At 70.8% G+C, this 56777-nt stretch carries 54 protein-coding genes, 1 pseudogene and 1 riboswitch (1 of these 56 only partly in view); of the genes and pseudogenes, 43 read left to right on the plus strand and 12 right to left on the minus strand.

Annotation, left to right across the window (positions count from 1 at the left end):
• The first annotated feature begins 166 nt into the window (after window positions 1-166).
• The 17 genes from JOC24_RS25075 (at window position 167) to JOC24_RS25155 (ending at window position 13019) form a co-directional block, all read left to right on the plus strand.
• Complete coding sequence (locus tag JOC24_RS25075; RefSeq protein WP_205022654.1) at window positions 167-760, plus strand: hypothetical protein; 594 nt, start codon at window positions 167-169, stop codon at window positions 758-760.
• Between the two features lie 155 nt (window positions 761-915).
• Window positions 916-1356 carry a 30S ribosomal protein S16 gene (rpsP, locus tag JOC24_RS25080; protein ID WP_205022655.1) on the plus strand — a complete coding sequence of 147 codons (441 nt, stop codon included), beginning with the start codon at window positions 916-918 and terminating at the stop codon, window positions 1354-1356.
• 2 nt (window positions 1357-1358) lie between these two features.
• Window positions 1359-1598, plus strand: a complete 240-nt coding sequence (locus JOC24_RS25085; protein ID WP_014153811.1) for an RNA-binding protein — start codon at window positions 1359-1361, stop codon at window positions 1596-1598.
• Between the two features lie 106 nt (window positions 1599-1704).
• The gene (gene rimM, locus JOC24_RS25090; RefSeq protein WP_205022656.1) at window positions 1705-2295 is read left to right on the plus strand and encodes a ribosome maturation factor RimM; all 591 of its coding nucleotides are present in this window, start codon (window positions 1705-1707) and stop codon (window positions 2293-2295) included.
• On the plus strand, window positions 2295-3116 hold the full coding sequence (gene trmD, locus JOC24_RS25095) for a tRNA (guanosine(37)-N1)-methyltransferase TrmD (protein ID WP_205022657.1): 822 nt from the start codon (window positions 2295-2297) through the stop codon (window positions 3114-3116). Before rimM ends, trmD begins: the two co-directional genes overlap by 1 nt.
• A 124-nt stretch (window positions 3117-3240) precedes the next feature.
• Entirely contained in the window at window positions 3241-3591 is a 351-nt protein-coding gene (gene rplS / locus JOC24_RS25100) for a 50S ribosomal protein L19 (protein ID WP_031100562.1), read from the plus strand.
• A 45-nt stretch (window positions 3592-3636) separates the two neighbouring features.
• A complete protein-coding gene (lepB, locus tag JOC24_RS25105) occupies window positions 3637-4410 on the plus strand; it encodes a signal peptidase I (protein WP_205022658.1) in 774 nt (257 codons plus the stop codon).
• Window positions 4403-5458 carry a signal peptidase I gene (lepB, locus tag JOC24_RS25110; RefSeq protein WP_205022659.1) on the plus strand — a complete coding sequence of 352 codons (1056 nt, stop codon included), beginning with the start codon at window positions 4403-4405 and terminating at the stop codon, window positions 5456-5458. The genes lepB (JOC24_RS25105) and lepB (JOC24_RS25110) overlap by 8 nt, the downstream gene beginning before the upstream one ends.
• The gene (gene lepB / locus JOC24_RS25115; protein ID WP_205022747.1) at window positions 5376-6257 is read left to right on the plus strand and encodes a signal peptidase I; all 882 of its coding nucleotides are present in this window, start codon (window positions 5376-5378) and stop codon (window positions 6255-6257) included. Before lepB (JOC24_RS25110) ends, lepB (JOC24_RS25115) begins: the two co-directional genes overlap by 83 nt.
• 50 nt (window positions 6258-6307) lie before the next feature.
• Window positions 6308-7081, plus strand: a complete 774-nt coding sequence (lepB, locus tag JOC24_RS25120) for a signal peptidase I (RefSeq protein WP_205022660.1) — start codon at window positions 6308-6310, stop codon at window positions 7079-7081.
• Entirely contained in the window at window positions 7071-7559 is a 489-nt protein-coding gene (locus JOC24_RS25125) for an NUDIX hydrolase (protein ID WP_205022661.1), read from the plus strand. The genes lepB (JOC24_RS25120) and JOC24_RS25125 overlap by 11 nt, the downstream gene beginning before the upstream one ends.
• 63 nt (window positions 7560-7622) lie before the next feature.
• Window positions 7623-7931, plus strand: a complete 309-nt coding sequence (locus JOC24_RS25130) for a DUF2469 domain-containing protein (protein ID WP_003965949.1) — start codon at window positions 7623-7625, stop codon at window positions 7929-7931.
• 182 nt (window positions 7932-8113) lie between these two features.
• Window positions 8114-8473, plus strand: coding sequence for a YraN family protein (locus JOC24_RS25135; RefSeq protein ID WP_205022662.1), 360 nt, complete (start codon window positions 8114-8116; stop codon window positions 8471-8473).
• On the plus strand, window positions 8473-10095 hold the full coding sequence (locus tag JOC24_RS25140; protein ID WP_205022663.1) for a YifB family Mg chelatase-like AAA ATPase: 1623 nt from the start codon (window positions 8473-8475) through the stop codon (window positions 10093-10095). The genes JOC24_RS25135 and JOC24_RS25140 overlap by 1 nt, the downstream gene beginning before the upstream one ends.
• Window positions 10092-11264 (plus strand): DNA-processing protein DprA, encoded by a 1173-nt coding sequence (dprA, locus tag JOC24_RS25145; protein WP_205022664.1) that lies wholly within the window; start codon window positions 10092-10094, stop codon window positions 11262-11264. Before JOC24_RS25140 ends, dprA begins: the two co-directional genes overlap by 4 nt.
• Before the next feature lie 263 nt (window positions 11265-11527).
• Entirely contained in the window at window positions 11528-12364 is an 837-nt protein-coding gene (gene whiG / locus JOC24_RS25150; RefSeq protein ID WP_205022665.1) for an RNA polymerase sigma factor WhiG, read from the plus strand.
• Between the two features lie 97 nt (window positions 12365-12461).
• Window positions 12462-13019 carry a TetR/AcrR family transcriptional regulator gene (locus JOC24_RS25155; RefSeq protein ID WP_205022748.1) on the plus strand — a complete coding sequence of 186 codons (558 nt, stop codon included), beginning with the start codon at window positions 12462-12464 and terminating at the stop codon, window positions 13017-13019.
• Window positions 13020-13174: 155 nt separating this feature from the next.
• Here the strand turns inward: JOC24_RS25155 and JOC24_RS25160 are convergent.
• Window positions 13175-13759 (minus strand): annotated as a pseudogene (locus JOC24_RS25160) (murein hydrolase activator EnvC); the annotation flags it as partial.
• A 200-nt stretch (window positions 13760-13959) separates the two neighbouring features.
• Here JOC24_RS25160 and rpsB point away from each other — a divergent pair.
• From rpsB to JOC24_RS25215, 11 genes are all read left to right on the plus strand, one after another.
• A complete protein-coding gene (gene rpsB / locus JOC24_RS25165; protein ID WP_205022666.1) occupies window positions 13960-14901 on the plus strand; it encodes a 30S ribosomal protein S2 in 942 nt (313 codons plus the stop codon).
• Between the two features lie 99 nt (window positions 14902-15000).
• The gene (gene tsf, locus JOC24_RS25170; RefSeq protein ID WP_205022667.1) at window positions 15001-15837 is read left to right on the plus strand and encodes a translation elongation factor Ts; all 837 of its coding nucleotides are present in this window, start codon (window positions 15001-15003) and stop codon (window positions 15835-15837) included.
• 157 nt (window positions 15838-15994) lie between these two features.
• Complete coding sequence (gene pyrH, locus JOC24_RS25175) at window positions 15995-16771, plus strand: UMP kinase (RefSeq protein WP_205022668.1); 777 nt, start codon at window positions 15995-15997, stop codon at window positions 16769-16771.
• A gap of 116 nt (window positions 16772-16887) precedes the next feature.
• Window positions 16888-17445 carry a ribosome recycling factor gene (gene frr, locus JOC24_RS25180; RefSeq protein WP_031100531.1) on the plus strand — a complete coding sequence of 186 codons (558 nt, stop codon included), beginning with the start codon at window positions 16888-16890 and terminating at the stop codon, window positions 17443-17445.
• Entirely contained in the window at window positions 17445-18530 is a 1086-nt protein-coding gene (locus tag JOC24_RS25185; protein ID WP_205022669.1) for a phosphatidate cytidylyltransferase, read from the plus strand. The genes frr and JOC24_RS25185 overlap by 1 nt, the downstream gene beginning before the upstream one ends.
• A gap of 302 nt (window positions 18531-18832) precedes the next feature.
• A complete protein-coding gene (rlmN, locus tag JOC24_RS25190; protein ID WP_205022670.1) occupies window positions 18833-19939 on the plus strand; it encodes a dual-specificity RNA methyltransferase RlmN in 1107 nt (368 codons plus the stop codon).
• 78 nt (window positions 19940-20017) lie between these two features.
• Window positions 20018-20134, plus strand: a riboswitch (TPP riboswitch).
• A 71-nt stretch (window positions 20135-20205) separates the two neighbouring features.
• Window positions 20206-21303 carry a thiamine ABC transporter substrate-binding protein gene (locus JOC24_RS25195; RefSeq protein ID WP_205022671.1) on the plus strand — a complete coding sequence of 366 codons (1098 nt, stop codon included), beginning with the start codon at window positions 20206-20208 and terminating at the stop codon, window positions 21301-21303.
• A gap of 113 nt (window positions 21304-21416) precedes the next feature.
• Window positions 21417-23030, plus strand: coding sequence for an ABC transporter permease (locus JOC24_RS25200; protein ID WP_205022749.1), 1614 nt, complete (start codon window positions 21417-21419; stop codon window positions 23028-23030).
• A gap of 2 nt (window positions 23031-23032) precedes the next feature.
• A complete protein-coding gene (locus JOC24_RS25205; RefSeq protein WP_205022672.1) occupies window positions 23033-24058 on the plus strand; it encodes an ABC transporter ATP-binding protein in 1026 nt (341 codons plus the stop codon).
• A gap of 306 nt (window positions 24059-24364) precedes the next feature.
• On the plus strand, window positions 24365-24679 hold the full coding sequence (locus tag JOC24_RS25210) for a DUF1330 domain-containing protein (RefSeq protein ID WP_205022673.1): 315 nt from the start codon (window positions 24365-24367) through the stop codon (window positions 24677-24679).
• Window positions 24680-24986: 307 nt separating this feature from the next.
• Complete coding sequence (locus JOC24_RS25215) at window positions 24987-25439, plus strand: SRPBCC family protein (RefSeq protein ID WP_205022674.1); 453 nt, start codon at window positions 24987-24989, stop codon at window positions 25437-25439.
• Window positions 25440-25464: 25 nt separating this feature from the next.
• On the opposite strand, the gene JOC24_RS25220 is transcribed toward JOC24_RS25215, so the two are convergent.
• The 5 genes from JOC24_RS25220 to JOC24_RS25240 all read right to left on the minus strand — a co-directional run bounded on the left by JOC24_RS25220 (window position 25465) and on the right by JOC24_RS25240 (window position 30569).
• Window positions 25465-26583: an LOG family protein gene (locus tag JOC24_RS25220; RefSeq protein ID WP_205022675.1), complete on the minus strand. Its 1119-nt coding sequence runs from the start codon at window positions 26581-26583 to the stop codon at window positions 25465-25467.
• A 34-nt stretch (window positions 26584-26617) separates the two neighbouring features.
• On the minus strand, window positions 26618-27781 hold the full coding sequence (locus JOC24_RS25225; protein WP_205022676.1) for a hypothetical protein: 1164 nt from the start codon (window positions 27779-27781) through the stop codon (window positions 26618-26620).
• Window positions 27763-28497 carry an ABC transporter ATP-binding protein gene (locus JOC24_RS25230; RefSeq protein ID WP_205022677.1) on the minus strand — a complete coding sequence of 245 codons (735 nt, stop codon included), beginning with the start codon at window positions 28495-28497 and terminating at the stop codon, window positions 27763-27765. The genes JOC24_RS25225 and JOC24_RS25230 overlap by 19 nt, the downstream gene beginning before the upstream one ends.
• Before the next feature lie 216 nt (window positions 28498-28713).
• A complete protein-coding gene (locus JOC24_RS25235; protein WP_205022678.1) occupies window positions 28714-30093 on the minus strand; it encodes an aspartate aminotransferase family protein in 1380 nt (459 codons plus the stop codon).
• On the minus strand, window positions 30078-30569 hold the full coding sequence (locus JOC24_RS25240; RefSeq protein WP_205022679.1) for an Lrp/AsnC family transcriptional regulator: 492 nt from the start codon (window positions 30567-30569) through the stop codon (window positions 30078-30080). Before JOC24_RS25240 ends, JOC24_RS25235 begins: the two co-directional genes overlap by 16 nt.
• Before the next feature lie 177 nt (window positions 30570-30746).
• On the opposite strand from JOC24_RS25240, the gene JOC24_RS25245 reads away from it, so the two are divergent.
• A complete protein-coding gene (locus JOC24_RS25245; RefSeq protein WP_205022680.1) occupies window positions 30747-32186 on the plus strand; it encodes a gamma-aminobutyraldehyde dehydrogenase in 1440 nt (479 codons plus the stop codon).
• A 103-nt stretch (window positions 32187-32289) separates the two neighbouring features.
• A complete protein-coding gene (locus JOC24_RS25250) occupies window positions 32290-32811 on the plus strand; it encodes a hypothetical protein (protein ID WP_205022681.1) in 522 nt (173 codons plus the stop codon).
• Window positions 32812-32825: 14 nt separating this feature from the next.
• On the opposite strand, the gene JOC24_RS25255 is transcribed toward JOC24_RS25250, so the two are convergent.
• The 3 genes from JOC24_RS25255 to JOC24_RS25265 are packed head-to-tail and all read right to left on the minus strand — an operon-like array spanning window position 32826 to window position 35446.
• Entirely contained in the window at window positions 32826-33632 is an 807-nt protein-coding gene (locus JOC24_RS25255) for an SAM-dependent methyltransferase (protein WP_205022682.1), read from the minus strand.
• Between the two features lie 51 nt (window positions 33633-33683).
• Window positions 33684-34388, minus strand: a complete 705-nt coding sequence (locus tag JOC24_RS25260; protein WP_205022683.1) for a glycerophosphodiester phosphodiesterase — start codon at window positions 34386-34388, stop codon at window positions 33684-33686.
• Window positions 34389-34411: 23 nt separating this feature from the next.
• Window positions 34412-35446, minus strand: a complete 1035-nt coding sequence (locus tag JOC24_RS25265) for an adenosine deaminase (protein ID WP_205022684.1) — start codon at window positions 35444-35446, stop codon at window positions 34412-34414.
• A 118-nt stretch (window positions 35447-35564) separates the two neighbouring features.
• Between JOC24_RS25265 and JOC24_RS25270 the strand changes: the two genes are divergently transcribed.
• On the plus strand, window positions 35565-36266 hold the full coding sequence (locus JOC24_RS25270; protein ID WP_205022685.1) for a DUF4190 domain-containing protein: 702 nt from the start codon (window positions 35565-35567) through the stop codon (window positions 36264-36266).
• 73 nt (window positions 36267-36339) lie between these two features.
• Here the strand turns inward: JOC24_RS25270 and JOC24_RS25275 are convergent, their stop codons facing one another.
• On the minus strand, window positions 36340-36879 hold the full coding sequence (locus tag JOC24_RS25275; RefSeq protein WP_374104523.1) for an NADAR family protein: 540 nt from the start codon (window positions 36877-36879) through the stop codon (window positions 36340-36342).
• A gap of 217 nt (window positions 36880-37096) precedes the next feature.
• Between JOC24_RS25275 and JOC24_RS25280 the strand changes: the two genes are divergently transcribed.
• The 8 genes from JOC24_RS25280 to JOC24_RS25315 all read left to right on the plus strand — a co-directional run bounded on the left by JOC24_RS25280 (window position 37097) and on the right by JOC24_RS25315 (window position 46809).
• Complete coding sequence (locus tag JOC24_RS25280) at window positions 37097-38611, plus strand: gamma-aminobutyraldehyde dehydrogenase (RefSeq protein ID WP_205022687.1); 1515 nt, start codon at window positions 37097-37099, stop codon at window positions 38609-38611.
• Between the two features lie 48 nt (window positions 38612-38659).
• Window positions 38660-39907: a polyamine ABC transporter substrate-binding protein gene (locus tag JOC24_RS25285; RefSeq protein WP_205022688.1), complete on the plus strand. Its 1248-nt coding sequence runs from the start codon at window positions 38660-38662 to the stop codon at window positions 39905-39907.
• A 51-nt stretch (window positions 39908-39958) separates the two neighbouring features.
• Window positions 39959-41110 carry an ABC transporter ATP-binding protein gene (locus JOC24_RS25290; protein ID WP_205022689.1) on the plus strand — a complete coding sequence of 384 codons (1152 nt, stop codon included), beginning with the start codon at window positions 39959-39961 and terminating at the stop codon, window positions 41108-41110.
• Window positions 41107-42030, plus strand: coding sequence for an ABC transporter permease (locus JOC24_RS25295; RefSeq protein ID WP_205022690.1), 924 nt, complete (start codon window positions 41107-41109; stop codon window positions 42028-42030). Before JOC24_RS25290 ends, JOC24_RS25295 begins: the two co-directional genes overlap by 4 nt.
• Window positions 42030-42833, plus strand: coding sequence for an ABC transporter permease (locus JOC24_RS25300; protein ID WP_205022691.1), 804 nt, complete (start codon window positions 42030-42032; stop codon window positions 42831-42833). Before JOC24_RS25295 ends, JOC24_RS25300 begins: the two co-directional genes overlap by 1 nt.
• A 21-nt stretch (window positions 42834-42854) precedes the next feature.
• Window positions 42855-44270 carry an NAD(P)/FAD-dependent oxidoreductase gene (locus tag JOC24_RS25305; RefSeq protein ID WP_205022692.1) on the plus strand — a complete coding sequence of 472 codons (1416 nt, stop codon included), beginning with the start codon at window positions 42855-42857 and terminating at the stop codon, window positions 44268-44270.
• 165 nt (window positions 44271-44435) lie between these two features.
• Complete coding sequence (locus tag JOC24_RS25310) at window positions 44436-44894, plus strand: hypothetical protein (protein ID WP_205022693.1); 459 nt, start codon at window positions 44436-44438, stop codon at window positions 44892-44894.
• Window positions 44895-44976: 82 nt separating this feature from the next.
• Window positions 44977-46809 (plus strand): chitinase, encoded by a 1833-nt coding sequence (locus JOC24_RS25315; protein ID WP_205022694.1) that lies wholly within the window; start codon window positions 44977-44979, stop codon window positions 46807-46809.
• On the opposite strand, the gene JOC24_RS34050 is transcribed toward JOC24_RS25315, so the two are convergent.
• Together JOC24_RS34050 and gabT are read right to left on the minus strand one after the other, a co-directional pair.
• Window positions 46794-47330, minus strand: a complete 537-nt coding sequence (locus JOC24_RS34050) for a phosphatase PAP2 family protein (RefSeq protein ID WP_307792756.1) — start codon at window positions 47328-47330, stop codon at window positions 46794-46796. The two genes, JOC24_RS25315 and JOC24_RS34050, sit on opposite strands and share 16 nt — an antisense overlap.
• A gap of 411 nt (window positions 47331-47741) precedes the next feature.
• Entirely contained in the window at window positions 47742-49082 is a 1341-nt protein-coding gene (gene gabT, locus JOC24_RS25325) for a 4-aminobutyrate--2-oxoglutarate transaminase (RefSeq protein ID WP_205022696.1), read from the minus strand.
• 246 nt (window positions 49083-49328) lie between these two features.
• On the opposite strand from gabT, the gene JOC24_RS25330 reads away from it, so the two are divergent.
• From JOC24_RS25330 to JOC24_RS25345, 4 genes are all read left to right on the plus strand, one after another.
• On the plus strand, window positions 49329-51695 hold the full coding sequence (locus JOC24_RS25330; RefSeq protein ID WP_205022697.1) for an ATP/GTP-binding protein: 2367 nt from the start codon (window positions 49329-49331) through the stop codon (window positions 51693-51695).
• A gap of 146 nt (window positions 51696-51841) precedes the next feature.
• Window positions 51842-53419, plus strand: a complete 1578-nt coding sequence (locus JOC24_RS25335) for a PucR family transcriptional regulator (RefSeq protein WP_205022698.1) — start codon at window positions 51842-51844, stop codon at window positions 53417-53419.
• Window positions 53420-53596: 177 nt separating this feature from the next.
• Entirely contained in the window at window positions 53597-55042 is a 1446-nt protein-coding gene (locus tag JOC24_RS25340; protein WP_205022699.1) for an aldehyde dehydrogenase family protein, read from the plus strand.
• Window positions 55043-55226: 184 nt separating this feature from the next.
• Window positions 55227-56777: the 5' portion of an acyl-CoA dehydrogenase family protein gene (locus JOC24_RS25345; protein ID WP_205022700.1), read on the plus strand. 396 nt of this gene lie beyond the right edge of the window; only the first 1551 of its 1947 coding nucleotides appear in the window; it begins with the start codon at window positions 55227-55229; its stop codon lies beyond the right edge, outside the window.

A 56777-nucleotide genomic window follows, 5' to 3' on the forward strand; every position in this document is an offset into this window, starting at 1 on the left:
GCGTACGCGCTGCTACGTCCCACCTTGGTGCGAGCTGTGAGACTTCTCCGCTGATCTGCGCACCCGCCCTCGTCCGGACGCATCAAGGGCAACTGACTGGTACGTGCAAATTATTTGGGATGCCCCGGAATAGGAACACCGGAGCACTCAGGCTCGTTGTCACGACGTGAGCACGACACCACCTGTACTTGCCGCAGAGCTGGCACAGGCGTGGGCCGACATTCAGCGGTACCACCCCGAGCTGCCCGATCTTGCCGCGCCAGAGTCCCTGATCGGAGAGTCCTCGTCCGCCTGTGGCGCCGAGCTCTCCTTCGAACGGCTGCTCCATGAGGCAGTCCACGGCATCGCTGCCGCGCGAGGTGTCCGTGACACCTCCCGCGCCGGCCGCTACCACAACCGACGCTTCCTCGCGATCGCCGAGGAGCTGGGCCTCGATCATGCCGAGGAGCCCCACCCCAGCAGCGGATTCTCGCTGGTGACGCTCAATCCCGAGGCCAGACGCAGGTACCGCCCCACCGCGGAGCGGTTGCAGCGTGCGCTCAAGGCGCACACCGTGGCCACCGCGGCGGACACCAAGCGCTCGTTCCGCGGTCCCGCCGCGCGCCACGGCTCGTCCGGGGGAGGGGTGCGGGTCAAGGCCGTCTGCGACTGCGGGCGCAACGTCCGGGTCGTTCCCTCGGTCCTCGCCCAGGCCCCGATCGTCTGCGGGGGCTGCGGCAAGCCCTTCCGCATCCCGGAAGCGGCGGTCGCGGTGGGGTGACCCGATGCGGTGTGGCACAATGGACAGCTGTACTCGACAGTCGCACAGGACCCCTCTCTCCTCCGGCTGACGCGTCCATCGGGCACCCGAGTACCGCAACCCCACGTGGCATCTTTTGTGCCCAACCACGTCAGAGACCAGGAGAGACCACTTCCGTGGCAGTCAAGATCAAGCTGAAGCGTCTGGGCAAGATTCGTTCGCCTCACTACCGCATCATCGTCGCCGACTCGCGCACCCGCCGTGACGGCCGGGCCATCGAGGAGATCGGTCTGTACCACCCGGTGCAGAACCCCTCCCGCATCGAGGTCAACGCGGAGCGCGCGCAGTACTGGCTGTCCGTCGGCGCCCAGCCGACCGAGCCGGTCCTCGCGATCCTGAAGCTCACCGGTGACTGGCAGGCCCACAAGGGCCTCCCGGCCCCCGCGCCGCTCCTGCAGCCTGAGCCCAAGGCTGACAAGCGCGCCCTGTTCGAGGCCCTCACCACGGACGGCGACGAGGCCAAGGGTGAGGCCATCACCCAGAAGGCCAAGAAGTCGGACAAGAAGGCGGACGAGGCGGCCGACGCTGCCGCGTCCACCGAGTCGACCGAGGCCTGAGCGTGCTCGAGGAGGCTCTTGAGCACCTCGTGAAGGGCATCGTCGACAACCCCGACGATGTGCAGGTCGCCTCGCGCGACCTGCGCCGTGGACGCGTGCTCGAGGTCCGGGTTCACCCCGACGACCTCGGCAAGGTGATCGGCCGCAACGGCCGTACCGCGCGCGCTCTGCGTACCGTCGTGGGTGCCATCGGCGGCCGTGGGATCCGTGTCGACCTCGTCGATGTGGACCAGGTTCGCTGAAAGAGTTGAACACCGGCCGGGGCCGGGGAGGGCTTTCGAGCCGTCCCCGGCCTTTGTCGTCCGTACACCACCGCCTCCTCAGTAAGAAACCACCGGGAGAAACAGCGTGCAGTTGGTAGTTGCGCGGATCGGTCGCGCCCACGGCATCAAGGGCGAGGTCACCGTCGAGGTGCGCACCGACGAGCCCGAGATCCGGCTCGGTCCGGGGGCCGTGCTGGCCACGGAGCCCGCCGCCACCGGGCCGCTCACGATCGAGACCGGCCGGGTGCACAGCGGTCGCCTGCTGCTGCGGTTCGAGGGCGTGCGCGACCGTACGGCCGCGGAGGCGCTGCGCAACACCCTGCTGATCGCCGAGGTGGATCCGGAGGAACTGCCCGAGGACCCCGAGGAGTTCTACGACCACCAGCTGATGGACCTCGACGTCGTCCTCGCCGACGGAACCGAGATCGGCCGGATCACCGAGATCACACATCTGCCGTCCCAGGACCTGTTCATCGTGGAACGGCCGGACGGCAGCGAGGTGATGATCCCGTTCGTCGAGGAGATCGTCACCGAGATCGACCTGGAGGAGCAGCGGGCCGTCATCACTCCGCCGCCGGGGCTGATCGACGAGAGCGAGGCCGTCATCGCCTCCACGCGCGACCAGGACGGTGCCGGGGCCGGCGTGGCGGGCGACGGGCAGAAGGGCGACGAGTGATGCGGCTCGACGTCGTCACGATCTTCCCCGAGTACCTGGACCCCCTGAACGTCTCGCTCGTCGGCAAGGCGCGCACCCGGGGCAGTCTCGACGTGCACGTCCACGACCTGCGGGACTGGACCTACGACCGGCACAACACGGTGGACGACACCCCGTACGGCGGCGGCCCCGGCATGGTCATGAAGACCGAGCCCTGGGGCGAGGCGCTGGACACCGCGCTGGCCGGCGGCTACGAGGCCGGGGCGCACTCCCCGGTGCTCGTGGTGCCCACGCCCAGTGGCAGGCCCTTCACCCAGGAACTGGCCGTGGAGCTCTCGGAGCGACCGTGGCTCATCTTCACCCCCGCCCGCTACGAGGGCATCGACCGCCGGGTGATGGACGAGTACGCGACCCGTATACCGGTCGTCGAGGTGTCCATCGGGGACTACGTCCTGGCGGGCGGCGAAGCAGCCGTCCTGGTGATCACCGAGGCCGTCGCCCGGCTGCTGCCCGGGGTGCTCGGCAACGCCGAGTCGCACCGCGACGACTCCTTCGCGCCCGGGGCCATGGCCGACCTGCTCGAGGGGCCCGTCTACACGAAGCCTCCGGAGTGGCGCGGGCGCGCCATTCCCGAGGTGCTGCTCAGCGGCCACCACGGCCGGATCGCACGCTGGCGACGCGACGAGGCCTTCCGCCGTACCGCTCTCAACAGGCCCGATCTGATCGAGCGTTGCGAGGCGACGGGCTTCGACAAGAAGGACCGGGAGATGCTGTCCATCCTGGGCTGGTCCCCGGGGCCCGACGGACGATTTTGGCGCAGGCCCGCGGCCGTGGAAGAATAGGCCCGCTGTACGTCCGGCGTGCGCCCCTGCCACAGGGGGAAAGACGCCCGCCCGATGTGATCAGCATCCGAACTTCACTCTCTCCCGTCGATGACCTGTGGCATCGGCGAAGAAAGCAGACAACATGACTTCCCTGCTCGATGGCGTCAACGCCGCCTCGCTCCGTACCGACCTCCCGGCGTTCCGCCCCGGTGACACCGTCAACGTCCACGTGCGCGTGATCGAGGGCAACCGCTCCCGTATCCAGCAGTTCAAGGGCGTCGTCATCCGCCGCCAGGGCTCGGGTGTCAGCGAGACCTTCACGGTCCGCAAGGTCTCCTTCAGCGTCGGCGTCGAGCGCACCTTCCCGGTGCACAGCCCGATCTTCGAGAAGATCGAGCTCGTCACCCGCGGTGACGTCCGTCGCGCCAAGCTGTACTTCCTCCGTGAGCTCCGCGGCAAGGCCGCGAAGATCAAGGAGAAGCGCGACCGCTGACTCACCTCCGGCGTCCACGGCGTGGCCCGATAGGATTCGGCCCCGATGGACACGGAAGCACAGCACATGGAGCGCGATCGCTCCTCCGACCCCTCGGACGGGACGGAGGAGGGGTCGCGCTCCACGCATGTTCCCGACCGGCCGTCCGCGGCGATGTCCTGGGGGCGGACCGTCTTCCTCGGCATGCTCTGCACGACCGCTCTGCTGCTCTTCAGCGCCTTCGTCCTGCAGCCCTTCCTGATTCCCAGTGGCTCGATGCAGCCCACGCTCCGGGTCGGGGACCGTGTACTCGTCAACAAACTGGCGTACCGTTTCGGCTCCGAGCCCCACCGCGGCGACGTGGTGGTCTTCGACGGCACCGGATCCTTCGTACCGGAGGCGGGGGCGGAGGGGAGCACCGTCGGCGCGCTGCTGCGCGGGGCGGCCGCGTCCCTGGGGCTGGCCGAACCCGCGGGGTCCGACTTCGTGAAGCGGGTGGTGGGCGTGGGGGGCGACCGTGTGGTCTGCTGCGACAGGCGGGGGAGGCTCGAGGTGAACGACGCTCCGGTGGACGAGGCGTATCTGCACCCGGGTGACCGCCCGTCCGACGTCGCCTTCGACATAGTGGTGCCGGACGACAGACTCTGGGTGATGGGCGACCACCGCAGCAACTCGCGGGACTCCCGTGATCACCTGGGGCAGCCGGGGGGTGGCATGGTGCCCGTCCAGAGAGTGATCGGACGCGTCGACTGGCTCGGCTGGCCGCTCGGCAGACTCGGCTCCCTGGAGGGCACCGACGCCTTCACCGGCATACGGCCGGCGGACGCGGACCATGGGTAACCGGGGTCGGAGGAGGGCACCCGAGTCCGTCCCCCCGCTTCCCACCGGGGCCAGGCCGACCACGGCACGTTCGCTGCCCACGCGGGCGGAGCGCCGCAAGCTGGCCCGCAAGGTGAAACGCCGCAGGCGCCGGTCGGCGATCAAGGAGATACCCCTCCTCGTCCTGGTGGCGCTGCTGATCGCGCTGGTGCTCAAGACCTTTCTCGTCCAGGCCTTCGTGATCCCCTCCGGCTCGATGGAGCAGACCATCCGGATCGGTGACCGGGTGCTGGTGGACAAGCTGACCCCCTGGTTCGGCTCCGAGCCGCAGCGCGGGGACGTCGTCGTCTTCAAGGACCCGGGCGGCTGGCTGCAGCAGGAGAGCGCCGTACCGGAGGACCCGCCCGCCGGGGTCAAACAGGTCAAGGAACTGCTCACCTTCATCGGGCTGCTGCCCTCGGCCGACGAACAGGACCTGATCAAGCGTGTGGTGGCCGTGGGGGGCGACACAGTGAAGTGCTGCGGCGCCGACGGCAGGATCACGGTCAACGGCGTGGCGCTCGACGAGCCGTATCTGAATCCCGGCGACGTCCCCTCCACTCTCAAATTCGAGGTAAAGGTTCCCCGGGGCCGCATCTTCGTGATGGGCGACCACCGGTCGAATTCCGCGGACTCACGATTCCATCTCGACAAGCCGGGAAAGGGCACGGTGTCGGAGGACGAGGTCGTGGGACGGGCCGTGGTGATCGCCTGGCCGTTCGGGCACTGGCGCAGGCTGGAGGAGCCCGGAACGTACGCCTCCGTCCCCGACGGGGGCGCCGGAGCTACGGCCGGGACGGCCCCGTCGAATAGTGTGTCCTCCCAGGATCGCAACGGAATGGTCCTGCTCCCGACCCCTGCGGAACTCCCGCTCGTTATGGGAGTGGTGGGCCTGCGCCGAATCGGGCGCGGGCGGTGGCACGGAGTGAGGAGTGGATGTGGGGGATTTGGCGGTCGGCGCACGATCCGGACACGACGAACCCGAGGACCGGTCTTCGAGCGACGGGGTCCCGGCGGAGGCGCAGAGTGACGGCGAGTCCCCGGACGGTGGCAGCACGGCGGTGAAGAAGCCCCGTTCCTTCTGGAAGGAGCTGCCGCTCCTCATCGGCGTCGCGCTCGTTCTCGCGTTGCTGATCAAGACGTTCCTGGTGCAGGCGTTCTCGATTCCCTCGGACTCGATGCAGAACACCCTGCAGCGGGGTGACCGGGTGCTGGTCGACAAGCTGACGCCGTGGTTCGGCTCGGAGCCCGAGCGTGGAGAGGTCGTGGTCTTCCACGATCCGGGCGGCTGGCTGGAGGACACGGCGACGCCCGAGCCCAACGCGGTGCAGAAGTTCCTGAGCTTCATCGGGCTGATGCCGTCCGCGGAGGAGAAGGATCTGATCAAGAGGGTCATCGCCGTCGGCGGCGACACCGTCGAGTGCAAGAAGAACGGCCCGGTGACGGTCAACGGCAAGGCGCTGGACGACAAGTCGTTCATCTTCGCCGGCAACAGCGCCTGCGACGACGAGCCGTTCGGACCGATCAACGTGCCCGAGGGCCGGATCTGGGTGATGGGCGACCACCGGCAGAACTCGCTGGACTCCCGCTACCACCAGGAGCTGCCCGGTCAGGGCACGGTGTCCACGGACGAGGTGGTCGGGCGGGCCGTTGTGGTGGCCTGGCCCGTAAACCGCTGGGCGACCCTGCCGGTGCCGAGCACGTTCGACCAGCCCGGGCTGAACGCCGCGGCCGCTGTCGCGGTACCCGGTGCACTCGGTGTAGCCGGAGCGCTGCCCCTCGTGTTCTGGCGTCGCCGTAGGCTGACCCGCGGGCATACCGCCGGGTAGGGTGCCGACTCGGATCAGCGATTGTCGATCTCCGATGGGGGAGCGCTGGGATGAGTGGATCAGGACGTCATGACGGCCGCGGCCGGCTCGGCAGCACGTTGTCGAACCTGGCCGTGGCCGTCGGCTGTGTGCTCTTCCTCGGCGGCTTCGCCTGGGGAGCCGTGGTGTACAAGCCGTACACCGTACCGACCGACTCGATGACACCGACGGTGAACGCCGGTGACCGGGTCCTCGCCGAGCGGGTGGACGGCGACGACGTGCGGCGCGGAGACGTGGTCGTCTTCACCGACACGGCATGGGGCGACATGCCCATGGTGAAACGGGTCGTCGGCGTGGGCGGTGACAAGGTCGCCTGCTGCGACAAGGGCGGCCGGCTCACGGTCGACGGCGAACCCGTCGAGGAACCGTATCTGCGGGCGGCGGGAGCCTCGTCCCTCCTCCCGGCAGAGGGTGAGGCCCCGGCCTCTCCCCAGAACTTCACGGCCGACGTGCCCGAGGGCCAGCTCTTCCTCCTCGGGGACGAACGCAGCACCTCCATGGACTCCCGCGTCCACCTGGAGGACCCGGGACAGGGTTCGGTGCCTCGCAGCGCGGTCCAGGCGCGGGTGGACGCCGTGGCCTGGCCCATGAACGGGATGATCGGCCGGCCCGCGGCGTTTGCCGCGCTGCCCGGAGGGGTGTCGTCCGAGGGCCCTCTGCCGCTGCAGGCGGGCGCCCTCGTGGTGGGCGTGGTGCTGATCCTGGGCGGCGCGGCCTACGGGCCGCTCGCGGCGCGATCCGGGCGGGGTGCCAAGCGGCCGAAGGCGTCCGCCGATGCGCACTGAGGTACGCAAGGTGGCCCGTGTCGTGCTCCTGGACCCGGACGACCGGATCCTGTTGCTGCACGGTTTCGAGCCCGACGCCCCGGCCGACCACTGGTGGTTCACCCCCGGAGGCGGCCTGGAGGGCGGGGAGACCCGCGAGGAGGCCGCCCTGCGCGAGCTCGCCGAGGAGACCGGGATCACGGATGTCTCCCTTGGCCCGCTGCTGTGGACGAGGATCTGCTCCTTCCCGTTCGACGGCCGGCGCTGGGACCAGGACGAGTGGTACTTCCTGGCCCGGACGCCGCAGACGGCCACTCACCAGAAGGGCCTCACCGAGCTGGAGCTGCGCAGTGTTGCCGGTCTGAGGTGGTGGACTTCCGCCGAACTTCTCGCCACGCGTGAGACGGTGTACCCGACCAGGCTCGCCGGGCTGCTGCGCACGCTGCTCGACGAGGGTCCCCCGAGTGTTCCGCTGGTTCTCGCCCCCGAAATCGTCTAATCGGCCAGGGGTGCGCGGGGCTGACGCACAATAGGGGGACGCACGGCTGAAGGGGAACATGCCATGAGTGCCGAGGACCTCGAGAAGTACGAGACCGAGATGGAGCTGAAGCTCTACCGGGAGTACCGCGATGTCGTCGGTCTGTTCAAATATGTGATCGAGACCGAACGGCGCTTCTACCTCACCAACGACTACGAGATGCAGGTGCACTCGGTCCAGGGCGAGGTCTTTTTCGAGGTTTCCATGGCGGACGCGTGGGTCTGGGACATGTACAGGCCCGCCCGGTTCGTCAAGCAGGTCCGGGTGTTGACGTTCAAGGACGTGAACATCGAGGAGCTCAACAAGAGTGATCTCGAACTGCCGGGCGGCTGATCCCCTGCACAGCCCCCGGCGCGACCCTCGGCATCCCGGCCGTACGACCGGAGTCGGGCCTTCTCCCGGCATCCCGGTTCACTCGTCCGGGTGGCCGGGATATTCACATCGATCTGGTTGTCCACCAAGATCCACCAGCTCGGGCGGGGCGCGTCACAGTCGGTGCCGGAGGTGGTGCCGATATGAACGCACGGGGTGCACTCGGGCGGTACGGCGAGGATCTGGCGGTACGGCTGCTGGCTGACGCCGGTATGACGGTGCTGGAGCGCAACTGGCGGTGTCGCTCGGGAGAGATCGACATCGTCGCCAGGGACGGCGACGCGGTGGTCGTCTGCGAGGTGAAGACGCGTAGGGCGGGCTCCTTCGAACATCCGATGGAGGCGGTCACACGGACCAAGGCCGACCGGCTGCGCAGGCTCGCCGAGATCTGGCTCGTCGGTCACGGCGGCCCGCCGCCGGGCGGGGTCCGGATCGATCTGGTCGGTGTGGTTCTGCCCAGCCGCGGCGCCCCGGTGACCGAGCACGTGCGGGGCGTGGCCTGATGGGGTTCGCGCGGGCCTGTTCGGTGGCGCTCGTCGGCGTCGAGGGCGTGGTGGTGGAGGTCCAGGCCGATCTGGAACCGGGCGTGGCGGCGTTCACGCTCGTCGGCCTGCCGGACAAGAGCCTGGTGGAGAGCCGGGACCGGGTCAGGGCCGCGGTCGTCAATTCCGGGGCGGATTGGCCACAGAAGAAACTCACGGTGGGCCTTTCCCCCGCGTCCGTACCCAAGGGCGGTTCGGGGTTCGACCTGGCCGTCGCGTGTGCGGTGCTCGGCGCGGCGGACCGGATCGATCCTGCAGCCATCGCCGATGTGGTGATGATCGGGGAGCTCGGCCTCGACGGCCGGGTCCGCCCCGTGCGCGGGGTGCTGCCCGCGGTGCTCGCGGCGGCGGAGGCGGGGTACCGGCACGTCGTCGTCCCGGAGCAGACCGCGGGAGAGGCCGCCCTCGTGCCGGGCGTCACCGTCCTCGGCGTGCGGAGCCTGCGCCAGGTGATCGCCGTCCTCGGCGACGAACCCGTGCCCGAGGAGCCTGCCTCCGACCGGGGCCGCCCCGACACGATGCTCGCGGGGCTGATGGTGCCCGGAGCCGGCCTCGGCACCGGGCTGGCACCGTTCTCGTCCGACGGCACGGCACACCGGCCGGACCTGGCCGATGTGGCGGGCCAGGGGCGGGCACGCAAGGCGCTGGAGGTGGCCGCCGCGGGAGGGCACCACCTGCTGCTCTCCGGGCCGCCGGGCGCGGGTAAGACCATGCTGGCCGAGCGGCTCACGGCGATCCTGCCGCCGCTGTCCCGGCAGGAGTCCCTCGAAGTGACGGCGGTGCATTCGGTCGCGGGCATCCTCCCGCCGGGTGAACCCCTGATCAGCGGAGCGCCGTACTGCGCCCCGCACCACTCGGCGACCATGCAGTCACTCGTGGGCGGGGGGAACGGTCTGCCGAGGCCGGGAGCGGTGTCCCTGGCACACCGGGGTGTCCTCTTCCTCGACGAGGCACCGGAGTTCTCCGTGAGGGCACTCGACGCGCTGCGCCAGCCCCTGGAGTCCGGGCACGTCGTGGTCGCACGCGCGGCCGGGGTCGTCCGGCTGCCCGCCCGCTTCCTGATGATCCTCGCCGCGAACCCCTGCCCGTGCGGCAGGCACACCCTGGCCGGTGCCGGCTGCGAGTGCCCGCCCTCCGCGGTCCGCCGCTATCAGGCGAGGCTGTCGGGCCCGCTGCTCGACCGCGTCGACCTGCGCGTCGAGGTCGAGCCGGTCGGAAGGGCCGACCTGATGGGGAGCGGCGGCCGAGGGGAGACCTCGGCCGAGGTGGCGGGCCGGGTGCGAGAGGCCAGGGAGCGCGCCGCGGAGCGGCTCGCCGGCACCCCCTGGACCACCAACAGCGAAGTGCCCGGGCACGAACTGCGGACCAGGCTCGTCACGGCGCCGGGCGCACTGATGGCCGCCGAGCGTGACATGGAGCGGGGCGTCCTCACGGCCCGCGGCCTCGACCGGGTCCTGCGCGTGGCGTGGACGGTCGCCGACCTGCGTGCCGCCGACCGCCCGGACGCCTCGGACATCGCGGCGGCACTGGAACTGCGTACGGGCATCCAGCGGGGGGCCGTGATGCGGGCGGGTGCCTCGTGAACGCCCCGCCGGGCCAGGGGGAGCGGGAGCGGCTGGCGCGTGCCGCCCTGACCCGCGTGTTCGAGCCGGGGGACGAGCGCGGTGGCCGCTGGATCCGCGAGGTCGGGCCCGTCGAGCTGATCCGGCGTCTCACCGGCACCGACGGATCGGCGCGAGGGCTCAAGGGGATGACGGCGACCCGGCTCGCCGGCTGTCGCCTGCGGGCGTCGAGCGCCGACCCGGGAAAGGACCTGGCGGACGTGGCCGCGATCGGCGGGCGCTTCGTCTGCCCCGGGGACCGGGAGTGGCCGAGCCAGCTCGACGACCTGGGGGACGCGCGGCCCATCGGTCTCTGGGTGAGAGGCCGGTCCGACCTGCGCCTCTGGGCGCTGCGCTCGGTCGCCGTGGTCGGAGCCCGGGCCTGCACACCGTACGGGGCGCACATGGCCGCGACGCTCGCGTCAGGGCTGGCCGAGCTGGGCTGGGTGGTGGTCTCCGGCGCCGCGTTCGGGGTGGACGGTGCAGCCCACCGCGGGGCGCTGGCCGCGGGAGGAGCGACCGTGGCGGTCCTGGCCTGCGGGGTGGACATGGCCTACCCCCGGGGCCACGCCGAGCTGATCGGGCGCATCGTCGAGCAGGGCATGGTCATGGGTGAGCTGCCGCCCTCGGACCATCCGACGCGCAGCAGGTTCATCCTGCGCAACAGGGTGATCGCGGCACTCACGCGAGGCACCGTGGTGGTGGAGGCCGAGTACCGCAGCGGCTCACTGGTCACCGCGAGGAACGCGGAACGGCTGGGCCGCTTCATCATGGGGGTGCCGGGCCCGGCCACCAGCGGCCTCTCGGCCGGCGTCCATGAACTCCTGCGCGGCGAGGGTGTGTTGGTTACCGATGCAGCAGAAATCGCCGAATTGGTGGGGGAGATGGGGGAACTGGCCCCTGTCAGACGCGGTCCCGTCCTGCCCCGGGACCTGCTCGACGCCGCCTGCGCGCGGGTGCTGGACGCACTGCCCGGCACAGGCGTGATGGACGGGCGTGACGTGGCCCGGAGCGCCGGAGCGTCAACGGACGAAGCCCTCGGGCGGCTGTACGAACTGCACTCACTGGGGTTCGTCGAACGCGAGGGCGACGGATGGCGGTTGACGCCCGGACGCACACGCGACGGGGGTGCGCGGCGAGCCGGTACTTGACCCGGAGCATTCGGGTGAAAAGGTGATGCCGACGACCTCGGCGGCACCCGGCCAGGCGTCAGGGGGGCGGTGCGCGTGGTGACGGCCCCCGCTGTTCGGCCCTGTCCGACGGCGGGAGGACGTCGAGAGATCTGGTACGTATTCGCACAGCACGGCTCCCTTGTCCTGCGCGCAAAGCAACACCCCAGTCACGCTACGCTCACGAGGAATCCGCCCCAGAGACACGTCCCAGCACTTCACAGCAGAACGGCTCAAGGCACCACATGCCCCAGCACACCTCCGGGTCTGACCGTGCGGCAGCGCCACCGGCAGCGCGTGGCACTGTGCGCCCTCCCGCCCCCTCCTCGCTCGACGAGTTGTGGCGTTCGTACAAGACCACCGGCGACGAACGGCTGCGGGAGCAGCTGATCCTGCACTACTCGCCCCTCGTGAAATACGTCGCCGGCCGGGTCAGTGTGGGGCTGCCGTCCAACGTGGAGCAGGCGGACTTCGTCTCGTCCGGCGTCTTCGGGCTGATCGACGCCATCGAGAAGTTCGACATCGAGCGGGCCATCAAGTTCGAGACCTACGCGATCACCAGGATCCGTGGCGCGATGATCGACGAACTCCGGGCACTGGACTGGATTCCCCGGTCCGTGAGACAGAAGGCGCGCAACGTCGAGCGTGCCTACGCCACGCTGGAGGCGAGGCTGCGGCGCACGCCCACGGAGCCCGAGGTGGCCGCTGAGATGGGCGTCGCACTGGAGGAACTACACGCAGTTTTCAGCCAGTTGTCGCTCGCCAACGTGGTGGCACTCGAGGAACTGCTGCATGTCGGCGGCGAGGGCGGTGACCGGCTCAGCCTGATGGACACCCTGGAGGACACCGCCGCCGACAATCCGGTCGAGGTCGCCGAGGACCGCGAGCTCAGACGGTTGCTCGCCCGCGCCATCAACACCCTCCCCGAGCGTGAGAAGACCGTGGTCACGCTCTACTACTACGAGGGCCTCACCCTCGCGGAGATCGGCAACGTCCTCGGGGTCACCGAGAGCAGGGTCAGTCAGATCCACACCAAGTCGGTGCTGCAGCTCCGGGCGAAACTCGCCGACGCCGGACGCTGAGCGGGAGCGGCTTCGGCCACCCGGCTGCGGACGCGGACCCCACCGGGCACCGGTGCCGCCGTAGAGTGGACCGGTGCCCAGGATTCGAGCGGCCTCCGTGGCCGAGCACCGGACCATGCAGCGCGGCGCCCTCCTGGACGCCGCACGCTCCCTGCTGTCCGAGGGTGGTACGGAGGCGCTGACCTTCCCCGCCCTCGCCGAGCGCACCGGCCTCGCCAGGTCGTCCGTATACGAGTACTTCCGGTCCCGCGCCGCCGTGGTCGAGGAACTCTGCGCCGTCGACTTCCCCCTCTGGGCCGCCGAGGTCGAGAGCGCCATGGAGCGAGCCGGTACACCCGAGGCGAAGATCGAGGCCTATGTGCGCCGACAGCTCGATCTCGTCGGAGACCGGCGGCATCGTGCGGTGGTGGCGATCTCGGCGAGCGAGCTCGACGCGGGCGCGCGGGAGAAGATCCGCGCCGCGCACGGCGGGCTCATCGCGATGATCGTCGAGGCGCTCGCCGACCTGGGCCACACCGAGCCGAGGCTCGCGGCCATGCTGCTGCAGGGCTCGGTGGACGCCGCGGTGCGCAGGATCGAACTGGGCGCGGCGGAGGAACCGGGCATCGTCGCGGACACGGCCGTGGCCATGGTCCTGCGCGGTGTGCGCGGCTGAGCGGTGGTCCGGGCCGCCTCCGCGAGCGGGACGCCGGACACCGGCAGCAGCCGGGACGGCCCGCGTCGCAGCAGCGACGGAGGAAGCAGCGACAGCGGGTCCAGATAATCGACGCCGCGTCGCAGGCCCCAGTGCAGGCAGCCCTGGGCGCAGTGGGACGGCTCCGGTCCGATCACCCCCACCACCTGTCCGGCGGCCACCTCCTCGCCCTCGGTGACCTGTGGCCTCACGGGCTCGTAGGTGAAGCGGAGCGGGGGCTCCCCACTCCCGGCCACGTCGACGGACAGCACCCCACGCCCCGCCACCGGTCCGGCGAAGGCGACCCGGCCCGGGGCTGCCGCCCGTACGGGAGTGCCCGGTGGGCCTGCGAGGTCGACTCCGCGGTGACCGGGCCCGTAGGGCCCGGCGGGCGGCTCCCAGCCGCGCACGACCAGGGGCCGGCCCGCCAGCGGCCAGACCCGGTCGCCGTCCGGCGCTCCCGTCGCGGCCTCGGCTGTGGCAGGCCCCAGCAGGACCGTGAGCAGTCCGACCACCAGTGCCGACACCAGTGCGGCCGGCAGGGGCGGCGTGCACGCGGAGGGCCTGGGTACGGGTGCGAGGAGCACCGCGGGAAGGGCTTCACGGAACGGGGCGTCGACCGGGTTTCCTGGTGAGCGGCACATGAGGGGAACGATCCCCCGAAGACCCCCTCGCCGGGGATCATGGTCCGCTTCTGTGGACGGCCGGGGCGTTGTGGACATCGCCGTCACCCGGCACCCGGCGGGTCCCGTACACTTCTTCTGGCGATCCGGGTCACCGGGTCGACTTCGCACGCCCCTCCACCTCCCTCTCTGCGGACGGTGGCCGCGCTTCTCGGTCCCTTGTGGCACGGCGCGTCGGGGCGTCAGGCGCGACAGCAATCCTGCGGTCGCGACAACCGAGTACCTCAAGGAGTACGGCCATGGCCGTCGTCACGATGCGGGAGCTGCTGGAAAGCGGCGTCCACTTCGGTCACCAGACCCGTCGCTGGAACCCGAAGATGAAGCGCTTCATCTTCACCGAGCGCAACGGCATCTACATCATCGACCTGCTCCAGTCGCTGTCGTACATCGACCGCGCCTACGAGTTCGTCAAGGAGACCGTCGCCCACGGCGGCTCCATCATGTTCGTGGGTACGAAGAAGCAGGCCCAGGAGGCCATCGCCGAGCAGGCGACGCGCGTCGGCATGCCGTACGTCAACCAGCGTTGGCTCGGTGGCATGCTCACCAACTTCTCCACCGTCTACAAGCGCCTTCAGCGTCTGAAGGAGCTCGAGCTCATCGACTTCGAGGACGTGGCCGCCTCCGGCCTCACCAAGAAGGAGCTCCTGGTCCTCTCCCGCGAGAAGGCCAAGCTGGAGAAGACCCTCGGTGGTATCCGCGAGATGCAGAAGGTGCCGAGCGCCGTCTGGATCGTCGACACCAAGAAGGAGCACATCGCCGTCGGTGAGGCGCGCAAGCTCCACATCCCGGTCGTCGCGATCCTCGACACCAACTGCGACCCCGACGAGGTCGACTACAAGATTCCGGGCAACGACGACGCGATCCGCTCCGTCACCCTGCTCACCCGCGTGATCGCCGATGCCGTCGCCGAGGGCCTCATCGCCCGTTCCGGTGCCGCCACCGGTGACTCGAAGCCGGGCGAGAAGGCCGCCGGCGAGCCCCTCGCCGAGTGGGAGCGTGACCTGCTCACGGGCGAGAAGAAGGACGACGCCGAGGTCCAGTCCTCCGCCGAGACCGAGAAGGCCGCCGACGCCGAGCCGGCCGCCGCCGCCGACGAGCAGGACGCCGAGAAGGCTGAGGCCCCGGCCGCCGCCGAGGCCCCCGCCGCCGAGGCTCCGGCCGCGGACGCCGAGCAGGCCTGACACCCGTCAGTCACGGCTGAATGACGGCGGGGGTCGGTGCACCGGCACCGCCCCCGCCGTTCACCCGTATCTTTCAGACTTCGAGAGAGAAACAGACTCATGGCGAACTACACCGCCGCTGACGTCAAGAAGCTCCGCGAGCTCACCGGCGCCGGCATGATGGACTGCAAGAAGGCGCTCGACGAGGCCGACGGCAACGTCGACGGCGCCGTCGAGGCGCTCCGCATCAAGGGCCAGAAGGGCGTCGCCAAGCGCGAAGGCCGTTCCGCCGAGAACGGTGCCGTCGTCTCCCTCATCTCCGAGGACAAGACGTCCGGCGTCCTGCTCGAGCTGAAGTGCGAGACGGACTTCGTCGCCAAGGGTGACAAGTTCCAGGCCGTCGCCAACGCCCTGGCCGCGCACGTCGCCGCGACCTCCCCGGCCGACACCGAGGCGCTCCTCGCCTCGGAGATCGAGCCCGGCAAGACCGTCCAGGCGTACGTGGACGAAGCCAACGCCAACCTCGGCGAGAAGATCGTCCTGGACCGCTTCGCGCAGTTCACCGGCGGTTACGTGGCTGCGTACATGCACCGCACCATGCCCGACCTCCCGCCGCAGGTCGGCGTCCTCGTCCAGCTGGACAAGGAGAACGCCGAGGTCGCCAAGGACGTCGCGCAGCACATCACCGCCTTCGCCCCGAAGTACCTCAACCGCGACGAGGTCCCGGCCGAGACGGTCGAGAACGAGCGCCGCGTCGCCGAGGCCACCTCGCGTGAGGAGGGCAAGCCCGAGGCCGCCCTCCCGAAGATCGTCGAGGGTCGCGTCAACGGCTTCTTCAAGGAGGTCGTCGTTCTCGAGCAGGCCTTCGCGAAGGACAACAAGAAGTCGGTCCAGAAGGTCCTGGACGAGGCCGGTGTCAGCCTGACGCGCTTCGCGCGCATCAAGGTCGGCATCTGAGTCCGTCCGCGAACAACGGTGGACCCGATAGGGTCTGGTGCAGTCGTCGGCCGCACTCAGCCGTACGACCGCAGATCTGACGAGGAGGCCATTGCCGCTGAGGGACAACAGACCCACCGGCAATGGCCTTCTTCGTATGTGCACGAGGAGAATCCCCATGAACAAGGGCGCGGACGCCACACAGGGTGACCACAAGCGCGACGACGGCACGATTTCCGGGCGCTTCATGCTGAAGCTCTCGGGCGAGGCCTTCGCCGGTGGCGGAGGCCTCGGCGTCGACCCCGACGTCGTGCACACCATCGCCCGCGAGATCGCCGCGGTCGTGCGCGACGGCGCGGAGATCGCGGTCGTCATCGGTGGCGGCAACTTCTTCCGCGGCGCCGAGCTCCAGCAGCGCGGCATGGACCGGGCGCGGTCCGACTACATGGGCATGCTCGGCACGGTCATGAACTGCCTGGCGCTGCAGGACTTCCTGGAGAAGGAAGGCATCGACTCACGCGTCCAGACCGCCATCACCATGGGCCAGGTCGCGGAGCCGTACATCCCGCTCCGTGCCGTACGGCACCTGGAGAAGGGCCGCGTCGTGATCTTCGGTGCGGGTATGGGCATGCCGTACTTCTCCACCGACACGACCGCTGCCCAGCGCGCCCTGGAGATCGACGCCGAGGCGCTGCTGATGGGGAAGAACGGCGTGGACGGGGTCTACGACTCCGACCCGAAGACCAACCCCGACGCGGTGAAGTTCGACGCCCTGCAGTACGGCGAGGTGATCGCCCGCGACCTCAAGGTCGCCGACGCCACCGCGATCACACTCTGCCGTGACAACCAGCTCCCCATCCTGGTCTTCGAGCTGACCGCGGAGGGCAACATCGCCCGCGCGGTCAAGGGTGAGAAGATCGGCACGCTGGTGAGCGACGAGAGCACCCGGGCCTGACGGCCCGAACCGATGGACAACGGCCTGCCGGTCGGACACCGTGCAGGTGAGGACGCGACGCAGGATCCGCAGGACCCGACGATGCCGGGTCCGCTCAAGACACGCAGGAGCACGTGGTGATCGAAGAAATCCTCCTCGAGGCCGAGGAGAAGATGGAGAAGGCCGTCGTCGTGGCGAAAGAGGACTTCGCCGCGATCCGTACCGGCCGTGCGCACCCGGCGATGTTCAACAAGATCGTCGCCGACTACTACGGCGCGCTGACCCCGATCAACCAGCTGGCCTCGTTCTCGGTTCCCGAGCCGCGGATGGCCGTGGTGACCCCGTTCGACAAGACCGCGCTGCGCAACATCGAGCAGGCGATCCGTGACTCCGACCTCGGCGTCAACCCGAGCAACGACGGCAACATCATCCGTGTGACGTTCCCCGAGCTCACGCAGGACCGCCGCAAGGAGTACATCAAGGTCGCCAAGACCAAGGCCGAGGACTCCAAGATCTCGATCCGCTCCATCCGCCGTAAGGCCAAGGAGTCGCTGGACAAGCTCGTCAAGGACAAGGAGTCCGGCGAGGACGAGGTCCGCCGCGCGGAGAAGGAGCTCGACGACACCACCGCGAAGTACGTCGCGCAGGTGGACGAGCTGCTCAAGCACAAGGAAGCCGAGCTGCTCGAAGTCTGATGAACGACTCTTCCTGGGGCGCCCCGCAGGGAGCCGGTTACCGGGGCGCGCCCGAGATGGGGGCCGCTCCGGCGGGTCCTGCATACGATGTGCACGGCGCCCAGCAGACTCGGCCCATGCCCATCGTGCCGGACGTTCCCGACGCAGGTAGAGACGCTGACGACCGCGACGACCGGAACAGGGACGCCGCGCGGGTCAGCGGCCCCCTGTTCCGTGACGAGAAGCCGCAGGAGCCCATGTCCACCCCGCTGCCGCCCCCGCCGCCCAAGAAGCGTGCGGGGCGTGATCTGCGTGCTGCCATAGGTGTCGGGGTCGCCCTCGGCGCCCTCGTCGCCGGCTCCCTCTTCGTCGTGAAGGCCGTCTTCGTCGGCGTGGTCGTGCTGGCGGTGGTGGTCGGCCTCTGGGAGCTCACCTCCCGGCTCAAGGAGCGCAAGGGCATCAACGCCCCTCTCGTGCCGCTCGCCGTCGGCGGCGCCGCGATGGTCGTCGCCGGCTACGTGAGGGAGGCGGAGGGCGCCTGGGTCGCGATGGCGCTCACCGCTCTGGCGGTGCTCGTGTGGCGGATGACGGAGCCGCCCGAGGGCTACCTCAAGGACGTCACGGCGGGGGTCTTCGCCGTGTTCTACGTGCCGTTCCTCGCCACGTTCGTCGCGATGATGCTCACCGCGGACGACGGCGCGTGGCGGGTGCTGACCTTCCTGCTGCTGACCGTGGTCAGTGACACCGGCGCGTACGCCGTCGGCTGGCGCTTCGGCACGCACAAGCTTGCTCCCCGTATCAGCCCCGGGAAGACCCGGGAAGGCCTGTTCGGCGCGGTCGGTTTCGCGATGGTCGCCGGCGCCCTGTGCATGGAGTTCCTGATCGACGGCGGGAGCTGGTGGCAGGGGCTGCTGATGGGCCTCGCCGTCGCGGCCAGCGCCACGCTCGGCGACCTGGGTGAGTCCATGATCAAGCGGGACCTCGGGATCAAGGACATGGGCACGCTGCTGCCCGGCCACGGCGGCATCATGGACCGGCTGGACTCGCTGCTGCCCAGCGCCCCGGTCGTATGGCTGCTGCTGGTGCTGTTCGTCGGATCCGGCTGAGTTCCGTGCGTCGCACTTTCGGGGGAGGGGCCGGTCGTCCAGCTGGACGACCGGCCCCTCCGCCGTATGCCGGGTCTCCGGCCCGGCGGCCGTCGCTCCCGGGCGCCCGTGGACGGGGGAGCGGTCCCCGTTCCCCCGCACACCTTGTGCGACCGGTCACCGTATCTGCCCGCGCCCGGGCCGTCCTTGGGCCGTCGCACGCCCGCTGACCTGGGGCGGAGCCGTGCCGAGGGCCGCTGGCGTCCCGCCCGGGTTGTCGGCGGACCTGAGGACCACGGCGTGTCTGCGACACTGGATGAACCATGCCTAAGCCCGGAGAACTCACTTTCGTCGCGCCCCGCGGAGCCAAGCTGCCGCCGCGGCACCTCGCCGACCTCACGCCCGACGAGCGCAAGGAAGCAGTCGCCGCGACCGGCGAGAAGCCCTTCCGTGCCAAGCAACTGTCGCAGCACTACTTCACGCGGTACGCGCACGACCCGGCGGAGTGGACCAACATCCCGGCCGCCTCGCGGGAGAAGCTCGCCGAGGCGGTGTTCCCCGACCTGATGTCGGTGATGCGCCACATCAGCTGCGACGACGACACCACCCGTAAGACGCTCTGGAAGCTGCACGACGGGACGCTCGTCGAGTCCGTCCTCATGCGCTATCCGGACCGGGTGACCATGTGCATCTCGTCCCAGGCCGGCTGCGGCATGAACTGCCCGTTCTGCGCGACCGGGCAGGCGGGACTCGATCGCAACCTGTCGACCGCGGAGATCGTGCACCAGATCGTTGACGGCATGCGCGCGCTGCGCGACGGCGAGGTCCCGGGCGGGCCGGCGCGGCTGTCCAACATCGTCTTCATGGGCATGGGCGAGCCGCTGGCCAACTACAAGCGCGTGGTCGGCGCGATCCGCAGGCTGACGGACCCGGAGCCGGACGGACTCGGCCTCTCGCAGCGCGGGATCACCGTGTCCACGGTGGGCCTGGTGCCTGCGATGCTGCGCTTCGCCGACGAGGGCTTCAAGTGCCGCCTCGCGGTCTCGCTGCACGCCCCGGACGACGAACTGCGCGACACCCTCGTGCCCGTCAACACCCGCTGGAAGGTCCGGGAGGTTCTGGACGCCGCGTGGGAGTACGCGGAGAAGTCCGGCCGCCGCATCTCCATCGAGTACGCGCTCATCCGGGACATCAACGACCAGGCATGGCGCGGTGACCGGCTGGGCCGGCTGCTCAAGGGCAAGCGGGTCCACGTCAACCTCATCCCACTGAACCCGACCCCGGGTTCGAAGTGGACCGCCTCGCGCCCCGAGGACGAGAAGGCGTTCGTCGACGCCATCGCCGCCCACGGCGTGCCGGTCACCGTCCGGGACACCCGCGGCCAGGAGATCGACGGGGCCTGCGGGCAGCTGGCGGCCTCCGAGCGCTGAGGCGGCCCGGGCGGACGGGTGCGATCCGGCCGGTCCGGCGTGTTCCGGCCGGTGTAGCCTGGCCGGGAAATCAACTTCATATTCCGACAGGGGAGCGCCACAGCGCTGAGAGTGCGGCACCGAGGACAGGTCGGCCGCAGACCCTCTGAACCTCGCCCGGGTCATTCCGGGTAGGAAGTTCGGACCTTACTCAAGCTGTTGCGCCCTGCCCGCTCGCCGAGCGGGCAGGGCCGCGTCTCTTCCTGGTCATCTCCAGGAGGAATCACATGAACAACACCACGAAGTACGCGGTGACCGCGCTCGCCGCCGCACTCGGCATATCCGCGCTCGCGGGCTGCGGCGGGGAGGACGACGAGTCCGCGGGTGGCGAGGGATCCAAGAGCTCCAAGACCGTCACCCTGGTCAGCCACGACTCCTTCAACGCCTCGGACGCCGTACTCAAGGCGTTCACGAAGGAGACCGGCTACAAGATCAAGGTGCTCAAGAGCGGCGACGCCGGAGCCGCGCTCAACCAGGAGATCCTCACCAAGGGGTCCCCGCGCGGCGACGTCTTCTTCGGAGCCGACAACACGCTGCTCTCCCGCGCCCTCGACAACGGCCTGTTCACGCCGTACGAGGCGAAGGGCCTCGACCGTGTCGCCGCCGACACCCGGCTCGACGCCGACAAGCACCGGGTCACGCCCGTCGACACCGGAGACATCTGCGTCAACTACGACAAGAAGTACTTCGCCGACAAGAAGCTCGACCCGCCGAAGACCTTCGACGACCTGCTGAAGCCCGCGTACAAGAACCTCCTCGTCACCGAGAACGCCGCGACCTCCTCGCCCGGACTCGGCTTCCTGCTCGGCACCGTCGCCACCCGCGGCGAGGACGGCTACCAGGACTACTGGAAGAAGCTGAAGGACAACGGCGTCAAGGTCGTCGACGGCTGGGAGCAGGCGTACAACGACGAGTTCTCCGGCTCCGCGGGCGGCAGGAAGGCCAAGGCCGACCGCCCGCTGGTCGTCTCCTACGCCTCCAGCCCGCCCGTCGAGGTGCTGTACGCCGATCCGCAGCCCACCGAGGCCCCGACCGGTGTCGCCACCGGCACCTGCTTCCGCCAGATCGAGTTCGCCGGTCTGCTGGACGGCGCGAAGAACGAGGCGGGCGGCAAGGCGCTGCTGGACTTCCTGATCAGCAAGCGGTTCCAGGAGGACATGCCGCTGAACATGTTCGTGAACCCGGTGGTGAAGGACGCGAAGCTGCCGGAGCTGTTCAAGAAGTTCGGTGCGACGGTCGACAAGCCGGCGACCGTCGCACCGGAGCAGATCGCCGAGAACCGTGAGCAGTGGGTCCGGTCGTGGTCCTCGCTCGTCGTGAAGTAACCGCGCGGCCCCCGGGCAAGGGCGGACGCACCGGCAAGGGCGGCGCGCCCCGGGACAAGGGGGGGCGCACCCACGGTGGCGGCGTGCGCGGGAACGCGGTGCGGCTCGGCCTGATGGCCGTGCCCGTCGCGTTCTTCGCGCTGTTCTTCGCCTATCCGGTGGCCGCGATCGTCGGCCGGGGGCTGAAGGCGGACGGCGACTGGCAGTTCGGCCGGATCGGCACGGTACTCAGCAGGCCGGACATCCTCGACGTCCTCTGGTTCACCACCTGGCAGGCACTCGCCTCGACCGCGCTCACCCTGCTGATCGCGCTGCCCGGCGCCTACGTCTTCGCGCGGTTCGACTTCCCCGGCAAGCAGTTGCTGCGCGCCGTGGTGACCGTGCCGTTCGTCCTGCCCACCGTCGTCGTCGGTACGGCCTTCCTGGCGCTCCTGGGGCGCGGCGGATTCCTCGACGAGCTCTGGGGAGTACGCCTCGACACCACGGTGTGGGCGATCCTGCTCGCCCACGTCTTCTTCAACTACGCGCTCGTCGTGCGGACGGTGGGCGGGCTCTGGTCCCAGCTCGACCCACGCCAGGAGGAGGCCGCCCGGGTGCTCGGCGCCGGACGCCTCGCCGCCTGGCGGCGCGTGACGCTGCCCGCGCTGGCTCCGGCCGTAGCCGCCGCCGCGCTCATGGTCTTCCTCTTCACCTTCACCTCCTTCGGCGTGGTCCAGATCCTCGGTGGTCCGGCCTACTCGACGCTGGAGGTGGAGATCTACCGGCAGACCGCCCAGCTCCTCGATCTGCCGACGGCCGCCGTACTGACCCTGGTCCAGTTCGTGGCGGTCGGCGGGATCCTGGCCGTCCACGCCTGGACCGTACGGCGCCGGGAGACGGCCCTGAAGCTCGTCGACCCGGCGCAGACCGCCCGGCCGCCCCGCGGCGCCGGACAGCGGGCGCTGCTCGGCGGCGTGCTGCTGACGGTGCTGCTGCTCATCCTGCTGCCGCTCGGCGTGCTGGTGGAACGCTCCCTGGACACCGCCGGCGGCTACGGATTCGGCTTCTACCGCGCGCTGCAGTCCGTCGACGCCAACGGGTCCACGTTCCTGGTGCCGCCACTCGACGCCATCGGGAACTCACTGCGTTACGCGCTGGTCGCGACCCTCATCGCCCTCGTGATCGGCGGCCTCGCGGCCGCAGCGCTGACACGGCGGGCCGGCAGGCTGGTGCGCGGCTTCGACGCCCTGCTGATGCTGCCACTCGGAGTGTCGGCGGTCACCGTCGGCTTCGGCTTCCTCATCACCCTCGACGAGCCGCCGCTGGACCTGCGTACGTCCTGGATCCTCGTGCCGCTCGCCCAGGCACTGGTGGGCGTCCCCTTCGTCGTACGGACCATGCTGCCCGTCCTGCGCGCGGTCGACGAACGGCTGCGGGAGGCCGCCGCGGTCCTCGGCGCCTCGCCGCTGCGGGCCTGGCGAGAGGTGGACCTCCCGCTCGTGCGGCGGGCGGTGCTGGTGGCCGCCGGTTTCGCCTTCGCCGTGTCGCTCGGTGAGTTCGGCGCGACCGTGTTCATCGCGCGCCCCGACAACCCCACCCTGCCGGTCGCCGTCGCCAGGCTGCTGGGGCGCTCAGGAGAGCTCAACTACGGCCAGGCGATGGCACTCAGCACGATCCTGATGCTCGTCTGCGCGGTGTCGCTGCTCCTGCTCGAACGTATCCGCACCGACCGATCAGGGGAGTTCTGAAGATGCTGGCAGTGGAGTCGGCCACGGTCCGGTTCGGGCGGCGGACCGCGCTGGACGCCGTCGACCTGGAGGTCGCGGACCACGAGACCGTCTGTGTGCTGGGCCCCAGCGGCAGCGGCAAGTCGACGCTCCTGCGGGCCGTGGCCGGGCTGCAGCCCCTGGACGGCGGGCGGGTGTTCCTGGACGGCGCCGACCAGGCGGCCCTGCCCGTGCACCGGCGGGGACTGGGCCTGATGTTCCAGGACCACCAGCTGTTCCCGCACCGGGACGCCGGCGCCAACGTCGCCTTCGGGCTGAAGATGCACGGTGTGCCCCGCGCGGAGCGGGACCGCAGGGCCGGCGAACTCCTGGACCTGGTCGGCCTTCCGGGTGCGGACCGCCGGGCCGTCGCCGCCCTGTCCGGCGGCGAACAGCAGCGGGTGGCACTGGCCCGGGCCCTCGCGCCGCGCCCGAAGCTGCTGATGCTCGACGAACCGCTGGGCCAGCTGGACCGGAGCCTGCGCGAACGGCTCGTCGTCGAACTGCGCACCCTCTTCGGCCGGCTGGGCACCACGGTGCTCGCCGTCACCCACGACCAGGGCGAGGCCTTCGCGCTCGCCGACCGGGTCGTGGTCATGCGCGACGGCCGGATCGCCCAGGCGGGCACCCCCCTGGAGGTGTGGCAGCAACCGGCGTCCTCCTTCGTCGCCCGCTTCCTCGGCTTCGACAACCTGGTCGACGCAACGGTCACGGGGGCGGCCGCCGACACGGTCTGGGGCAAGGTGCCGGTCCCCGACGACTCTCCCCAGGGCGGATGCGAGCTGCTCGTGCGCCCGGGCGGCGTGCGGATCGGCGGCCCGAAGGACGGTTTGCGCTGCAGGGTGGGCGCGCGCACTTTCCGCGGTCACCACGTCACCGTCACCCTGCACCCCGGCGACGGTCCGGCCCTGGAGGCGGAGTGCGGTCTGCGGGACACCCCTGAGGAGGGGGCCGTCGTGGGTGTGACGTTCGACCCGGCCGAGACGGTGGTCCTTCCCCCGGCCCGTTAGGCCGTCGGCCGAAGCACGACCGGTGGCGCCCGTACGCGGCCCTCCGGGAGCCCGCACCGTCCGGCGGGCCCCGCCACGTCGCCCCGGTCCGTGCCCGGTCGTTTCTGATCGCCGGTCGGATCACTCCGCCCCGACCTGCTTCGGCCCGTGCCGCACACGAGGAGAGACGTGCGCAGGGATCGACCCGGCGGGAAGGGGGCATGCTTCTGCCGCCCGGCTGCGTCGCTCACTGCCGAACAGCGAGGCGACGACCAGCAGTCCGCGCCGTGGCACCAGCGACTCCGTACCCGAGGAACGAGGAACCGCATGCCCGCTTACGTCATCGTCACCGCCGATGTGCTCGACGAGGAGGCCGCCCTGGCCTATGCGTCCGTGGCCCAGAAGTCCGTCCTCAGCCACGACGGCAGGTACCTGGTGGCGGGCCCCACGCCCGAGCCCGTCGAAGGCACCTGGGACTCCTCCCGGTTCGTGGTCATCGAGTTTCCTGACATGGACCGGATCAGGGAGTGGTACGACTCCCCCGAGTACCGGCGGGCCATGGAGATACGGGAGGGCAAGATCCGGGTGGGGATGCTGTTCGTCGAGGGCTCGGTGCCCGAGGGCTTCTCCCTCCCGGCTTAGCCGCACTGCCGGCCCGGTGGCCGACGAGGCCACCGGGGAAGGCCCCCGGCGCACCGGACGCCCGGGGCTGACTCGCCGGTGCGGTACGAGACGGAGACGGGCCGCCCCGTGGACGGCAGGGGGCCTTTCGTGACCGCCGCTCCGCTCCTCGCGCTCCGCGTGGACGGCCCCGTGCGGTGGTCATGGGGGCGACGGGACGGAGACGTGCCCGTGCCGAACGGGAGCGGAAGCGGTCGCACGACCGGCTGGCGGCTCTCCCCGGGGCGTGATCCCCTGGACACGGAAACGGCCGGAAGGGGCAGGAACCATGACGCAGTCGGCGCGTGAGGGCATCGACATCACCCGTGTCGTCGCGGCGCCGCGGGACCGGGTCTTCGAGGCATGGACGGTCCCCGAGGACTTCGCCGCCTGGTACGGGGGCGACGCCGACGTGCCGCTCGACCGGGTGTCGATGGATGTCACGCCGGGCGGCGAGTGGAGCCTGGTCATCGTGGTGCCCGGCGCGGAGATGCCCTTCCACGGCGTCTACCGGGAGGTGTCCGCCCCCGAGCGGCTCGTCTTCACGCTGAAGGACCGGAGCGCGCCCGCGGACATCGAGGGCGAGACGGTCACCGTCACCTTCACCGAGATGAGCCGGAAGTCCACCGAGATGGTCTTCCGGCAGCGCGGCGGCAACCTCACGCCCGAGCAGTACGCGGCGGCCGAGGACGGCTGGGAGGCGTTCTTCGACGCCCTCGACGCCCGGCTCGCCGCCCGCTGAACCGGCCGGCCCTGAGGTCAGCCCGTCAGCCCGTCAGCCGGGCGAGCGCCGGGGCCGCCTCCTCCACCGTGTCGACGAGTGCGATACGGGACTCCATCGCCCGGTCCGCCGCGAGTGCCCTGAGCAACGGCCAGGCGGGCAGCTTCTCCGTCCAGTGCGCACGGTTCACCAGCACCATCGGGGTGGGCGCGGAACGGGACTCGTAGTAGTTCGGCGTCGCGTTGTCGAAGATCTCCTGCACGGTGCCCGCCGCGCCCGGCAGGAAGATCACCCCGGCGGTCGAGCGGGCCAGCAGCCCGTCCTCGCGCACGGCGTTCGCGAAGTACTTGGCGATGTGGTCCGCGAAGGCGTTCGGAGGCTCGTGACCGTAGAACCAGGTGGGGATCGCGACCGAGGACCCACCCTCGGGCCAGCGCTCCCGTACGGCGAAGGCCGCCCCCACCCAGTCGGTGACCGACGGGCTGAACGACGGTGTGGCCGCGAGGAGTTCGCAGGCCTTCAACAGCATCGCGTCGGAGTGCGGAGCCGCGTACGCGCCGAGGTTGGCCGCCTCCATGGCGCCGGGGCCACCGCCCGTCGCCACGGTCAGACCGCTGCGGGCCAGCTCCCTGCCGAGCATCGCCGCCCCGTGGTAGGCCGCGGAGCCGCGGGCCAGCGCGTGGCCGCCCATCACGCCCACCACCCGGGCCCCGGTGAGGTGTTCGTCCAGGGCGTCGGAGACCGCGTCGTCGTGGAGCGCCCGCAGCATGGACGCGAAGACGTCGCCGTTCGACCTGGTCGCCTGGAACCAGTCGTACGCCCGCGCGTCGGGCGTCGCCTCGTAACCGCCCTCCGCCAGACCCTCGTACAGGGCGTCGGGTGTGTAGAGCAGCCCGCGGTACGGGTCGAAGGGAAGCCCGGGGACCGGCGGGAAGACGAAGGCCCCGTCCGCGCGTACCTTCGCCTCGGCGCGGGGCTCCATGCGGCAGCCGAGGAAGACGGCGCCCCGGGCGCCCGTCGTGAGCAGCGCGTCGCCCCGCTCCCTCAGGTCGAGGGACTGCACACGGTGGCCGGCCAGGGTTCCGGCCGCGACTGCCTGGTCGAATGCGCTGAGCGTCTCTATCTCGACGCCGGGTGCGTAGGTGTTCTCGTCCGGATTCTCCACGCCGCCATGCTACGGACCGCCCCCGCAGCGGATGTCACCCCGTCAGAGGCAGTGCCGCCAGCTCGGCGATCGCCCAGGTCAGCGGGGCGAAGACGGCCAGTAGGACCAGTGCCCGCAGGATGGCGGCGGCGCGCAGCGCGGAGGCCGGGGCGCCGAGTCGCAGCAGGGTCCCGGCCGTACGGGCACGGGCCTGCTTGGCCTCCAGGGCGGTGGTCAGGAGGGTCGCGGTGGTGCAGCCGAGGACGAGGACGGCGCCGAGCGCGGTGAGCGGGCCGAACGGGCGGGGGCCGCCGGTGTAGAGCACGGAGGCCGCGATCACCCCGGACAGCACCGCGCAGACGATGCCCAGCGGGCGGCCGATCCTGGTCGCCTCGTCCATCAGGACCCTGCCCGCCAGCAGGCGTACGGCTCCCGGGCGCACCGCCTGGAGCAGCCGTCCGCACAGATGGGTGAGGCCGGGGCCCGCCATGGCCAGGCCGATCGCGGTGAGGGTCCAGCCGGCGAGGACGGCGGCTGGGGTGGAGTCCAGTCGGCCGGGCAGCGGGAAGGGGTTGCCCGCCGAGCCGCGGCTCGCGTACGCCTCGACCGCGAGGCCGGCCGCGGTGAGGGCGACTCCCCAGGGCAGCCCCTTCGGCGTGGGCGCGGGGGCGAGGTCCTCCTCGGCTTCCTGGGCGTCGGACGGTGCGACCGGCCTGGAGCGGAGCGCGAGCCCGCCGGCCGCCGACGCGGCCAGCGGCACCAGCGCCAGCAGCGTCAGTGCGGCGGCGAGCGGCAGGGGAGTGCCGGCGCCGAGGAACTCGGCGGCGCCGCCGTCGAACGGAAGGCCTGTCAGATCGCCGCGCAGGTGGAGGAAGACGAGCAGCGCCACCATCGACCCCAGGGTGGTGGACACCGCCGTCGAGATCGCCGCCAGCAAGGAGAGGCGCGCCGGTCCGAGACCGGCTGCGAACAGCCCGGGCCGTGGGCGGGTGCTCGGATCCGTACGGGCGACCGCCACCGCGAACTGGACGGTCGCGGCGAGCGGGACGGCGCACCACAGCAGCCGGAGTACGGAACTCGACGCGTGCGCCGGGTGCCCGGAGGCGTATCCCAGGGTGCACAGGAGCAGGAAGCCCACCCCGGCCGACGCGGCGGCGAGGAGCAGACGCCGCATCAGGACGAGTGGGTGCGAGCCGCGGGTCAGACGGAGAGCGAGCACGCCGAGCGGCCTTCCGTATCGGACGCGGCGGGCAGGGAGACGTTGGTGACCCGGCGGCCGTCCAGCATGCCGACCACACGGTCGGCGAGCGCGGCGACATCGGCGTCGTGGGTCGCGAGCACGACGGTGATCCCGTGGGACCGCGCCGCCGTGGTGAGTGTGCGGAGGAGTTGTGTGCGCTCGGCGTGGTGCAGGCTCGCCGTCGGCTCGTCCGCGAAGATCACGGACGGTGAGGCGGTGAGCGCGCGGGCCACGGAGATCCGCTGGCGCTGGGACTGGAGCAGCGTGTGGGGCCGTTTCCTGGCGAGCGGGCCGATGTCCAGGCGCTCCAGCCACTCGGTGGCGGCCTTCTTGGCGGCCCGGTGCGAGACACCCCGGAGCAGCAGCGGCAGGGCCGCGTTCTCCCAGGTGCTGAGCTCGGGGACGAGCTGCGGTTCTGCCGCGATCCAGCCGAATCTGTCCCGGCGGAGCTGCTCGCGCAGCCGGGGGCCCATGGTGTGCACGGGCACGCTGTTGAACCAGACCTCGCCCTGCTGGGGCACCAGCTGGCCGGACAGGCAGTTGAGCAGAGTCGTCTTGCCGCACCCGCGGCGCCCGGTGACGGCGAGCACCTCGCCGTCGCGGACACCGAGCGAGACGCCGCTGAGCCCCGGCGATCCGTTGTGGGAGTGGTGCAGGGAACGTGCCCAGATCACGTCGTTGTCGGGCGGGGCCATGGCGTACACCTCGGTTCGGATCAGATTTCCCGTTCCCCCGTACGGGGGAACGAAGGCAAGGCCGATCGGTCACTCGGCACGCTAGGCAGCCGGACCTGGGTGTCGGGACAGCACACGGCCCGGATGCACCCCTTCTCACTCGAACGGGTGCATCCGGGCCGTGTAGACCGTATGAAATGACTTCCGGCGGGGTGGTCCGCGCCGCCGGGGCGTCGGTCAGAGCTTCTTCCATGCCTCCGTGAGGACACCGCGGAGAATGCCCTCGATCTCGTCGAAGGTCGACTGGTCGGAGATCAGCGGAGGAGCGAGCTGGACGACCGGGTCACCGCGGTCGTCGGCCCGGCAGTAGAGGCCGTCCTCGTACAGGGCCTTGGAGAGGAAGCCGTAGAGGACGCGCTCGGTCTCCTCGTCGGTGAACGTCTCCTTGGTGGCCTTGTCCTTCACCAGCTCGATCCCGTAGAAGAAGCCGTTGCCGCGGACGTCGCCGACGATCGGCAGGTCGTGCAGCTTCTGCAGCGTGGTGAGGAAGGCGTTCTCGTTGTCCAGGACGTGCTGGTTGAGGCCCTCACGCTCGAAGATGTCGAGGTTGGCGAGGGCGACCGCGGCGGAGACCGGGTGCCCGCCGAAGGTGTATCCGTGCAGGAAGGTGTTGTCGCCCTCGTAGAACGGCTCGGCCAGCCGGTCGGAGATGATGCAGGCGCCGATGGGGGAGTAGCCCGACGTCATGCCCTTGGCGCAGGTAATCATGTCCGGTACGTAGCCGAACTTGTCGCAGGCGAACATCGTGCCGAGGCGGCCGAAGGCGCAGATGACCTCGTCGGAGACGAGCAGCACGTCGTACCGGTCGCAGATCTCGCGCACCCGCTGGAAGTAACCGGGCGGCGGCGGGAAGCACCCGCCGGCGTTCTGCACGGGCTCGAGGAAGACGGCCGCGACGGTGTCCGGGCCCTCGAAGAGGATCTCCTGCTCGATCTGGTCGGCGGCCCAGCGGCCGAAGGCCTCCGGGTCGTCACCGAAGAGCGGGGCGCGGTAGATGTTGGTGTTCGGCACCTTGTGCGCGCCGGGCACCAGAGGCTCGAACGGGGCCTTGAGCGCGGGCAGTCCGGTGATCGACAGAGCGCCCTGGGGGGTGCCGTGATAGGCGACCGCGCGCGAGATGACCTTGTACTTGGTCGGCTTGCCCTTGAGCTTGAAGTACTGCTTGGCCAGCTTCCACGCGGTCTCGACGGCCTCGCCGCCTCCGGTGGTGAAGAAGACCTTGTTGAGGTCGCCCGGGGCGTGGTGGGCGAGCCTCTCGGCGAGCTCGACGGCCTTGGGGTGGGCGTAGGACCACACGGGGAAGAAGGCCAGCTGCTGCGCCTGCTTGTACGCCGTCTCGGCGAGTTCGTGCCGGCCGTGTCCGGCGTTGACGACGAACAGGCCGGAGAGACCGTCGAGGTAGCGCTTGCCCTTGTCGTCGTAGATGTGGGTCCCCTCGCCACGCACGATGGTGGGAACGGGCGCGTTCTCGTAGTCCGACATGCGGGTGAAGTGCATCCACAGGTGGTCGTACGCGGTCCGGCTGAGGTCCTTGCTCACGGCTATCGGGTTCCCCACATATAGGTCTGCTTCTTGAGCTTGAGGTAGACGAAGCTCTCGGTGGAGCGCACCCCGGGTATGGCCCGGATGCGTTTGTTGATCGTCTCCAGCAGGTGGTCGTCGTCCTCGCAGACGATCTCCACCATGAGGTCGAAGGAGCCCGCGGTCATCACCACGTACTCGCACTCGGTCATCGCCGACAGGGCTTCGGCGACGGGGTCGACATCGCCCTCGACGTTGACACCGACCATGGCCTGCCGCCGGAACCCCACCGTCAGCGGGTCCGTGACCGCGACGATCTGCATCACGCCCTGATCGAGGAGCTTCTGCACGCGCTGGCGCACGGCCGCCTCGGAAAGGCCGACGGCCTTGCCTATGGCGGCGTACGGCCGGCGGCCGTCCTCCTGGAGCTGCTCGATGATTGCGAGGGAGACGGCATCGACCGCTGGTGACGATCCGCTCCCGGTCCTGGAGTCTGCGCTACGACTGGCCACGCATCCACTCTGCACCGCGACTCGTCTGTCTGGCAAGCTTGATTCGATGAAATTCGTTGTCCAGGCACCCCGATGTCACTGAATCCGAAGTTCGCGGCGGGTGGGTATGTCGAAAGCAACACCCGACGGTTTAGTGTGGAAGTCTCACCCATCGGACAGTCGACAGGAGGGGTGGTTGTGACCACCGAGGTGCGCCGTCTGCGCAACTACATCAACGGAGAGTTCCGGGACGCCGCGGACGGGCGGACCATCGATGTGGTCAACCCGGTGACGGAGGAGGTCTACGCGACCTCGCCGCTCTCCGGACAGGCCGACGTCGATGCCGCCATGGACGCCGCCGCGGCCGCGTTCCCCGCCTGGCGCGACGTGACGCCCGCCGAGCGCCAGAAGGCACTGCTGAAGATCGCCGACGCCTTCGAGGAGCGTGCCGAGGACCTCATCGCGGCCGAGTCCGAGAACACCGGCAAGCCGCTGGAGCTCACCCGCACCGAAGAGATCCCGCCGATGGTGGACCAGATCCGCTTCTTCGCGGGTGCAGCCCGGCTGCTCGAAGGCCGTTCGGCCGGCGAGTACATGGAGGGGCTCACCTCCATCGTCCGCCGCGAGCCCGTGGGTGTCTGCGCCCAGGTCGCGCCGTGGAACTACCCGATGATGATGGCCGTGTGGAAGTTCGCCCCGGCGCTCGCCGCGGGCAACACCGTCGTCATCAAGCCGTCCGACACCACCCCGGCGTCGACGGTGCTGATCGCGGAGATCATCGGGCAGATCCTGCCCAAGGGCGTCTTCAACGTCATCTGCGGCGACCGTGACACCGGCCGCGCGATGGTCGAGCACCCGACCCCGGCGATGGCCTCGATCACCGGGTCGGTGCGGGCCGGTATGCAGGTCGCCGAGTCCGCGGCCAAGGACGTCAAGCGCGTTCACCTGGAGCTCGGCGGCAAGGCTCCCGTCGTCGTGTTCGAGGACACCGACATCGCCAAGGCCGTCGAGGGCATCTCCGTCGCGGGCTACTTCAACGCCGGACAGGACTGTACGGCCGCGACCCGCGTCATGGTCCACGAGTCGATCCACGACGAGTTCGTCACCGCGCTCGCCAAGGCGGCCGCAGACACGAAGACCGGTCTGCCGGACGACGAGGACGTGCTGTACGGCCCGCTGAACAACGCGAACCAGCTGGCCCAGGTCAGCGGGTTCATCGAGCGGCTCCCCGCGCACGCCAAGGTCGAGGCGGGCGGCCACCGGGTGGGCGACAAGGGCTACTTCTACGCCCCGACCGTCGTCTCGGGCCTCCGGCAGGACGACGAGATCGTCCAGCACGAGGTCTTCGGGCCCGTCATCACCGTCCAGTCCTTCACGGACGAGACGCAGGCCGTGGAGTACGCCAACGGCGTCGAGTACGCACTGGCCTCCTCGGTGTGGACCAAGGACCACTCCCGCGCGATGCGGATGTCCAAGAAGCTCGACTTCGGCTGTGTGTGGATCAACACCCACATTCCGCTCGTCGCCGAGATGCCGCACGGCGGGTTCAAGAAGTCCGGCTACGGCAAGGACCTCTCCGCGTACGGCTTCGAGGACTACACCCGGATCAAGCACGTCATGACGTCGCTCGACGACTGACCTGCGTCCGGCGAGGACCACGGCCCCGGGTTCTGCCCGGGGCCGTTCGCGTTCCGGCGCACCCTGCTTTTGAACGTGTTCACGACGGGCGTACGCTGCGGCCATGAGCGAGCGAGCCCTCTTGCGGCGCATACGCGTGTGGTTGGTCGTCTTCATCGTCTGTCTGGTGCTCAGCGGGCTGACCGCCTTCCCGCTGGTCACCGAACTCCACTGGGCCGAGGGCCTGCTGAAGTCCTCCGCGTCTCCCGCCCCCGAGCACTTCCCGGCCCTGACAGAATGGATCACCCGGGTCCGGACCGGTCTCGACGAGGCAGATGCCTCCTATCCCTTCGTGCTGTACGGCACCGACTGGCTGGCCTTCGCCCATCTCGTCATCGCGGTCGCCTTCTACGGCCCCTACCGCGACCCGGTCCGCAACATCTGGGTGATCGATTTCGGCATGATCGCCTGCGCCGGGATCATCCCGCTCGCCCTGATCTGCGGGCCGATCCGGGACATCCCCTTCTGGTGGACCGTCATCGACATGTCCTTCGGCGTCTTCGGGGTGATCCCGCTGCTCGTCGTCCGGCGCATGATCAAGCGGCTCGAGGCGATGGGGCACGTGCCCGCCGCCGTGCCGGCCTGACCCGCCACCCGCGCCTACGGCTTGCGGCCCACCGCGCCGAACTGGGCCACCCCGGGGTTCCGTGAGGCGGAACCGGAACGCCAGCGGGAGCAGGACACGATGCCCGGTTCCAGGACGTCCATGCCGTCGAGGAACGAGGCGAACTCGGAGCGGCTGCGGGCGGTGATCGGCGGGGTGGCGTTCTCGTTCCAGAAGCGCATCGCGGCCTCGTTGCCCTCGCCGCCCAGCTCCGATGTGGGATGGGTGAGCACCAGATGGCTGCCCGACGGCAGGGAGTCCATCAGCGTCCTCACGATGCTCCGCGCCTCCTCCGTGTCCAGGATGAAGTTGAGGATGCCCAGCATCATCACCGCGACCGGGCGCCCGAGGTCCAGGGTCCGCCCGGCGCCGCGCAGGATCCGCTCCGGATCCCGGGCGTCCGCGGCGATGTACTCGGTGGCGCCCTCAGGTGAGCTGGTGAGCAGGGAACGCGCGTGCGCCAGGACGATCGGGTCGTTGTCGACGTAGACGACGCGTGCGTCGGGCGCCGTGTGCTGGGCGATCTCGTGGGTGTTGTCCGCGGTCGGCAGCCCGGTGCCTATGTCCAGGAACTGGCCGGTCCCCACGTCACCGGCCAGATGACGCACCGCCCGGCCGAGGAAGGCCCGGTCGGCACGGGCCACTTCGCCGATGCTCGGGTACAGATCCGTGACCCGGTCGCCCACCACGCGGTCGACGGGGTAGTGGTCGGAGCCGCCCAGCCAGTAGTTCCACACCCGGGCGTTGTGGGCGATGTCGGTGCGGACGCGGGAGGGTGCGGTACGGGGGCCGGGCTCGGTCACGTCTGCTCCAGGGGTCACGGACGGTACGGACCGACCATGATGCCGGTCCGATCAAGCGGCCCCGCGGGAAGGGGAGTTGGCCAGCTGGGCCCGGAGGGCGTCGATCCGGTTGCTGGTGATGGAGTCGACGCCATACGCCAGCAGCCGGCGCATCGTGCGCCGGGTGTCGACCGTCCAGGCCGAGACCAGCAGCCCGTCTGCCTGGATACGGCCCGTCAGTTCCCGGCTCAGCAGCCCGAAACGGTAGTTCAGCCACCGCGGTCGCACCGCCTCGAGCAGTACGGCACGCGGAGGCGCGAGTGTCGTCCAGGTCAGCGCGATCTCGGCGGACGGATCGGCCGCCCGCACCCTCAGCATCGCGTGCGTGTCCGCGCAGTAGTACACGCGCTCCCGCGCCCCGCTGTCCCGCACCACACCGACGATCTCCCGCACCGACGCGTCGGTCGCGCCGGGCAGGTCGACCATGACCCGGCGGTCGCCGGCGGCGGACAGCGCCTCACGCAGGGTCGGCACCCCGCCGCCGCTCCGTTCCAGCAGCTCCTGTCGATCCAGCCGGTCCAGGCGGACGTCGTGGCCCCACAGGCGCTCCAGCGTGGAGTCGTGGAGCAGCACGGGCACCTTGTCCCGGGTGACGCGGACATCGATCTCGACCGCGTCCGCGCCCTGTTCCACGGCGGACAGGATCGAGGGAAGGGTGTTCTCGCGGGCACGGTAGGGATCTCCGCGGTGTGCCACGGCGGTGACGGTGGTGGTCATGGGGCCATTGTGACCGGCCGGGGTCAGCGGCCGGGAGCCTCCAGCCAGTTCGTCGTGTACGTGTCGATCTCGGCGGCCAGCGTCCGCTTGCCGGCCGGGTCCAGGAACGAGGCCTCCACGGCGTTCTTCGCCAGGTCGGCCACTCCGCGCTCGTCCAGGCCGAGCAGCCGGGCCGCCACCCCGTACTCGTTGTTGAGGTCGGTGCCGAACATCGGCGGGTCGTCGCTGTTGACCGTGACGAGGACCCCCGCCTCCACCATCTCCCGCATCGGGTGCCGGTCGAGGTCGGCCACCGCGCGGGTGGCGATGTTCGACGTCGGGCAGACCTCCAGGGCGATGCGGTGCTCGGCGAGGTGGGCCAGCAGCTTCGGGTCCTGGGTGGAGCTGGTGCCGTGGCCGATGCGCTCCGCGCGCAGCGCGGTGAGCGCGTCCCAGACGGTCTGCGGGCCCGTGGTCTCCCCGGCGTGCGGGACTGAGCGCAGACCCGCGGCGATGGCGCGGTCGAAGTAGGGCTTGAACTGCGGACGGTCCACGCCGACCTCGGGTCCGCCCAGGCCGAAGGAGACCAGTCCCTCGGGCCGCAGGTCGACGGCGAGACGGGTGGTCTCCTCGGCGGCCTCGAGACCGGCCTCGCCGGGAATGTCGAAGCACCAGCGCAGGACGACGCCGAGCTCGGACTCGGCGGCCTTGCGCGCGTCCTCGATGGCCTCCATGAAGCCCTGCTCCGGGATGCCCCGGCGGGTCGAGCTGAACGGGGTGACGGTCAGTTCCGCGTAGCGGATGTTCTGGCGGGCCATGTCCCGGGCGACCTCGAAGGTCAGCAGACGGACGTCCTCGGGGGTGCGGATCAGGTCCACGACCGAGAGGTAGACGTCGATGAAGTGCCCGAAGTCGGTGAAGGTGAAGAAGTCGGACAGCGCCTCCGGGTCCGTGGGGACCTTGGAGTCGGGGTGGTGCGCCGCCAACTCGGCCACGATGCGGGGAGAGGCCGACCCGACGTGGTGGACGTGGAGCTCGGCCTTGGGCAGCCCCGCGACGAAGGGGTGCAGATCGTTCATCGGATACTCCCGGATCTCTGAATTCGGCCGGGTGCACCGGCTGCACCGATCATCGTAGGCGGGACCCTGCGGACGCGGACCGGGCCGTAGCATGGCGGGACCACGATGGGGGAGGCCCATGTCAGACAACACACAGCAGCCCGGGGGCGAGGGCGCGCCGCGCGATCCGTGGGCTCCGCCGGACAACAGGGTCGACCTGGGCAAGCAGCCCACGGACGCCGTGCCGCCCGCGGTGCACAACCAGCCCACGGTCACGTCCATGCCGAGCCCCGACGCCGGCACCGGACCCATACCCGGACCCGTCGGCTCCTTCGGCCCGCAGCAGCCCCCCGTGCCGGCGCCGCCGGTCGGGCCGAACGGGCCGGGGCAGCACGGCTACCCGTCCGCGCCCGCCGCGCCTTCGGCCGCGTACGGCTACCCGTCCGCGCCCGCCGCGCCTTCGGCCGCGTACGGCTACCCGGGATACCCCGGCTACGGCGGCCAGCCGCCCTGGGGTCCGGCGCCCACCAACGGGCTGGGCACCGCCGCGATGGTCCTCGGCATCATCGCGGTGGTCGGCTTCTGCATGTACGGACTCGGCGTCATCCTGGGCGTCCTCGCCCTGATCTTCGGCATCGTCGGCCGAGGTCGCGCCAGGCGGGGTGAGGCGACCAACGGGGGCATGGCGCTCGCCGGGATCATCCTGGGGTCGGTCGGAATCGTCATCAGCGCGGTCTTCCTGGGATTCGTCATCTGGGCCATCGCCAACGACGAATCGGGCAGTGGCTACGACTACGACGATCCCTACTCCACGTCACTGGTCGTCGGCGCCGACCGCTGACCGGCGACGGACGGCCGTGCCCGGCCGGGCCGGGGGAAGCGTCTCCCGGCCGCGGCCGCGGCCGCGCGCGTCGTCACCCCGCGCGAAGCCGCGCACGCGCCTCCATGAGCGCGAAGCCCAGCAGATTCAGCCCGCGCCAGGAAGCCGGATCCGCGGTCCGCGGATCGTCCTTGGACAGTCCGATGCCCCATATCCGGTCCAGGGGACTGGCCTCGACGAGCACGCGCTCCCCGGTGCCCAGCAGGTACGCCCGTAGCGCCGGGTCCTGACCGAACTTGTGCACGCTGCCCGCGACGACCAGGGCGAACCGCTCCCGTGCCCATACGTCTTCGTCGAAGCCCCTCACCAGCCGGCCCGCCTTCTTCGCCGCCGCGGGACTGCCCGCCGCCAGGGCCGAGGCCTCGGCGTCAGCGTCCCCGAAGAGCCGCGCCTTGCCGGCCATCATCCAGTGCTCCGCAGTCGCGTAGGCCACCGGACCGACCGTGAACGGTGCCGGCCACCACTGGCTGAGGCAGCTCTCCCCAAGTCTGCCGTCCGCGCGGGGCCGGTGCCCCCAGAACGACAGGTACTTCACGTTCTCCCCGCGCGCCGTGCGCTCCAGGAGGAGGTCCATGTGTTGCTGTCCCATGGCAGCCGAGTCTGGCATCCGCCACTGACAGTGAGTACATGGTTTTCCGCACGCGCGAGACACATCGTCGACAGATTCCGTTGCGTAACCAAAAGGAAACAACGGAATCACTTGTTGGTGGAGGTCTGCTCTGTCAGGATCGGCACTCAATTCGACAAGAAGCTACGCCGCCCCTGGTCACGGCGCAGCGGAGGAGAACGTCATGGGCAACGGCTTCCAGCCGCAGGACCGCTTCGCCGGGGGCGCGCAGTACATCGGTGGCCGGCTGAGACCCGGCACCTCGGGGCGCCACCAGGACGTGGTCGACCCCGCCACGGGCCGCACCGTCCTCCGCTACGAACTGGCCGGCACCGACGACGTCGACGCCGCCGTGGCGGCCGCCCGCGAGGCGTTCCCCGGCTGGTCGGGGCTCACCCCTGCCGAACGGTCGCAGGCGCTGCACCGCCTCGCCGCCGTACTCGCCGACCGGGCCGACGACTTCGCGTACGCCGAGTCCCTGCAGTGCGGCAAGCCCGTCAAGCTCTCCACGGAGTTCGACGTCCCCGGCACGGTCGACAACGCCTCGTTCTTCGCCGGTGCCGCCCGTCACCTCGAAGGGAAGTCGGCCGCCGAGTACAGCGGCGACCACACCTCCTACGTGCGCCGTGAGGCCCTCGGGGTGATCGGCTCGATCGCGCCCTGGAACTACCCGCTCCAGATGGCGGCCTGGAAGATCCTCCCGGCCGTCGCCGCGGGCAACACCATCGTGCTGAAGCCTGCCGAGATCACGCCGCTGACGTCGCTGATGTTCGCGCAGGCGGCCACGGAGGCGGGCATTCCCGACGGCGTGATCAACATCGTCTCCGGTGCCGGACGGGACGCGGGCGAGCACCTCGTGAGCCACCCCGACGTCGTGATGACCTCCTTCACCGGATCCACCGCCGTCGGCAAGCGCGTCGCCGCGCTCGCCACCGCCACCGTCAAGCGCCTGCACCTGGAGCTGGGCGGGAAGGCGCCCTTCCTCGTGTTCGACGACGCGGATCTCGACGCCGCGGTCGAGGGAGCGGTCGCCGGTGCCCTGATCAACACCGGTCAGGACTGCACGGCCGCCACCCGCGCATACGTCCAGCGTCCCCTCCACGACGCGTTCGTGAACGGGGTCGCCGCCCTGATGGAGACCGTGCGCCTGGGTGACCCCTTCGCCCCCTCGACCGACCTCGGACCGCTGATCAGCCATCAGCAGCGCGACCGGGTGGCCGGGTTCGTCGACCGCGCACGCGCCTACGCCACCGTCGTCACCGGTGGCGGCGCCCCGGGCGGGGACCTCGCGGCGGGTGCCTACTACCGGCCGACCCTGATCACGGGCGCCGCCCAGGACAGCGAGATCGTCACCTCGGAGATCTTCGGCCCCGTCCTCGTCGTGCTGCCCTTCGACACCGACGACGAGGGAATCCGGCTCGCCAACGACACCCCGTACGGACTGGCCGCCTCCGCGTGGAGCACCGGTCTGTACCGGGCCAACCGCGCCACCCGTGAGCTCAGGGCGGGCTGCGTGTGGATCAACGACCACATCCCGATCATCAGCGAGATGCCGCACGGCGGATACAGGGCCAGCGGCTTCGGCAAGGACATGTCGTCGTACTCCTTCGAGGAGTACACGCAGGTCAAGCACGTCATGTACGACAACACCGCGGTGGCCAGGAAGGACTGGCACCGCACCGTCTTCGGGGACCGTTAGCAGCGGCCGCCGCCCGGCGGCCCCACCCACCCGGAAGGGCCCACGCGTATGGAGCAGTACGAGCCCGAGCGCCTCTCCGCGCCACAGCTGGCAGCCATGAGGCGCAGCCTCGGAGGCGGCAGGGGCGCACTCACCCGCCGTTCGCTTCTCAGGGCGTCGGGCACGGGAGCCCTCGCCCTCGGTGGCCTCGGGGTGCTGAGCGCCTGCGGGATACCGCCCGCGAAGCGGGAGGGGGACGCCGCGGCCCGGGACGACCACTCGGCAACGGAGAAGCGGATCAACTTCTCCAACTGGACCGAGTACATGGACGTCAGCGAGGACGAGAAGAGCCGTCCGACCCTCGACGCGTTCACGAGACGCACCGGGATCAAGGTCAAGTACACCGAGGACATCAACGACAACGTCGAGTTCTTCGGGAAGATCAAGCCGCAGCTCGCCGCAGGCCAGGACACCGGACGCGACCTCATCATCGTGACGGACTGGCTCGCCGCCCGCATCATCCGGCTCGGATGGGCGCAGAAGCTCGACCCGGCGAACCTGCCCCACGCCTTCGCGAACCTCTCGCCCCAGTTCCGCACACCCGACTGGGACCCGGGGCGCGCCTACTCCTATCCGTGGACCGGTATCCCTACCGTCATCGCCTACAACGAGAAGGCGACCGGCGGCCGGAAGGTCGACTCCGTCACCCAGCTCCTCGACGACCCGAGGCTCAAGGGCAAGGTCTCGTTCCTCTCCGAGATGCGCGACTCGGTCGGCATGACGCTCCTCGACATGGGCAAGGACCCCGGGTCGTTCACCGACGCCGACTTCGACGCGGCCGTCGGCCGGATGCAGAAGGGCGTCGACACCAAGCAGATACGCCGCTTCACCGGCAACGACTACACCGCGGACCTGAGCAAGGGCGACATCGCGGCCTGCGTGGCCTGGGCGGGCGACATCATCCAGCTCCAGGCCGACAACCCGGACATCAAGTTCTCGATCCCGTCCGCCGGCTACATCACGTCGAGCGACAACATGCTGGTCCCGGCCGGGGCACGGCACAAGACCAACGCCGAGAAGCTCATGGACCACTACTACGAGCTCCCGGTCGCCGCCCGACTCGCCGCCTACATCAACTACGTCTGCCCGGTGGACGGCGTCGCCGGTGAGCTCGCGAAGATCGACGAGTCGATGGCGTCCAACACGCTGATCCTCCCCGACAAGGCGATGGCCGCGAAGTCACGGTCCTTCCGCTCCCTCAGCGCCGAGGAAGAGACGGCGTACGAGGAGAAGTTCGCCAAGCTCATCGGCGCCTGACCGGCCCGTCCCCCTCCCGATCTTCCCTCGACACCACTGGGACCGCGACCCATGACACAGAAGCAGACAGAGGGCGGCGACGTCCGTCTCACCGGGATCAGCAAGACCTACGGCTCCTTCACCGCAGTGCACCCCCTCGACCTCACCGTCCCGCAGGGATCCTTCTTCGCGCTGCTGGGCGCGTCCGGCTGCGGCAAGACCACCACCCTTCGCATGATCGCGGGCCTGGAGGAGGCCACCACCGGCACGGTCTCCCTCGGCGGCCGGGACATCACGGACCTGCCCCCGTACAAGCGCCCCGTCAACACCGTCTTCCAGAGCTACGCGCTCTTCCCGCACCTCGACGTCAGCGAGAACGTCGCCTTCGGGCTGCGCCGCCGCGGCATCAAGTCCGTCGCCAAGCAGGTCGGCGAGATGCTCGACCTCGTCCAGCTCGGCGACTTCGCCCGACGCAAGCCGCACCAGCTCTCCGGCGGACAGCAGCAGCGCGTCGCCGTGGCCCGCGCGCTCATCAACCACCCCCAGGTCCTCCTCCTCGACGAGCCGCTCGGCGCCCTCGACCTCAAACTGCGCCGCCAGATGCAGCTTGAACTCAAGCGGATCCAGACGGAGGTCGGCATCACCTTCGTCCACGTCACCCACGACCAGGAGGAGGCCATGACGATGGCCGACACCGTCGCGGTGATGAACGGCGGCCGCGTCGAACAGCTCGGCGCCCCCGCCGATCTGTACGAGAACCCCCGCACCACCTTCGTGGCGAACTTCCTCGGCACCTCCAACCTCATCGAGGGGCAGATCGTCTCCACGGGTACGGACGTCGTCGTCTCGGCCGGCGGCGGGAAGCTCGGACTGCCCGGCGGGCGGTGTCCGTCCTCAGCGCGGAGCGGCGGGAAGGTACTCGTGGGCGTGCGGCCCGAGAAGATCTCCCTGACCCACACCGACGACGCGGCCGCGATACCCGACGGCCGCAACCGGGTCACCGGCCGCATCACCGACTCCAGCTTCATCGGCGTCTCCACGCAGTACGTCGTCGAGAGCCCCGCCGGCACGGCGCTCCAGGTCTACGAGCAGAACATCGAGCGCGACAGCCGGCTCGTACCCGGCGCCGACGTCGTCCTGCACTGGAATCCCGAGCACACCTTCGGTCTCGACGCGGCCCAGCACATCGACGCCGGTGCGGAAGGCATGGAGGAAGCGGCGTGAGCGCCACCGAGGCGCCACCGGCGCCCTCGGTGGACGCCGAGGTCCGCAAACCGTCTGCCCGCAGGCGGCTCGTCCCGTACTGGCTGCTGCTCCCCGGCATCCTGTGGCTGCTCGTCTTCTTCGCGCTGCCGATGGTCTACCAGGCGTCGACCTCCGTACAGACCGGATCCCTGGAGAAGGGCTTCCAGGTCTCCTGGCACTTCTCGACCTACTGGGACGCCTTCGCCGACTACCACCCGCAGTTCGTCCGCTCCCTCCTGTACGCCGGCACCGCGACGCTCCTGTGCCTGCTGCTCGGCTATCCGCTCGCCTATCTGATCGCGTTCAGGGCGGGCCGCTGGCGCAACCTCGTGCTCGTGCTCGTCGTCGCACCGTTCTTCACCAGCTTCCTGATCCGGACGCTCGCCTGGAAGACGATCCTCGCGGACGGCGGAGCGGTCGTCGGGGTGATGGACACCCTGCACGTCCTGGACGTCACGGCCTGGCTCGGCTGGACCGGGGACAACCGGGTCCTGGCCACCCCCATGGCGGTCGTCTGCGGTCTGACGTACAACTTCCTGCCGTTCATGATCCTGCCGCTCTACACCTCGCTCGAACGGATCGACGGCCGTCTGCACGAGGCCGCGCGCGACCTGTACGCCACCCCCGCCACCACCTTCCGCAAGGTGACGCTGCCGCTGTCCATGCCCGGGGTCGTCTCCGGCACCCTGCTGACGTTCATCCCGGCCAGCGGCGACTACGTCAACGCGGAACTCCTCGGCTCCACCGACACCAAGATGGTCGGCAGCGTCATCCAGACCCAGTTCCTGCGGGTCCTGGACTACCCCACGGCGGCGGCCCTCTCGTTCATCCTCATGGCGGTCGTCCTGTTCGTGGTCACCGTCTACATCCGCCGCTCCGGTACGGAGGACCTGGTCTGATGCCCGTACTCCGATGGATCCGCCGGAACCTGGTCGTGCTCGCCGGTCTGCTGACCCTCGCGTACATGATCCTTCCGAACGTCGTCGTGATGGTGTTCTCCTTCAACAAGCCGAACGGGCGCTTCAACTACGCCTGGCAGCGCTTCTCCCTGGACGCCTGGAAGGACCCCTGCGGCGTCGCCGACCTCTGCGGTTCGCTCTCGCTCTCGCTGCGGATCGCCTTCTGGGCGACGATCGGCGCGACCGCGCTGGGCACGATGATCGCCTTCGCGCTGGTCCGCTACCGCTTCCGGGCCCGCGGCGCGATCAACTCACTGATCTTCCTGCCGATGGCGATGCCCGAGGTCGTCATGGCCGCCTCGCTGCTCACCCTGTTCCTCAACATGGGGGCCGAACTCGGCTTCTGGACCGTGCTGATCGCCCACATCATGTTCTGCCTCAGCTTCGTGGTGACGGCCGTCAAGGCACGCGTGATGTCGATGGACCCGCGGCTGGAGGAGGCGGCCCGCGATCTCTACGCGGGCCCCGTGCAGACGTTCCTGCGGGTGACCCTCCCGATCGCCGCCCCGGGAATCGCCGCTGGAGCACTGCTCGCCTTCGCGCTCTCCTTCGACGATTTCATCATCACCAACTTCAACGCGGGCTCCACGGTGACGTTCCCCATGTTCGTCTGGGGATCGGCGCAGCGTGGAACACCCGTGCAGATCAACGTCATCGGCACGGCCATGTTCGTCATCGCCGTGGCGGTGGTTCTCGCCGGACAGTTCATCGCGAACCGGCGGAAGAGCAACGCGGTCAAGTAGAAGCCGAAGGAGTTGGAAACCATGGCCCCGGACGCCATGCGTACCGCCGCACACTCACTCTCCGACGCACGTCCCCTGTCCTACTGGCTCGACGACCCGGGAAAGCCGGGAGCCCGTCCCGCTCTGACCGGCGACGAGCGGTGCGATCTGCTGGTCGTCGGCGGCGGTTACAGCGGGCTGTGGACCGCGCTGATCGCGAAGGAGAGGGATCCCGGGCGCGATGTCGTCCTCATCGAGGGACACGAGGTGGGCTGGGCGGCATCAGGACGCAACGGAGGATTCTGCGCCGCCTCGCTGACCCACGGCCTGGCCAACGGTCTGGAGCGCTGGCCGGACGAGATCGGGAGGCTGGAGGAGCTGGGCGCGCGGAACCTCGACGCCATCGAGGGGGCCGTCACCCGCTACTCCCTCGACTGCGACTTCGAGCGCACCGGGGAGATCGACGTCGCGACGCAGCCCCACCAGCTCGACGAGCTGCGTGAGCGGCATCGTACGACCGAGGAACTCGGCTTCGGGGGAACGGAGTTCCTCGACCGGGACCAGGTGCGCGGGGAAGTCGACTCGCCGACGTTCCTCGGCGGTCTGCTGGATCGTCGCGGCGTCGCCATGCTGCATCCGGCGAAGCTCGCCTGGGGGCTGAAGGAGGCGTGCCTCGGCCTCGGTGTGCGGATTCACGAGCACACCCGCGGCGTCGAGCTCGCCCCGTCGGGCGCCGGCATGGCCGTGCGCACCCCGTACGGCAGAGTGTTCGCCCGCGACGTCGCCCTCGGCACGAACATCTTTCCGTCCCTGGTGCGACGGGTGCGCCCCTACACGGTCCCGGTGTACGACTACGCGCTGATGACGGAGCCCCTCGACGCGGAACAGCTGGCCTCGGTCGGATGGCGCAACCGTCAGGGCCTGGGTGACAGCGCGAATCAGTTCCACTACTTCCGGCTCTCCGCGGACAACCGGATCCTGTGGGGCGGGTACGACGCGGTCTACCCGTTCGGCGGCCGGCTGGATCCCTCGCTGGACCAGCGACCGGAGACCTTCCTGAAGCTCGCCGGCCAGTTCTTCGAGTGCTTCCCCCAGTTGGCCGGTGTGCGCTTCAGCCATGCCTGGGGAGGTGCGATCGACACGTGCACCCGCTTCTCCGCGTTCTTCGGCACGGCCCATCGCGGGCGGGTCGCCTATGCCGCCGGGTACACCGGGCTGGGCGTCGGGGCCACGCGCTTCGGCGCAGAGGTGATGCTCGACCTGCTGTCGGGCCGGGAGACCGGGCGGACCGCCCTGCGGATGGTCCGCTCCAGGCCGGTTCCCTTCCCGCCCGAGCCGTTCGCCTGGGCCGGGATCGAACTCACCAAGAGGTCCCTCGCCCGGGCGGACGGCAACGGCGGACGCCGTGATCTGTGGCTGCGGACCATGGACCGGCTGGGGCTGGGCTTCGACAGCTGACCTCCGGTGGGCCGGCCGCGGCGTCGACCGGCAGCCGGCCGGGGGTGATCCAGATCACTGCCGATCGGCGGCGGAACCCGCGTCATGATCCCGCGCCGGCCCTCTCTCTCCCGTGAACGCACCGGCAGGACCCTACCGGTGTCCACGGAGAGAGGGAGGCAGTCCATGACCGGCACGGGGGCCGAAACCGCGGTCGCTTGGCTCGCATCGGTGGCACCGCATCCGGGCGCGTGCCTGAGGGAGTGGGAGCGCAACCCGCAGGGGATGGCGCTCCTGCCCGCCGGGAAGCGCTGGGACGTGCTGATCGTCCCCGGCGAGCTGGGCTATCCGACGCTCGATGTGCTCACCAGGCTCCTCGACAGGCCGGGGCCCGTCCTTGCGGACTTCGGTGACTCCCGGATGGGCTTCTTCGTGCCCCCGGGCACGGCGGCCCGCTGGATCGGGACGGGGATCCGGGGTGTCGGGGCGGGGGCGTGGATCGTGGTCCCCCGGCCGGGCGGCACCGTGGGCGGAGTGCGTTGGCTGATCCCGCCCGACGGCTCGGGAACCCTCACCGACGCGAGCCTCCTGGAGCTCGCCCTGCACGAGGCCGCGGCCGTCCGCGGCGCGCGGGACGGGAGGTGAGGCGCCGCCAGAGTATTGACAACCTTATTGGTCTGGACCATGTTGTGCGCACCACTCGATTCGCCCTTGCTCGGAGGCTGTTGTGGAACGCACCGGATCCCGACCACCCGTCCGCCTCTCCGGGCTCCTGTCAGCCTTCTCGGCCGTCGTGCTCGCCGCCGGTGCCCTGGCCGCCACGGCACCGGCCGCCGGAGCGGCCGACGCCGACCTGGCGCGCAACGGCGGCTTCGAGGCGGGGCTGGACGGCTGGAGCTGCACCGGGGGCAGCGGCGCGGCCGTCAGTACGCCCGTGCACAGCGGGACTTCGGCCCTGAAGGCCACACCGGCGGGCAGCGACAACGCCCGGTGCTCCCAGACGGTGACGGTGAGGCCCGACTCCTCCTACACGCTCGGCGCATGGGTGCAGGGCAGCTACGTCTACCTCGGGGCATCCGGCACCGGCACCACCGACGTCTCCACCTGGACCCAGTCCGCCGGTGCCTACAAGCAGCTGACCACCACCTTCAGGACCGGCCCCACGACCACGTCGGTGACGGTCTACACCCACGGCTGGTACGGCACCCCCGCCTATCACGCCGACGACCTCACCCTGACCGGACCCGGCGGCGACCCCGTCGCCGTGCCCGCCGCCCCCACCGGGCTGCGCGCGGGGACCGCCACCGCCTCGGCCGTCCCGCTGTCCTGGACCGCGTCCCCCGGAGCCACCGGCTACCGCGTCCACCGCGGCGGTGCGAAGGTCCTCGACACCACCGGCACCTCGGCGACCGTGACGGGGCTGGCAGCCTCGTCCGCGTACAGCTTCCAGGTCTCCGCCGTCAACGCCGCCGGTGAGTCGGCGAAGTCGGCGGCCCTGAACGTCACCACGGGCACGGGCGGTGGGGGAGGCGGTGACGGCGGGCTGCCGGCCCACGCCCTCGTCGGCTACCTCCACTCCAGCTTCGCCAACGGCTCCGGCTACACGCGCATGGCCGACGTACCGGACTCGTGGGACGTCATCAACCTCGCCTTCGGCGAGCCGACTTCCGTCACCTCGGGTGACATCCGCTTCTCGCTCTGCCCGGCCGCCGAATGCCCGGACGTGGAGAGCGAAGCCGAGTTCAAGGCCGCCATCAAGGCCAAGCAGGCAGCCGGGAAGAAGGTGCTGATCTCGATCGGCGGCCAGAACGGTCAGGTGCAGCTCGCCTCGACCGCTGCCCGCGACGCCTTCGTCAGCTCCGTCAGCAAGATCATCGACACGTACGGCCTCGACGGCCTGGACATCGACTTCGAGGGCCACTCGCTGTCACTCGCGACAGGCGACACCGACTTCCGCAGCCCGACGACCCCCGTCATCGTCAACCTGATCTCGGCGGTGAAGTCCCTCAAGGCGAAGTACGGGGCCGGGTTCGTCCTCACCATGGCCCCCGAGACCTTCTTCGTGCAGCTCGGCCACCAGTACTACGGCTCCGGCCCCTGGGGCGGCCAGGACCCGCGTGCGGGCGCCTATCTGCCCGTCATCCACGCGCTGCGCGACGACCTCGCCCTGCTGCACGTCCAGGACTACAACTCGGGCTCGATCATGGGTCTGGACAACCAGTACCACTCCATGGGTGGCGCCGACTTCCACATCGCCATGACGGACATGCTGCTCACCGGCTTCCCCGTCGCGGGCGACCAGGCCAAGGTCTTCCCCGCGCTGCGCCCCGAGCAGGTGGCCTTCGGCCTCCCGGCGTCCACCCAGGCCGGCAACGGCCACACCTCGCCGGCAGAGGTCACCAAAGCACTCGACTGCCTGACGAAGAAGACCGACTGCGGCACCTACCGGACCCACGGCACCTGGTCCGGGCTGCGCGGGCTGATGACCTGGTCGATCAACTGGGACCGCTTCAACAACTGGGAGTTCTCGAAGAACTTCGACGCCTACTTCGGGGGCTGACCGCTTCGCGTGCCCGCCCGCAGCGCGACCAGCAGCACCCCGCTGAGGCACCATCCGGCCACCACGTCCAGCGGCCAGTGGTAACCGCGCAGCACCAGACCGACGCTCGTCGCCGCCGTCAGCAGGACGGCGGCGACGAGCGTCACCCATGTCCGCCTCAGGTGCGGGGCGAGCAGCAGGGCCGCGGCGCCGTACGCCACCATCGCCGTGGTCGTGTGCCCCGAGGGGAAGTAGCCCGTCGCCTCCGTCAGCGGCCCCTGTCGGTCGGTCCACAGCTTGAGCGGTACGACGAGCGCCGGGACGGCGGCCATGGCCAGGACGGCGTACACGGCCGCGCGCCGGTCGTGCCGTAGCCAGGCGACGAGGACCGCGCACGCCAGCACGGGAACGGCGACCTGCATGTTGCCGAGATCGGCGAGGAGGTCCGTGAGCGGGGCCGGGCCGCGCCCCGCCAGCTCCAGGCCGAGCCGTTCGTCGGGATCCAGCAGCGGGCCGTCGGCCAGCACCTGCCAGGTGATCACGAGGAAGAGCGCGAGCAGCGCGGAGGCCGTCGAAACGAGAAGAACCGGCCACCGGGGAACAGGGGGGATTGTTCCGAGGTGGCCGGTCGGACCGGTTTGCCGCGCGCCCCGGGGGGTGTGGGGCGGGCGGCCATCCGATCGGTGAGGAGTCCCGGAGCCCGAAGCTCCAGCGGTGTGCGCGATGGCACGGCCGGAACGGCGCTGGGGGAGCTCCGGTCCGGCATCACCCGCAGTCCCCTGCGGGCGGGGTGTTTCTCTCATCTGGGAAAACCGTACGTCAGAGGGAGGAGGCACCGGAAGCGGCAACGGTATCCCGCCATCGCCCCCGCACACCTTCTTCACACGCCCTCACCCGTGCGCCGTTCCGAGGCGTCGTGTACCCCCGCCCGGCGCCCGGGTGGTTCGCACATGTCAGAGACGCGCGAACGCCTGCTCGAGGATGTCCAGGCCCTCGTTCAGCAGGTCCTCGCCGATGACGAGCGGCGGCAGGAAGCGCAGGACGTTGCCGTACGTGCCGCAGGTCAGCACCAGCAGACCCTCGGCGTGGCAGGCCTTGGCCAGTGACCCCGCGGCGGCCGCGTCGGGCTCCTTCGTGCCCGTCTTCACCAGCTCGATCGCGATCATCGCGCCGCGGCCGCGGATGTCCCCGATGATGTCGCCGTCCGGGAGCTTCGACCGCATCTCGGCGAGACGGCCCTTCATGACCTCCTCGATGCGCCTGGCCTTGCCGTTCAGGTCCATCTCGCGCATCGTCTCGATGGCGCCGAGCGCACCCGCGCAGGCCACCGGGTTGCCGCCGTACGTTCCGCCGAGGCCGCCGGCGTGCGCGGCGTCCATGATCTCGGCGCGGCCGGTCACCGCGGACAGCGGGAGGCCGCCGGCGATGCCCTTGGCGGTGGTGATGAGGTCGGGCACGATGCCCTCGTCCTCGCAGGCGAACCACTGACCCGTCCGGCAGAAGCCGGACTGGATCTCGTCCGCGACGAAGACGATGCCGTTGTCCTTCGCGAACTCCGCGATCGCTGGCAGGAAGCCCTTGGCGGGCTCGATGAAACCACCCTCGCCGAGGACCGGCTCGATGATGATCGCCGCGACGTTGTCCGCGCCGATCTGCTTGGTGATCTCGTCGATGGCCTGTGCGGACGCCTCGGCGCCGGCGTTCTCGGCGCCGGTCGGCCAGCGGTAGCCGTAGGCCACCGGCACGCGGTAGACCTCGGGCGCGAACGGACCGAAGCCCTGCTTGTACGGCATGTTCTTCGCGGTCAGGGCCATCGTGAGGTTGGTCCGGCCGTGGTAGCCGTGGTCGAAGACGACGACCGCGGTGCGCTTGGTCCACGCGCGGGCGATCTTCACGGCGTTCTCGACGGCCTCGGCGCCCGAGTTGAACAGCGCGGACTTCTTCGCGTGGTCGCCCGGCGTCAGCTCGGCGAGCTGCTCACAGACCTCTACGTACCCCTCGTACGGCGTGACCATGAAACAGGTGTGGGTGAAGTCGGCGAGCTGGGCCGACGCGCGGCGCACGACCGCCTCGGCGGAGGCGCCGACCGAGGTCACGGCGATACCGGAACCGAAGTCGATCAGCCGGTTGCCGTCCACGTCCTCGATGATTCCGCCGCCCGCCCGAGCGGTGAAGACCGGCAGCGTGGAACCCACGCCCGCGGCGACGGCCGCGACGCGGCGGGCCTGCAGCTCCACCGACTTCGGGCCGGGAATGGCGGTGACGACGCGGCGCTCCTGCGGGATGTCGGACATGCGGGGCTCCTGGGGGTGTTTCGGACGCTTCTCTTTCTGCAGGCTAGGGGCGGGTGAAGGCAGCGGTCATGCTCCGATCGGGAGTGGTGGGGTGCGTGTCCTTGTCCGCGGCGGACAGGTCTCCGGCGGGGCCGCCCGGCGACGCCCCCGCCGGGTCATACGGCCGCATGGCTGAACTCCCGGTGCCCGGGCACTAGATTGGCCGGTGCAGAAGGCGGGACGCGGCTGGTCAGGGGGCAGCGGTTCATGGACACCGAAGGCACGTACGACGCACGGGGCAGGGGAGCGGACCGGGTGCCCCGGCCCGCCGGGCCACCGCCCGCGGCGCCTCCGCCTCCCGCGTATGCCCCGGCCCCCCGTCGCCCGCCGTCGGGCGACGCCGGTGTCGAGGCATGGCTGCGCACCCCGCGCCCCGTGCGGGAACCGGGCGTGTGGCGCTACGGGCACACCCCGCGCCCGCCCGAGAAGCCCGACGGGGTCTCCGACCGCTCGCTGCTGGTCGGCGTGCTCATCTCCGTACTCAGCGGGCTGCTCCTGTGGTCCCTCTGGCGCAACGGGTACATCCCCTACCGGCTCGTCCCGCTGAAGCTCTTCACCCCCGGTGACTGGTGGTACGCGGGCACGTTCGGCGGCCCCCGGACGATCGAGGGCGCCGACGCCCTCACCGTCTACGAGGCCGTCCTCTTCGGGCTCCTCGTCTACGGCTGCGGGCGGATGGGCAACTGGTCCGAGATCTTCCGGCGCCACGTCGCGGGCCGGGGGCAGCCCTTCCTCGGACTCGTCACCGCCGCCGGAGGGGCCCTGGCGGAGCTCCTCGTGTGGAAGGACGCCGTGCCGCTCGTCCGGCCGGTGCTGATCCTCGTCGCCTCCGTCGCGGGCGGCGAGATCTACCAGAGCCAGACCGTCGTCAACGTGCTCTACACCTTGATCGCAGTCGCGGTGCTCTGGCCGTTCGCACGCCTCGGCCACTGGCGCGCGCTGCTCGCCACGCGGCTCGGTAAGGGCGCCGCGGAGCCGGAGGCCCCCGCCGGGCCGCCCGACGCCCCCACCCCCGAGCAGTGGCCGGAGCTCCGCGCGGCCGGTCTGACCGACGCGGCCGAGGCCCTCACCGCCGAGGTGCGCACCGGCCGGATGAACGACGTCGACGTGGCGCGGCTCCGCCACGCCTGGACCGTGGGCACCGGTCACCCCGAGCGGCTCGCCGCGCTCACCGAGGCCGTCCTGCGAGCCGGCGGCGCCGCCGCGCTCCATCCCTCGGGCGCCCGGGACCTGCCGCGGCGCACCGCCCGGCACGATCTGCTCACCGGCCAGGTCCGTCTGGGCGGCTGCGCCGACGACCCGCACAACCCGTACGCCCGCCGCGGCTCGGGCATCGCCCTGGAACCCGCGCTGCTGGGCACCTCGCTGCTCGCGGTCGGCCCGCCCGGGGCGGGCAAGACCGCACGGCTGGTGCGGCCCGTCGTCGAGTCGCTCGCCCTGCAGGCCCTCGCGGGCCGTGCCGCGGTGCTGGCCGTCGGCGGCGCCGGGGGCGAACTCGGTCCGGACGACGCCTTCGACGTCGTGGTGCGGATCGGCGACCCGGCCTCCGTGCACGACTTCGACCTGTACGGCGGCACGACCGACCCGGACGAGGCCGCCGGGGTGCTCGCGGAGGGCCTGGTCGGCGATGTGACCCACCTGGACAGCAGGCGCGCCGCCACCGTGCTCGCCCAGCTGCTCGGGCCCTACCGTGCCGTCCACGGCCACTTCCCCGGGGTGCCCGCTCTCCGGGAGCTCCTGGACGGCGACCTCGCCGCGACCGGTGCGCTGAGGGAGGCACTCGGGGCGGGGGGCCACCAAACCATGCTGCGCGAGCTGGAGGCCCGCACCCGGCAGAAGGGCGGAGCCGGAGACCCCGGCCCGGTGCTGGCCGACCGGATCGCGCTGCTCGACCGGCCCGCCTTCGCGCCGTTCTTCGCCACCGGGGAGGACGCCCGCCCCTTCTCGCTGCGTTCCCTCGAACACCTTCCGCTCCGGGTCAGGATCGACCTTCCCGAGCGGGCACACGCCGAGGCGTCGCGGCTGCTCACCCGGCTCGTCCTCGCCCAGTTCACGGCGATCGCCGCCGCCCGCGCCGACCGGTCGCTCTTCGTCTGCCTGGTCCTGGACGACGCGACGCACACCGTCACCCCTGAGACCGTCCGGGGCGTCCGGCGGTTGCGGTCCGTCAACGCAGGCGCGCTCCTCACCCTGCGCACCGTCGACGACGTACCCGAGGGGCTGCACACCGCGCTGCTCGGCGCGTTCGGCTGCTGCATGGCCTTCAGCGGGGTCACCACCTGGGACGGCAAGCGCTTCGCCGAGGTCTGGGGCAAGGAGTGGGTGGAGACCCGCGAGGTCGCCCAGCACGCGGTCTTCGCGGACCAGCCGTTCACCCGTGCCCTGCACGGCCTGCGCAAGCTCGTCACCGGCAAGGCGGTGACGAGGGACGCGGTGACCGTACGACGGGTCGAGCGGGAACGCTGGTCCGCGTCGGAGCTGGCCTACCAGCTGCCCGCCGGCCATGCGGTCCTCTCGCTGACGACGGTGGACGGCGAACACGCGCCCCCGCTGCTGGTCGAGCTGGGCGGCTGAGCGCGCGGTTACGGAGAACCTGCCACCCTGGCATAGTCGAAGTCGGTCGTCTGTACGGGGCGGCGCAATCGAGCCGCCCACGCCGGGCGGCCCAATCGAGCCGTCCGCACGGGCGGCGCCCACGACTCCCAGAGGTCCGGCGTCCCATGCCTCCCACTCTCGCCTCGCTCGTCCAGCACTCGGCGCTCAAGCTCACCGTCCGGGCGGGCGCCGACCGGCTCGGCACGCCCGTGCGCTGGGCTCACGCCAGCGAGCTCGCCGACCCGGTCCCGTACATGGACGGCGGTGAGCTGCTCCTCGTCACCGCGACCAACCTCGACGCCCGAGACCCGGCGACGATGCGCCGGTACGTGCGGCGACTGGTCGGAGCCGGTGTCGCGGGGCTCGGCTTCGCCGTGGGCGTCACCTACGAGGAGATCCCCTCGGCGCTCGTGGACGCCGCAGAGGAAGCGGGGCTCCCGCTCCTGGAGGTGCCCCGGCGCACACCCTTCCTCGCCATCAGCAAGGCGGTGTCCGCGGCGATCGCCGCGGACACGTACCGGTCGGTCACGGCCGGTTTCGAGGCCCAGCGGGAGCTCACCCGCGCCGCCGTCGCCGGAGACGGTCCCGGAGAACTGCTCACCCGCCTCGCCGCGCACGTCGACGGCTGGGCCGCGCTGTACGACTCCTCGGGTGCCGTCGTCGCCGCCGCGCCCGACTGGGCCGCCCGTCGCGCCGCCCGGCTCACCCCTGAGGTGGACCGGCTGCGCGACCGTCCCGCCCCGGCCAGCGCGGTCGTCGGCGACACCGACAGCGACGACCGGGTCGAGCTCCAGTCCCTGGGCGCCGGACGCCGCAACCGTGGTGCACTGGCCGTCGGCACCGGGGCGGCTCTCGGCACCGCGGAGCGCTACGCGGTGCACTCCGCGGTCGCCCTGCTGACCTTGACCACGGCCCGCTCCCGCGCCCTCCAGGGCGCGGAGCAGCGCCTCGGCGCCGCGGTTCTGCGCATGCTCCTGGCGGGCGAGTCCGGCCATGCCCGGGCCGTCGCCGGCGACCTGTACGGCGGGCTGCTCGACGCCCCCTTCCGGCTCCTGATCGCCGAGGCGCCGGCCCCCGCCGGGACGGAGTCGCTGGCCGAGGCGATGGAGGCCGCGGCCTCGCGGTCCGGTGAGACCCTGCTGGCGGTGCCCGAGGGCGAACGCCTCGTGGTGCTGGCCGTCGACGGCGGCGCGGCCGTCGAGGCCTGCGCGGCCCACGCCCGGGCCGCGGACGACAAGCCGGTGCGCGAGCAGGGCGCGGACGACGCCGACGTGGTCATCGGCGTCTCCGCGCCCTCCGGCCCGATCGCCGTGTCCGCCGCTTACAAACAGGCCGAACAGGCCCTCTCGGTCGCCCGCCGCCGGGGCAGGGCCCTCGTCGAGCACGAGGAGCTGGCGGCCGGGTCCGTCCTGCCGCTCCTCGCCGACGACGCCGTACGTGCCTTCGCCGACGGGATGCTGAGACCGCTCCACGAACACGACGCGAAGGGCCGCGGCGATCTGGTCGCCTCCCTGCGCGCCTGGCTCTCCCGGCACGGCCAGTGGGACGCTGCCGCCGCCGACCTGGGCGTCCACCGCCACACCCTGCGCTACCGGATGCGCCGGGTGGAGGAGATCCTGGGCCGCTCACTGGACGATCCGGACGTCCGGATGGAGCTGTGGCTGGCCCTGAAGACGACGGCCGCCTCCTCGGGGGCGCAGTAGCCGGGGCCCTGGAGCACAGCCGCCGGTCCGGCTACGACAAACCGGCGCACCCCTCGCCCCCTCCACTCCACGGCGGACAAGCCTGATCCGCGCCGGGCCGCCCTACGGTGGGGCCGAAGGGTGCCCTCACGGCGCCCGGCGATCGTCGTACACCACCCCCGAAGGGCCGGAACCGCCATGACTTCCACCCACGCCTTCTGGCTGGCCGGCCGCCAGGCCACCGGCGAGGACAGCTTCGACGTCACCAACTCCTGGGACGGACGTCTCGTCGGCACGGTCTCCGTGCCCACCGACGCCCAGGTGGAGGAGGCCGTCGCCGCCGCGTACGCCGTGCGCGAGGAGTTCGCCGCGACCCCGGCGCACGTGCGGGCCGCCGCGCTCGACCACGTCGTACGCCGCCTCACCGAGCGCACCGAGGAGATCGCCCAGCTGATCTCCGCCGAGAACGGCAAGCCGATCAAGTGGGCCCGCGGCGAGGTCGGCCGCGCCGTCTCCGTCTTCCGGTTCGCCGCCGAGGAGGCCCGCCGTTTCAACGGCGGCGACGCCCAGCGGCTGGACACGGACGCCGGCGGCACCGGCCGCCTCGGGCTCACCCGGCGCTTCCCGCGCGGCCCCGTCCTCGGCATCGCGCCCTTCAACTTCCCGCTCAACCTGAGCGCCCACAAGGTCGCCCCGGCCATCGCCGTGGGTGCGCCGATCATCCTGAAGCCCGCGCCGGCCACGCCGATCTCGTCGCTGATCCTGGGCGAGCTGCTGGCCGAGACGGACCTGCCGGCCGGATCCTGGTCCGTGCTGACCGTGCCGAACGACAAGATGCCCGCCCTGGTCCGGGACGAGCGGCTGCCGGTGATCTCCTTCACCGGCTCCGGCCCGGTCGGCTACTCGATCATGGAGTCGGTGCCGCGCAAGCACTGCACCCTGGAACTCGGCGGCAACGGAGCGGCGGTCGTGCTCGGCGACTACTCCAGCGAAGAGGACCTGGACTGGGCCGCCACCCGTATCGCGACCTTCTCCAACTACCAGGGCGGCCAGTCCTGCATCTCGGTGCAGCGTGTCATCGCCGACGCCACCGTCTACGACCGGCTCGTCCCGAAGATCGTCGCGGCCGTCGAGGCCCTGGTGACCGGTGACCCCTCCGACGCGGCCACCGACGTCGGCCCGCTCGTCAGCGAGGACGCCGCCCGCCGCGTCGAGTCCTGGGTCGACGAGGCCGTCACGGCCGGCGCCACCCTGCTGACCGGCGGCGAGCGCGACGGCGCCACCTACGCCCCGACGGTCCTCGCCGACCTCCCCGAGACCACGACGATCGCCCGCGAAGAGGTCTTCGGCCCGGTCCTGTACGTCCGCAGGACGCACGGCGAGGCCGAGGCCTTCGCCGCCGTCAACGACTCCGAGTACGGCCTCCAGGCGGGCGTCTTCACCCACGACCTGCAGACCGCGTTCCGGGCCCACCGCGCCCTGGAGGTGGGCGGCGTGGTCATCGGCGACGTGCCTTCCTACCGAGCCGACCAGATGCCGTACGGCGGTGCCAAGCAGTCCGGAGTGGGCCGCGAGGGCGTGCGTTACGCCATGGACGACTACACCTACGAGCGGGTGCTGGTCCTCACCGGCCTGGCCCTGTAGGCGCGCCACCCCACAGGGACCGGCCGGAGCCCGCTGTGCGGGGGCTCCGGCCGGTCCCGGACGCCACCGGGAGCCCCGCGCAGGGTGGTGGGAGCAGCGCAGATCGGGTAGATACGGACAAGTGACACCGATCGGCACGCGTACGGCCCACCCATATCCCGACTCGCGGCGAGGTGAGCTCCTCATGTCCGCCCCATCCGACATCCCCCAGGCCCCCAAAGTCACCGAGCGCGAAGCGCGGCAGGTGGCCGAGGCCGCCCGTGAACAGGACTGGCGCAAGCCGAGTTTCGCCAAGGAACTCTTCCTCGGACGCTTCCGGCTGGACCTGATCCACCCCCATCCCCAGCCCGCCCCGGACGACGTACGGCGCGGCGAGGCCTTCCTCGCCCGGCTGCGCGACTTCTGCGAGGCCCACGTCGACGGCGCCCTCATCGAGCGCGAGGCCAGGATCCCCGACGAGGTGATCAACGGCCTCAAGGAACTCGGCGCGCTCGGCATGAAGATCGAGACCAAGTACGGCGGCCTGGGACTGACCCAGGTCTACTACAACAAGGCCCTCGCGCTGGCCGGTTCGGCGAACCCCTCGATCGGCGCACTGCTCTCCGCACACCAGTCCATCGGCGTACCGCAGCCGCTGAAGATGTTCGGCACGCAGGAGCAGAAGGACGCCTTCCTGCCCCGTCTCGCGCGCACGGACATCTCCGCCTTCCTCCTCACCGAACCCGACGTCGGCTCCGACCCGGCACGGCTCGCCACCACGGCCGTGCCCGACGGCGACCACTACGTCCTGGACGGAGTGAAGCTCTGGACGACCAACGGAGTCGTCGCCGACCTGCTCGTGGTCATGGCGCGCGTGCCGCAGTCCGAGGGCCACAAGGGCGGCATCACCGCCTTCGTCGTCGAGGCCGACTCCCCGGGCATCACCGTGGAGCACCGCAACGCCTTCATGGGGCTGCGCGGCATCGAGAACGGCGTGACCCGCTTCCACCAGGTCCGCGTCCCCGCGGCCAACCGGATCGGCCCCGAGGGCGCCGGCCTCAAGATCGCCCTCACCACGCTCAACACCGGCCGCCTCTCACTGCCCGCCATGTGCGTCGGCGTCGGCAAGTGGTCCCTCAAGATCGCCCGCGAATGGTCGGCGGTCCGTGAGCAGTGGGGCAGGGCGGTCGCCCGGCACGAGGCGGTCGGCGCCAAGATCTCCTTCATCGCCGCCACCACCTTCGCCCTCGAAGCGGTCGTGGACCTCTCCTCGCAGATGGCCGACGAGAGCCGCAACGACATCCGCATCGAGGCCGCGCTGGCCAAGCTGTACGGCTCCGAGATGGGCTGGCTGATCTCCGACGAACTCGTCCAGATCCGCGGCGGACGCGGCTTCGAGACCGCCGCCTCGCTGGCGGCCCGCGGCGAACGCGCCGTCCCCGCCGAGCAGATGCTCCGCGACATGCGGATCAACCGGATCTTCGAGGGCTCCACGGAGATCATGCACCTGCTGATCGCCCGCGAGGCCGTCGACGCCCACCTCAAGGTCGCCGGCGACATCATCGACCCCGACAAGCCGCTCTCCGACAAGGCGAAGGCCGGCGCCAACGCGGCCGGGTTCTACGCACGCTGGCTCCCCAAGCTGGTCAGCGGACCCGGTCAGCTGCCCAACGCCTACGGCGAGTTCCGCGTCCCCGGGCACCCCGACCTCTCCGCGCACCTGCGGTACGTCGAGCGCTCGTCCCGCAAGCTCGCC

Source organism: Streptomyces sp. HB132 (assembly GCF_016909575.1).
Taxonomy (GTDB): Bacteria; Actinomycetota; Actinomycetes; order Streptomycetales; family Streptomycetaceae; genus Streptomyces.

What these genes read in the sequence shown, in the direction of transcription:
- JOC24_RS25265 (WP_205022684.1), bottom strand. Translation starts at nt 35,446, where the DNA reads ATGAACGATCTGCACCCCTTCGTCGCGGGGCTGCCCAAGGCCGAGCTC.
- JOC24_RS25285 (WP_205022688.1), top strand. Translation starts at nt 38,660, where the DNA reads ATGGAGCAGTACGAGCCCGAGCGCCTCTCCGCGCCACAGCTGGCAGCC.
- rlmN (WP_205022670.1), top strand. Translation starts at nt 18,833, where the DNA reads ATGCCTAAGCCCGGAGAACTCACTTTCGTCGCGCCCCGCGGAGCCAAG.
- JOC24_RS25205 (WP_205022672.1), top strand. Translation starts at nt 23,033, where the DNA reads ATGCTGGCAGTGGAGTCGGCCACGGTCCGGTTCGGGCGGCGGACCGCG.
- whiG (WP_205022665.1), top strand. Translation starts at nt 11,528, where the DNA reads ATGCCCCAGCACACCTCCGGGTCTGACCGTGCGGCAGCGCCACCGGCA.
- JOC24_RS25125 (WP_205022661.1), top strand. Translation starts at nt 7,071, where the DNA reads ATGCGCACTGAGGTACGCAAGGTGGCCCGTGTCGTGCTCCTGGACCCG.
- JOC24_RS25310 (WP_205022693.1), top strand. Translation starts at nt 44,436, where the DNA reads ATGACCGGCACGGGGGCCGAAACCGCGGTCGCTTGGCTCGCATCGGTG.
- lepB (WP_205022659.1), top strand. Translation starts at nt 4,403, where the DNA reads ATGGGTAACCGGGGTCGGAGGAGGGCACCCGAGTCCGTCCCCCCGCTT.
- JOC24_RS25215 (WP_205022674.1), top strand. Translation starts at nt 24,987, where the DNA reads ATGACGCAGTCGGCGCGTGAGGGCATCGACATCACCCGTGTCGTCGCG.
- tsf (WP_205022667.1), top strand. Translation starts at nt 15,001, where the DNA reads ATGGCGAACTACACCGCCGCTGACGTCAAGAAGCTCCGCGAGCTCACC.
- JOC24_RS25140 (WP_205022663.1), top strand. Translation starts at nt 8,473, where the DNA reads ATGGGGTTCGCGCGGGCCTGTTCGGTGGCGCTCGTCGGCGTCGAGGGC.
- JOC24_RS25340 (WP_205022699.1), top strand. Translation starts at nt 53,597, where the DNA reads ATGACTTCCACCCACGCCTTCTGGCTGGCCGGCCGCCAGGCCACCGGC.
- lepB (WP_205022660.1), top strand. Translation starts at nt 6,308, where the DNA reads ATGAGTGGATCAGGACGTCATGACGGCCGCGGCCGGCTCGGCAGCACG.
- JOC24_RS25230 (WP_205022677.1), bottom strand. Translation starts at nt 28,497, where the DNA reads ATGGCCCCGCCCGACAACGACGTGATCTGGGCACGTTCCCTGCACCAC.
- rplS (WP_031100562.1), top strand. Translation starts at nt 3,241, where the DNA reads ATGACTTCCCTGCTCGATGGCGTCAACGCCGCCTCGCTCCGTACCGAC.
- JOC24_RS25210 (WP_205022673.1), top strand. Translation starts at nt 24,365, where the DNA reads ATGCCCGCTTACGTCATCGTCACCGCCGATGTGCTCGACGAGGAGGCC.
- pyrH (WP_205022668.1), top strand. Translation starts at nt 15,995, where the DNA reads ATGAACAAGGGCGCGGACGCCACACAGGGTGACCACAAGCGCGACGAC.
- JOC24_RS25200 (WP_205022749.1), top strand. Translation starts at nt 21,417, where the DNA reads ATGGCCGTGCCCGTCGCGTTCTTCGCGCTGTTCTTCGCCTATCCGGTG.
- JOC24_RS25275 (WP_374104523.1), bottom strand. Translation starts at nt 36,879, where the DNA reads ATGGACCTCCTCCTGGAGCGCACGGCGCGCGGGGAGAACGTGAAGTAC.
- gabT (WP_205022696.1), bottom strand. Translation starts at nt 49,082, where the DNA reads ATGTCCGACATCCCGCAGGAGCGCCGCGTCGTCACCGCCATTCCCGGC.
- JOC24_RS25280 (WP_205022687.1), top strand. Translation starts at nt 37,097, where the DNA reads ATGGGCAACGGCTTCCAGCCGCAGGACCGCTTCGCCGGGGGCGCGCAG.
- JOC24_RS25330 (WP_205022697.1), top strand. Translation starts at nt 49,329, where the DNA reads ATGGACACCGAAGGCACGTACGACGCACGGGGCAGGGGAGCGGACCGG.
- JOC24_RS25260 (WP_205022683.1), bottom strand. Translation starts at nt 34,388, where the DNA reads ATGACCACCACCGTCACCGCCGTGGCACACCGCGGAGATCCCTACCGT.
- JOC24_RS25195 (WP_205022671.1), top strand. Translation starts at nt 20,206, where the DNA reads ATGAACAACACCACGAAGTACGCGGTGACCGCGCTCGCCGCCGCACTC.
- trmD (WP_205022657.1), top strand. Translation starts at nt 2,295, where the DNA reads ATGCGGCTCGACGTCGTCACGATCTTCCCCGAGTACCTGGACCCCCTG.
- lepB (WP_205022658.1), top strand. Translation starts at nt 3,637, where the DNA reads ATGGACACGGAAGCACAGCACATGGAGCGCGATCGCTCCTCCGACCCC.
- JOC24_RS25300 (WP_205022691.1), top strand. Translation starts at nt 42,030, where the DNA reads ATGCCCGTACTCCGATGGATCCGCCGGAACCTGGTCGTGCTCGCCGGT.
- JOC24_RS25130 (WP_003965949.1), top strand. Translation starts at nt 7,623, where the DNA reads ATGAGTGCCGAGGACCTCGAGAAGTACGAGACCGAGATGGAGCTGAAG.
- JOC24_RS25335 (WP_205022698.1), top strand. Translation starts at nt 51,842, where the DNA reads ATGCCTCCCACTCTCGCCTCGCTCGTCCAGCACTCGGCGCTCAAGCTC.
- rpsB (WP_205022666.1), top strand. Translation starts at nt 13,960, where the DNA reads ATGGCCGTCGTCACGATGCGGGAGCTGCTGGAAAGCGGCGTCCACTTC.
- JOC24_RS25305 (WP_205022692.1), top strand. Translation starts at nt 42,855, where the DNA reads ATGGCCCCGGACGCCATGCGTACCGCCGCACACTCACTCTCCGACGCA.
- JOC24_RS25290 (WP_205022689.1), top strand. Translation starts at nt 39,959, where the DNA reads ATGACACAGAAGCAGACAGAGGGCGGCGACGTCCGTCTCACCGGGATC.
- JOC24_RS25185 (WP_205022669.1), top strand. Translation starts at nt 17,445, where the DNA reads ATGAACGACTCTTCCTGGGGCGCCCCGCAGGGAGCCGGTTACCGGGGC.
- JOC24_RS25250 (WP_205022681.1), top strand. Translation starts at nt 32,290, where the DNA reads ATGAGCGAGCGAGCCCTCTTGCGGCGCATACGCGTGTGGTTGGTCGTC.
- JOC24_RS25270 (WP_205022685.1), top strand. Translation starts at nt 35,565, where the DNA reads ATGTCAGACAACACACAGCAGCCCGGGGGCGAGGGCGCGCCGCGCGAT.
- JOC24_RS25135 (WP_205022662.1), top strand. Translation starts at nt 8,114, where the DNA reads ATGAACGCACGGGGTGCACTCGGGCGGTACGGCGAGGATCTGGCGGTA.